The following is a 50987-nucleotide window of genomic DNA, read 5'->3' on the forward strand; positions in this document are numbered from 1 at the left end:
TCCGCCGGGCCCGCGAGGACTGGGAGACCGGCACCCGCTTCGGCGACGTCCACGGCTACGACGGGGACCGGCTGCGGGCGCCGGAGCTGCCCGACCTTCCGCTCAAGCCCCGGGGACGCGTGCGCTGAGAGGGGTGTCGTCCGTCGATGGGGGCCGGTGGTGTGTGGGGACGGCGCGGGGGCGGTGGGTGGTCTGCCAGGTGCTGGGGGGCATGCCGTAGGCGGCGCGGAAGGCGCGGCTGAAGTGGCTGGAGTTGGCGAAGCCCCAGCGGCGGGCGACGCCCGCGACGCCGAGTTCCGCGGCGACCGGTCGGAGGAGGTCGCGGCTGCAGCGCTCCAGGCGTTGGGCGCGGATCCAGCCGCCGACCGTGGTGTTCTCCAGGTGGAAGAGCTTGTGGAGGAAGCGGACCGAGATGAAGTTGGCCTCCGCGATGGTGGAGGGGGAGAGGTCGGGGTCGCGGAGGTTGCGCAGGATGTGGGCCTTGACGCGCTCCAGGGAGGCCGCGTTCGACGGTGTTTGCGCCCGGCCGCGGGCGGAGCGGTCGTCGACGAGGAGGGCCAGCAGGTCGAGCGCGGTGGCCGCGGCCCGGCGGCCGACGGCCTCGTCCAGGACCTCGGCCTCGCGCGCCATCCGGGAGAGGTAGGTCGCCACCAGGGCGGCGCTGCCCTCGGCGCCGCTGAACGTGGTCGCGGTCAGCTCCCGCAGGTCCCGCTCCGGGACGTCCAGCGCCGCGCGCGGGAAGTGGAAGGAGGTGAAGGCGAAGCCCTCCTCGATCCGCTTCCGGAAGACCCGGGAGGTGTCGGTGATGGAGAACTCGCCCGGCCGGATGACCGACCGCCGGTCGTCCTGCTCCTTGAGTGCGGTGCCGCGCTCCTGGAGGGTGAGGATCAGCGACGGGGGGCCGCCGTCGGCGATCATGCGCCGGTTGCGCGTCACCATCTGCGGCCCGGCCTGGACCCTCGTTATCCGCAGCGGGCCGAGCTGGTGGCCGCCGATCGACCCGGCCGACGGCACCTCCTCCAGGAAGTCCACGGCCATCGGCACGAAGGCGTGGGACACCGCCTCGTGCCAGCTCTCCGCGCGATCGGCGGCGGGCAGGTGCGTGGTGGACAGGCAGCCGGTGGAGGGGGATGTGGACACCGGACCACCATGTCCGCATTCCGTGGGCGCGGCATCGCGTGAACCTATGAGATCGGACCTATGAGATCCGGTGTGAGCCGGGCCCGGCGGTGGCGCGGGTGACGTGGCGTTGGGCGAGGACGAGCAGGACGGCGGCGGGCACGGAGGCCAGGACGGAGGTGGCCATCACGGCGTTCCACCGGTTGGTGTGGGCGCCGAGGTACTGGTAGACGCCCAGGGTGATCGGCCGGACGGTGTCCGTGGTGGTCAGGGTGAGGGCGAAGAGGAAGTCGCTCCAGGCGAAGAGGAAGGCGAAGACGCCGGCCGTGATCAGCCCGGGGCGGCTCAACGGGAGCACGACGGAGCGGAAGACGCGCAGCCGGCCCGCGCCGTCCACCCGCGCGGCCTCGATGATCTCCTCGGGGATGCCCCGCATGAACGCGTGCAGGATGACGATCGCGAAGGGGACGCCGGCCGTGGAGTCGGCGAGGATCAACCCGAGGCGGGAGTCCAGCAGCCCCAGGTCGTTGTAGGCACCGTAGAGCGCGTTGGCCGCCACGATGCCCGGGACCGCCTGGGTGGTCAGGACGCCGAGGAGCACGAGCCTGGTGCCGCGCAGGCGGAAGTGGGCCAGCGCGTGTGCCGCCGGAGCGGCCAGGGCCAGGCTGAGCAGCGCGCTGCCGAGGGCCACCAGGAGGCTGGTGACGAGGTTGCGCCCCTGGTCGCGCAGCGCGGCGGCGTACCCGCCGAGGTCCGGGTGGATCGGGAACCACTCGCCGCTCAGGGTGTTGCCGGCCGGCTGGAGGGAGGCGTTGACCATCCAGTAGACGGGGAACAGCATCAGTGCGAGCAGGACGACGCCGACCAGGGTGGACAGCGGGCCGCCACGGCCGGGTGGGCGCTTCACGGGATCGCCTCTCAGGGAGGTCGGACTGTCAGGCAGTCGGATCGTCAGATGGCCCGGGCGCGTCGGTCGGCGCGCAGGTGGAGGGCGGCGAGCGCCAGCGACAGGACGACGAGCAGGTTGCCCGTCGCGGCGCCGCGTCCGAAGTCGAACTGTCGGAAGGACAGCTCGTAGGACTGGGTGGCGAGGGTCTCGGTGGCGCCGGCCGGTCCGCCGCCCGTGACCACCAGGATCACGTCCAGCACCTTGACGGTGTAGACCACGCCCAGCACGAGCACCACGCTCACCACCGGCCGCAGCAGCGGCCAGGTGATGTGGCGGAACGCGGCGAGCGGGCCGGCGCCGTCCAGCCTCGCGGCCTCGTACAGCTGCGGCGGGATGTCCTGCAGACCGCCGTACAGGACGGCGGTGTTGAACGGGACGCCGACCCAGATGTTGACCAGGACCACCGACCACAGCGCCTCGGAGGTGCCGGTGAGCCAGGGGACGCCGGACGACGAGAGGTGGAGGCCGCGCAGCACCGCGTTGACGACTCCGGTGTCGGGGTCGAGCATCCACTTCCAGACGGTCCCGGAGGCGACCAGCGGCAGCAGCCACGGCAGCAGCAGGAGCGATCGCAGCACGCCGCCGAGCGGGAAGCGCCGCCGGAAGAACAGGGCGAGGGCCAGGCCGAGGACGAACTGCCCCAGGACGGAGCCGGCCGTGAACACGGCCGTGGTCAGCAGGGTCCGGGGGAAGCGGCCGGACGAGAGGACCGCCGCGTAGTTCCGCAGGCCCACGAACGGGGCGTCACCGGTGTAGAAGGTCGTCACCGTGTACCGCTGGAAGCTCATCACGACGTTGGCGACGATCGGGTAGCCGAAGAACAGCAGCAGGTAGGCGGCGGCGGGCGCGAGGAAGAGCCACCGCGCCCGGCGCTCCCACCGTGCCCCGCGCTCCCCGCGCCGGACCGGTGACGGCCGGACCGGCGACGGGTCAGCGGCCGGTCGCGGTCTGCTGGGCATCGCCGAGGGCTTCCTCCGGTGTCCGCTCGCCCGTCAGCGCGGACTGGATCGCGGTGTGGATCGCCGTCGCCGCCTTGGGCCACTCGACGCCGAGTTCGCCGGTCCGGGCGCGGGCCGCCGCCGCGCTCTGGGCGAAGGCGGCCAGCGACGGGTTCTCCTCGGTGTGCCGGGCGGCCACCGCCGTGCGGGAGGGCACGGTGTGGTGCTGCCGGGCCAGGGTGAGCATGTTCGCGGGGGAGTTCAGGCAGGCGAGGACCCGGGCGGCCTTCTGCTGCCGGGCCTTGGAGGGGTTCTGCGGGACGGTCCACACCTCGCCGCCGAGCGGGGTGACCGGGGTCTGCCCCAGCCGGGGGACGGGGACGGGGGCCACGCCCCAGTGCAGGTCGGTGTCCTGCTCCAGGGCCGGGATGCGCCAGGGGCCGTTGATCATCATGGCCGTCCGGCGGGCGGTGAACTGGTCGTGGACGTCGGCCTGCGTCCAGTTCAGCACCGACTTCGACATGGATCCGCTCTTCACCAGGTCGACCCAGAGCCGGAGCGCCTCCGCGGCCTGCGGGGTGTCCAGCCGGCGCTCGTCACCGCCGTTGGACCACAGGAAGGGCAGGAACTGCCAGGTGCCCTCGAAGGTGGCGTTCGCGTCGACCGCCATTCCGTAGCGGCCGGGACGGGTCAACGCGGCCGCGGCCGCCTTCAGTTCGTCCCAGGTGCGCGGGACGGCGACGCCCGCCTCGGCGAGCATGTCCTTGTTGTAGATCAGGGCGACGGTGCTGACGTTGGGGGCGAGCCCGTACAGCCTGCCCTGGTGGGTGCCGGCCGACACGATGCCCGGGGCGAAGCCCTCGGCGTCGATGCCGTAGCCGTCCAGCGGGGTCAGCGCGCCGGTCGCGGCGATCTGCTGGAGGTCGGGGTTGTCGAGCATCAGCAGGTCGGGGAGGGTCCGTGCGGCCGCCTGCTGCAGGACCTTGGGGACGAGGGACGGGCCGGGGACGCTGGTGTGCTCGACCCGTACGCCGACCGTCCGGCCGCAGGCGTCGAGCAGCTCGCCCCACTGGGCGTGCTCGGTCTCGTCGGTGTAGTAGTCGAGCGCGGTGAGGGCGGTGGCCTCGCCCCCGGCGGATCCGGAACCGCTCGCGCCGGAGCCGTCCGTGCCGGAACCGGTGCCGCGGCCGCACCCGGTGGCGGCCGGCACCAGGAGGAGGAGCCCGGTCAGGAGGGCGGCGATCCGCCGAGCCGACGATCTGGCCGGTGAGATCATGCTGGTGCCTTTGCCGGGTGTCTGAGGGCTGGTCCGAACAAACGGGCCCTTGTCGTTCGAACGCACATTAAACACCCCCTCGGCAATCACGGCGTACCACGGCGGTCTGTGCGCTCCCGGGCGCACGGTGATGCGCGGTCGGCGAACTCCGGCGGTACGGCGTTCCTAGCCTCGTACCGAGTCCGACCTGACCGACCATCACTTCGAAAGACCGGGAAGACCGTGCTGAAACGACTCTGCTCCGCCCTGCTGACCCTGGCCGTCGCCATGGGCCTGGTGACGACCCTCAGCGGCACCGCGTCCGCGACCAACTACCAGGTGATCGACTGGAACATCTCGAACATCACCGCCGGCGGGAACACCCACCACCAGAACTACTGGAACCTGATCGACGCGATCCACCGGCACACCTACGGTGATCCGACCGGCGTCAACGGCGTCACCGAGACCACCACCGAGCACGGCCGGCTGGTCCAGGTGCGCGTCCTGGACACCAACAACACCCACCTCGCCTCCGTCTACCTCTGGGCGAACGACCTCTACGTCGCGGGCTTCTACTCCCCGCAGAACAACACCCACTGGGCGTTCGTGGACCGGATCAACGAGTTCGAGAACGCGCTGGGCGTGAGGGTGCCCGCGAACCGCCGGATCGCCAGCGGCAACTACGCGGACATCCCGGGCGGCAACGACCGGGGGACTCTCGCGCCGAACCCCGGGAACATCTACAACGCCATGCGCACCCTCGGCCGCGCGACGGCGTACAACGACGCGACGGGGCGCGCGGTGCTGATGGCGACCCAGATCTTCTCCGAGGCGGCGCGCTTCGGTGTGGTCTTCGACGTCATCCGCGGCAACATCCAGAACCCCAACCGGAACCGTACGCTGAACTACGAAAACCCCGACCGGGCGGGCGACTTCATCCAGGCCGCCACCGTGGAGAACCAGTGGGGGGCCATCAGCCGGTTCATCCGCAACGCGCGGGCCAACCCGAACGGCCAGGCCGTCTGGGTCATGAGCCACCAGGTGACCACCATCGCCGCCGTGCTCTACTACATCGGCTTCATCGAGGCCAACGGCGGCATCATGCACAGCCAGAACTGAGAACAGCCAGAACTGAGGACGGCGCCCCGACGGGCGGCCCACCGGCGCGCGCCGGTGGGCCGCCCGTCGGCACCCGTGCTCAGGCCTCGGGGAGGGCGGCGACCAGGTTGGCGAGCTGGACCCGGGAGCCTATCGACAGCTTGCGGAAGACCGCCGTCAGATGGGTGTTGACGGTGTGCGGCGAGACCACCAGCAGATCGGCGGCGGACCGGTTGGTGTGGCCCTGGGCGATGAGGCGGGCGACCTTCTCCTCCGAGCCGGTGAGCGCGCCCCAGCCCTGGACGGGGCGCTGCCCGCCCGCCGCCCGGCGGCCGCCGGCCCCGGCGTCCGCCAGGGCGCGCTGGACGTCCGCCGCCGCGGCGTGGGCGCCGGACCAGGCGAACGCGTCCCGCGCGTGCGTCAGCGCGGCCACCGCCTGACTCCGCCGCCCCGCGGCCAGCAGGGCCCGGCCGAGATCGGCCCGGGCGGCGGCCCGGGCCAGCGGGCGGGGGCTCGCCGCGAGCAGCTCCACGGCGTGTTCGAGGACGGCGGGGTCGTCCCGGACGAGACCGCGGGTCTGCGCCGCGATGCCGGCGGCGGTCGGCACGGACGGGTTGCGTCCGGCGTGGGCCTCGGCCTGCCCGGCGAGGTCCTCGGCGAGCCGCCGCTCCCCGCCGCGCAGGGCCATCCGGACCGCGGCGTCGACCCAGTCGCGCAGCAGCCGCCACCGCATGAAGGGCGCCTGCCGCTGCACCTCGCGGATCCGGTCGACGGCGAGCGCGGCGTCCCCGTCGGCCTCGGCGTGGACGGCCTCCAGGAAGCGCACCGCGGCCGTGTTGCCCGGGTTCGGCTTGACGGCCAGCCCTGCCCGGGCGGCGAGCAGGTGCTCCCGGGCCGCCTCCCGGTCGCCGCGCAGCAGAGCGATCCGGGAGCGGATCACCCGGCCGTTCACGTTCTGGACGGGCACCCGCACCTCCTCCTCCAGGCGTTCCATGGTCACGAAGTCGGCCTCGGCGTCGTCGAGCCGGCCGAGCCCGAGGTCGTGCTGGCCCTGGGCCCAGAGCAGCGCGGCCTGCCGCACCGCACCGCCGAGGTCCGCCGCCCGCAGGAGCAGGCGCTCACCGGCGGCGAAGTCGTCCACGTGCAGGTGCGCGACGACTTCCTCGGGGAGGAAGCCGGAGTCGATGGCGCTGAGCGCGGCGAAGCGCTCCAGCGCGACCGTGTTCCGCCCCGCGTTCAGGGCGATCTCGCCCAGCCCGGACAGGGCCATGACGTGGGCCTCCCGGTCGCCGATCGCGGCGGCGGTCCGCAGCGCGGTCTCACCGGCCTCCCACGCCGCGGCCAGGTCCTGGCCCCGTGACAGGGCGAGGGCGCGCAGGGCGGCCAGCCGCGCGCAGATCTCGGGGGCGGAGCCGCCGGTGGCGAGCGCGGCCTCGGCCCGGCGGCGCAGTTCCTCGGCGAGGTCCATGGCCCACAGCGCCCCGCCCAGGGCGCACTGCAGCCGGCCGAAGGTCTCCAGCGGCGGCCGGGCGGCCAACAGCCGGTCGCCGATCTCCAGCGCCTCGCGGTCGCGGCCGGCCCGGGTCAGGCAGCGGATCGCCTGCTCGCCGACGTCGAACCTCAACCCGCCCGCCGACGGCGCCAGTTCGAGGCTCCGCAGGATCAGGTCGGCGGCCGCGCCCGGGGTGACCGCCAGCACGTCGTCGGCCGCCCGGCGCAGCAGCGCCACGGCCTCCTCGTCCCCGGGGACGGCGCCCCGGAGGATGTGCGGCACCGCGTCGGCGGGCTGTCGGCCCGCGGCGACCAGGCGGCGGGCCGCCTCGCGGTGCAGGGCCTTGCGGGCCGACGGCGGGATGTCGGCGTAGACCGCCTGGCGCAGCAGGTCGTGCCGGAACTCCAGCTGGTCGCCGTCGTCGTCCAGGATCCCGGCGTACACGGCTTCCTCCAGCGCCGGGAGCAGGTCGGCGGCCGGGCGGTCGCGGAGCGCGGCGGCGTCCTCGAAGCGGAACCGGCGGCCCAGCACCGCGCCCATCCGGAGCAGGCCCAGGGTGTCGGGTCGCAGGGAGCGGAGCCTGCCGCGTACGCCGACCACCAGCCGGGAGGGCATGACGTCCGGCGCGGCGGCGGCGGTCCGCGGGGTGTCCGTGGCTCGCGGGGTGTCGGTGGCTCGCGCGGCGTCGGCGTCCCGCAGTCCGGCCAGGATTTCGACGGCGAGGAACGGGTTCCCGCCGGCGCCGTCGAGCAGGTCCCGCACCCAGGTGTCGACCGCCGGCCCGAGCGTGTCGTCGGCCAGTTCGCCGATGGCCGTGCCGGACAGCGGGCCGAGCGACACCGTGACCGTCGCGAGGTCGCCGGCGGCGGCCGCCACGATCTCCTCGGCCGGGCCGGTGGGATCCCGGCGCCCGGCCAGCAGCCACAGGACGGGCGAGGTCCGCAGCCGGGTCGGCAGTTGCCGCAGGGCGAACCGGCTCAGCGCGTCGGCCCACTGCACGTCGTCCAGGCCGATCAGCACCGGAGCCTCGGTGGCCCGGGCCTCGATCGCCTCCGCCAGGCGTTCCACCAGCCAGATCCGCTGGTCGTGGTTGCGGGCCAGGGTGGTGAGGTCGTCGCCGGACAGCAGCGGCCGGTCGCCGTGCAGGACGCTGGCCGCCAACGACGAGAGCGGCACGATGTGGTGCAGCTCGTCGGCCTTGCCGAGCCCCACCGAGAACCCCGCCGCGGCGGCCCGGGCGGCGGCCTCGGCGAGCAGGGTGGTCTTGCCGATGCCCGGTTCCCCCTGGAGCAGGGCCAGCCCGGCGCTCCCGGTGCCGGCCACCGAGGTGATCAGGGTCTGCAGCCGTGCGAGTTCGGCCTCCCGGCCGCGCAGACCGCGATGGGACAGTGGAGTGCCTGACCCTGCCATTCGAGCTCTTCCCGCCCCCGCCCACGCCCACGCCGGCCGGAGTCGGGTTCCGGCCGGGCCGCTGATCCCGGCTACCAGAGGGTACGTGGTGGGTGGTCGGCCGCCGCACCGCAGGTGCCCGCGGCGGTCCCGTCAGCCGGGGCGGCCGGGGTGGCCGGGGTAGCCGGGCAGTCCGGCGTCCCAGTCGATCGCGTCGGCCTCGGTACCCGGCGGGACGAGCGCGAAGGTCTCCCGGCGGAGCCAGCGGCGCACCTGACGGGGCGGGAGGTCGATCAGGACGGCATCCTCGCCGTTGCGGAGCATGACGCGCAGGGCGGTGCGGCCGTGGCAGGTGCAGGGGGGCCAGATCCGGACGTCACCCTGGCCGGCCGGTCGTTGCAGTCCCTCCCAGAGGAGGTCGCGGGAGAAGCGCCAGACGCCCGCGTCGGCGGCGGGCCCGAGGAACCGGAGCGCGACGGCGAACGGGTCGTCGCTGCGGTAGCCCAGCCGGACGGGGATGTCGAGGGACTCGTGCTCGCCCAGCACGAGGCGGGCGTCGAGGAGGACTTCGGTGCCGGTGCCCTCCGGACGGGGCTGGGCGGGGCCGGGCTGGGAGGGGCTGGGCAGCGACTGGTGGGCGGGCACGGGTACTCCTGGGTCGGTGGCGGTGTCGGTGTTGGGGCGGGTGTGTGCGGGGTGGGTGTGGATCCGCCGTCAGGCTAGGGAGGGGGCTCGGCGGGGATGTTCCGCTCGTGCACGGTGACGTGATGGTCCGTGCACCTTCCCGGTCGCTCGGTCGGCCGGGAGGCGGGCTCGCCCCGGCGGTTCCCGTGTCCGGAGAGCGGTGCGTCAGGTGGCTCCGCCGATCGTCTGCATCCCGGCTCCCGACGTCGAACTCCCTTGTCCCGCAGGTGTGTTGGACTTCCGGGAAGGTGTCGCTGGGGCCCCCTCCGAGGGGTGGGCGCGGTTAGGGGGAGGGCCGTCCGGGGTGGGCGGAGTCGTCGGCGCCGCGGATTGTTGAATGTTTGTCCAGTTGCTCCGGTCCTTGTATGAATGACGGCGGAAGGACAACCCCTCCTGAACGCCCCGTCGCCGGTGGCGCCGCCGCCCGCCGTGCGGCGGGCCACCCTCGCCGGCGTCCGCACAGCCCCGTTTCCAACCGGTCGGAGTCTCCCGTGAACCTGTCGGGTCCCTCACCCATGCCCGAAGCCCTTGAAGCCCTCGCGCCCGAAGCCGAGGTCCACCTGCTCGACCAGGCCGCCCGCGGCGGCGGCAACGGCTGTCTCGACATCCTCTCCCCGCCGCCCGGAGCCGATCCGGAGGACTGCCTCCACATCGCCCTGCACGTCCACGGCGCGGCCTCCGTCCGCCGCGGCGGCGCCACCACCGTGCTGGTCCCGGGGGACCTGCTGATCGGCACCACCCCGCACCCGGCGGGCCTGTTGCAGGACGCCGAGTGCCGGATGCTCCGCTTCCGCGTCCCCTGCTTCTACCTGGGCGTCCGGCAGAGCGACGTCCGGCGCGCCGGCGGGCTGGTGGCGCGCGGGAACGAGGGCGTCGGTTCGCTCGCCTCGCAGTTCCTGCGCACCCTCGCCGCCCAGGAGCGGACCCACCGGGCCCGACCGGGCAACCACCTCGCGCGCAGCGTCTCCGACCTCGTCGCCATCCTGGTGACCGAGCTGCTCGACCGGGAGAGCCCGGAACAGCCCACCGGCGCCGCCGAGTTGCTGTGCCGGATCCGCGCCCACATCGAGCAGAACCTCGCCGACCCGGACCTCTCGCCCGAGTCGATCGCCCGCGCGCAGCACATCTCGGTGCGCTACCTGCACAAGCTCTTCCAGCAGGACGGGATGACCGTGGGCCAGTGGGTGCGGCGGCGCCGGCTGGAGGCCTGCCGCCGGGAGCTGGAGCGCCCGTCCCGGCGGCAGACCAGTGTGTCCGCCGTCGCGCACCGCTGGGGCTTCGTCAGCCACTCCCACTTCAGCCGGGCGTTCCGCGACGCCTTCGGGGTCTCGCCCCGCGAGTGGCAGGCGTACGCCACCCGGACCGAGGGTCCTGCTTCGGCCTCGTGACCCGCTCCACCCGGTGCCGTTCGCACGGACGGCGCCGCACCGCCGGTCCTGGTGAGGACGGGCGGTGCGGCGCCGGGGGCGGGGGCCTGCGGGCCGGGCGTGACTCGGCGGCCGGTGTCACGGCCGCCCGGGGTCACTTCGCCAGGAAGGCCAGCAGCGCGGTGTTGACCTCCTCGGCGTGGGTCCAGAGCAGACCGTGCGGGGCGCCCTCGATCTCGACGTACTCGGCGGACGGCAGGGCCCGGTGGAACGGGCGCGCGGTGTTCTCGGCCGGCAGGATGCGGTCGGCGGTGCCGTGCAGGATCAGGGCGGGGACGTCGACGCGCGGGATGTCGGCGCGGAAGTCCGTGTACCAGGTGGTCGGCGCGGCCGAGGCGGCGAAGGCGCCGCCGCCCGCCGCGACGTTCCAGCTGTCGCGGACGGCCTCCTCGCTGATCCGGCTGCCGAGGTTCTCGTCCAGGTTGTAGAAGTCCTGGTAGAAGGCGGTGTAGTAGGCGAACCGGTCGGCCTTCACCGCGGCGACGACGCCGTCGAAGAACTCCTGCGGGGCGGCGCCCTCCGGGTTGTCGTCGGTCTTGAGCAGGAACGGCTCCAGGGACGCCAGGAAGGCGACCTTGGCGATCCGGGCGGTGCCGTAGGTCGACACGTACCGGGCGACCTCGCCGGTGCCCATCGAGAAGCCGACCAGCACGGCGTCGGTCAGGTCGAGGGTCCTCAGCACGGTGTCGAGGTCCGCGGCGAAGGTGTCGTAGTCGTAGCCGGTGGTCGGCTGCGAGGACTGGCCGAAGCCGCGCCGGTCGTAGGTGATGACCCGGTAGCCGGCGTCGAGGAGCGCGGCGCTCTGCCGCTCCCAGGAGCGCCCGCTCAGCGGGAACCCGTGGATCAGGACGACCGGCTGCCCGGTGCCGTGGTCCTCGTAGTAGAGGTCGATGGAGGTGGAGTTCTCCTGGCCGACGGTGATGAACGGCATGGGTTCTTCCTGTCTCTAGGGCAGCTTGGGTGGCTGCGATGGGGCACACGCTAGGTTCGGCCGCCGCCGGCTTGTTGCCTCCGAGAGCACCCCGTGTCGTCCGAGAGCGCTCGGGTGCGTCCGGTGCCCGACCCGGGCCCGGCCGGCGGCGCGGGTGCGCGGAAGGACCGCAGCTGGTGCGCCGTCGGAACAGGACCCCGGCCCGCGCGTTCCTAACCTGTTCCACCGAACAGTCCAGCCATTCCCGGGAGCGCCATGACCAGCCAGCCACACCTCCACCAGCACACCGCCGAGATCCAGGAGTTCGGCACCGTCGCCCTCCTGCCGATCGCGCTCTCGCACGACGCCCGGCAGTACTCCTGCCAGCGGCTCAACCGCGTCCTCGCGGACACCCAGTTCCTCTACTCGCTGTACAAGAAGTGCCACTGGGGCATGCGCGGGCCGACCGCCTACCAGCTGCACCTGCTCTTCGACAAGCACGCCCAGGAGCAGCTGGAGCTGGTCGACGCGCTCGCCGAACGGGTGCAGATGCTCGGCGGCGTCGCGGTGGGCGACCCCCGGCACGCCGCGCTGATCACCGGGGTGCCGCGCCCGCCGGACGGCGCGGAGGACGTGCGCTCGATGCTCTCGCGCCTGCTCGACGCGCACGAGATCATCCTCGCCGACGCCCGCGACGCCGCCACCCGTACGGCGGGGTACGGCGACGACGGCACCCAGGACCTCCTGGTCTCCCAGATCATCCGCACCGGTGAGGCCCAGGTCTGGTTCCTCGCCGAGCACCTGGTCGTCACCCCCGGCACCGGGGCGTGAGCACGGGCCGGACCCGTCCGCGGACGGGTCCGGCCCTTTAGGGTGTGCCGGGTCCGTCCGTCGACGGGCCCGGCACTTCCGTGTTCCCTCCGCGGTGTCGGGCGGGCTGCTAGAGCGTGCGGCGGACCCCCGCCTGGTGTTCGAGCCGGTCCAGCTGGCCGGCCAGTCCCTCGTGCATGGCGTCCCGCACCGGGCCGCTGCGCCCGATCCACAGCGCCTCCCTGCCCCGGAGCTCCTCCAGCATCAGGGCGTAGGCGGCGTACATCGCGACCGCGGCGAGGAGCATGCCGAGCGCCCCGGTGAGGTGGCCCAGCCAGGCCGCGCCGGAGACGCCGTGGAGGCCGGCGGTGAAGTAGCGCGGTACGGCGATCAGCAGGAGCAGCCACAGCACCTTCTTCGGCCTGGCCACCGAGGCCATCAGCGCGGCGAAGACCGTGAACACCAGGTTCAGCACGCCCAGCACCTGCGCCCCGCCGGGTGCGCCCGTCGCCGTGACCAGGCCGTTGGCCAGCCAGGCGCCGGCGAATCCGCCCATCAGCGTCGCCGCGATGACGTCCCGGGCGCCGAACGCGAGGACGCTGACCAGCAGTTGGAGCACGAAGGCGGAGAAGACGGTGAGCGCCACGGCCTGCCGGTGGGCGCCGTCGATCAGGCCGAGCTGCAGGCTGCTGGTCACGGCGGAGGAGATGGCCACCGCGAAGAAGCCCAGCGGCATCGGCGAGGCGATCGGCCGCAGGGTGATCCGGGTCATGCCGGGCGGGTCCGGCTCGGTTCCGGCCCGCTGATCCGTCCGGACGACCGTCTCGGTTCCCGTCGTCATCGTTCTGGCTCCTTGCTCTCGGTACTTCGTGTTCTGGGTGCTTCGTGCTTCTCGGAACGGCCGCCGGCCGTCCGCTCCCTCATGCCGACGGGCCCGGGCCCCTGGACAGGCGAACTGTCCAGGGGCCCGGGCCCGTTCGGTGGTGGCCGGCTGGTGGCCGGCTCGGGGTGGCGGCCGGCTCGGGGTGGCTCAGGCGCGGTGCAGGGCGAGCCGGGTGGCCAGGCCGCCGCCCACGCCGGCGACCACCGCTGCGGGCAGCCACCACAGCGGCCAGTGCGCCAGGCCGAGGGCCCCGTCGACCGACCACTGTCCGGGGCCGGTGGCGGTCAGCGCCGCGCCGATGACGATCAGGACGAACGGGAACTCGTACCCGTCGTGCTGCACCCACAGCCCGTGCGGCCACTTGACCGTCAGGGCGACCGTCATCACGCCCATCAGGCCCGCGCCGGCCAGCGGGGTGAGCAGGCCGGCGGCCAGCATCAGCCCGGCGCCGATCTGGGTGCCGCCGGCGGCCAGCGCGGTGAGCTTTCCGCCGCGGAAGCCGTCGCCCCGGAACTCGGCGCTGCCGCCCTCCAGGCCACCGCCGCCGAGGCGGAAGCTGATCTTCTGGACGCCGTGGCCCGCGATCAGCAGACCGGTGACCAGGCGCAGCAGGAGTAGGCCGGTGTTCATCTCGGACTCCGTCGGTTCGGTGCGGTCCCTCAGCCGGCGGCGTGCGGGTCGATCATGGCGTGGGCGTAGACCAGGCCCAGGCCGTAGGTGCCGCCGTGCTCCATGACCAGCTCGGTCACCGGGACGTAGGTCTCGGCGCGCGCCCAGTCGCGCTGGAGCTCCAGCAGGACCTGGATCCAGGTGACGGGCACGGCGCCGGCGGCGGTCATCCGCTGCAGGGCGTGCTCGTGGGCCAGCGGGCTGACGCCGCCGGAGGCGTCGGCCACGACGTAGACCTCGTAGCCCTGGCTCAGCGCGGAGAGGGCCGGCAGGACCAGGCAGACCTCGGTCCACAGGCCGGAGAGGATGATCTTCGTGCGGCCGGTCGCCTTGACCGCCTCGACCAGGGCCTCGTCCTCCCAGGCGTTCATCGTGGTGCGGTCGATGACCTCCTGGTCGGGGAAGACGGCCCGCAGCTGCGGGAGGAGCGGGCCGGAGAAGGACTCGGCCGCGACGGTGGACAGCACGGTCGGCACGCCGAAGATCTTCGCGGCCTTCGCCAGGCCGACGGTGGCGTTGATGATCGCGGTGCGGTCGCCGCTGCCGGTGCCGAAGAACATCTGCGGCTGGTGGTCGACGAACAGCATCAGCGCGTTGTCGGGGGTCAGCAGGTCCGGGCTCGGAGCGGCGTGGACGTTGGCGAAGTCGACCATGGGTCTTCTCTTTCCTTGCGAATGTCATGAATTGACGGAACGTCAGGCTTGGCCCCGGATCACCGGGGCGCCTCGTTCGACGACGCTAGACGCGGCGGCCCGGGTGTTCTGACCGCTGTGCGCCCCGGACTGTCCCGACAGCGCACGACCGGCCGGGCCGGGGCCGGCCGGCCGCCTCGGTGTGCTCCTAGTGCGCTGCGGGGCCATCGGCCATGCGCTGCGGAGGGCCCGCGCGCGCCGTCGCCTGCCTAGGTTTCGCCGGTGGCCCCGTCGGGCCGCGATCAGCCAGCGGAACTCGAAGGAAGGGGCCTCCCTTGCCCGCCATGCCCGTCGCCGGAATCCGTCCCGGCACCCCCGACCGGCCCGCCGACCTCGTCGTGCGCAACGCCAAGGTGCACACCAACGACCCGCGCCGCCCCCGGGCCACCGCCGTCGCCGTCCGGGACGGACTGGTCCAGGCGGTCGGCGACGACGCGGACGTTATCCCGCTGGTCGGCCCCGACACCCGGGTGGTCGACGCGCTCGGCCGCCGGGCCGTCCCCGGACTCAACGACGCGCACCTGCACGTCATCCGCGGCGGCCTCAACTACGTGCTGGAACTGCGCTGGGACGGCGTCCCGACACTGCGCGAGGCCCTCGCCATGCTCCGGCTCCAGGCCGAGCGCACCCCGCCCGGCCAGTGGGTGCGGGTGGTCGGCGGCTGGTCCGCCGACCAGTTCGCCGAACGGCGCCTGCCCACCCTGGCGGAGCTCAACGCCGCGGCGCCCGACACCCCCGTCTTCGTGCTGCACCTCTACCAGTCGGCGCTGCTCAACCGGGCCGCGCTGCGCGCCGCCGGCTTCACCCGGGACACCCCCGACCCGGCCGGCGGTCAGATCGTCCGCGGCCACGACGGCGAGCCCACCGGCCTGCTGATCGCCGCCCCCGGCGCGCTGCTGCTCTACTCCACCCTGGCCAAGGCGCCGACCCTGGACGAGGCCGACCGGATCGGCTCCACCCGGCACTTCCTGCGCGAGCTGAACCGCTTCGGCCTCACCTCCGCGATCGACGCCGCCGGCGGCTTCCAGAGCTTCCCCGAGAACTACGGCACCGTCATGGAGCTCGCCCGCCGGGGCGAGCTGACCCTGCGCATCGCCTACCACCTCTTCCCGCAGACCGCGGGACAGGAACTGGCCGACCTCACCCGCTGGGTCGAGACCGTCCGCCCCGGCGAGGGCGACGAGTGGCTGCGCCTCAACGGCGCGGGGGAGAACCTCACCTGGGCCGCCGCCGACTTCGAGAACTTCACCGAGCCGCGGCCGCAACTGGGCGCCTACGAGAACGAGTTCGAGAAGGCCGTCCGCCTGCTCACCGAGCACGGCTGGGGCTTCCGGCTGCACGCCACCTACGACGAGACCATCCGCCGCGACCTCGCCGTCTTCGAGAAGCTCGCCGCCGAGGGCCTCTTCCCGCAGGGCGGCCGCTGGCTCTTCGACCACGCCGAGACCGTCAGCCCGGACAGCCTCGACCGGATCGCCGCGCTGGGCGGCGCCGTCTCCGTTCAGAACCGCCTCTCCTTCCAGGGCGAGGCCTTCGTCGCGCGCTACGGCGCCGCGGCCGCCGCCGAGGCGCCGCCGCTGCGCGCGATGCTGGACCGCGGCCTGACCGTCGCGGCGGGCACCGACGCCACCCGGGTCTCCTCCTACAACCCGTGGGTCGCCCTGCACTGGCTGGTCTCCGGCCGGTCGGTCGGCGGCCGGCGCCTCGCGGCCGAGCACAACCGCCTCAGCCGCGAGCAGGCCCTGGAGCTCTACACCCTGGGCGGCGCCCGGCTCACCGGCGAGGAGGAGGTCAAGGGGCGCCTGACGGTGGGCAGTTACGCGGACCTCGCGATCCTCAGCGCCGACTACTTCAGCGTGCCCGAGGCCGACATCGCGCACATCGAGTCCGTCCTCACCGTCGTCGGCGGACGCATCGTCCACGCCGCGGCGGAGCACCAGGGGCTGGCCCCCGAACCGCCCGAGGTCTCGCCGTCCTGGAGCCCGGTCGCCCGCTTCGGCGGCTACCACGCCACCCCCGCCCCGAGTCTGGGCGGCGTCCGCCAGGCCGAGGGGGTGCTGGAGGCCGTGGCCGCCTCCGGCGAGCAGCACGCCTGGCGGGCGGCGCGCGGACTCGCCGCCCTGCCCGGACAGTCGCAGGTCCCGCTGGATCCGTGCTTCTTCTGATATCTCCCGGGGGCACCGCCGGACCACGGCGGTGCCCCCGCCCGCCGTCCCTCCACCACCCGAGGAAGCGTCGTGACCACGCCCGCACCCGATTCCGCTCCCGCCTCCCCGTTGCCACGGGCCCCCGGCTCGCAGATCCACGACCGCCACCCGCTCGCCCTGGCCCTGTTCGGCCTCACCGTGGTCAGCGGTCTGATCGACGCCGTCAGCTACCTCGGCCTCGGCCACGTCTTCACCGCGAACATGACCGGCAACGTCGTCGTCATCGCCTTCGCGCTCGCCGGAGCACCCGGATTCTCCGTCACCGGCTCGCTGACCTCGCTCGCGGCCTTCCTCCTCGGCGCGCTCCTGGCCGGCCGGCTCGCCACCCGGCGGCCCGGACAGCTGCGTACGGCCTTCGGCCTGGAGGCCGCGCTGTACGGGGCGGCCGCCGCCGTCGTCTTCGCGCGGGGCACGGACGGGCCCGCGCAGTACGTCGTGATCGCCCTGCTCGCCCTGGCGATGGGCATCCGCAACGGCACCGTGCGCGGCCTCGGCGTGCCGGACCTCACCACCACCGTGCTCACCCTCACCCTGACCGGCCTGGCCGCCGACTCCCGCCTCGCCGGCGGCGCCGCCACCCGCCAGCGCAGGAAGCTCCTCTCCGTCCTCACCATGCTCGCCGGCGCCGCCCCGGGCGCCGTCCTCGTGCTCCACGGCCAGACCGCCTGGGCCCTCGTCGCCAGCGCCGCCCTCTCCGCCGCCACCCTCCTTCTCCACCGCGACTGACGCTCCCAGGTCACCAGGACAGCAGCCGCTCCAGGCCCCGGGAATCCCGACCGCGACGTCGACCGGCCCCCACGGGCACCGGCTAGCGTGACCCGGGTCACAGGAACCGGCACCCCTTCGCGGACAAGGCATGAGGTGAACCATCCACACTCCCGGCTGCGGGCCGGGGATCCCGAAGCGTTCCGCGATCTCTTCCGGAACCACTCCTCCCTGGTGTACCGCCACGCCGTGCGCGTGACCGGGGACTGGGCGCTGGCCGAGGACGTGGTCTCGCTGACCTTCCTGGAAGCCTGGCGGCTGCGCGGGAAACTGCGCGACGAGGGCGACGGCCCGAGGCCCTGGCTGATGGGCATCGCCGTCAACGTGCTGCGCAACACCACGCGGGCCGCCCGCCGCCACGGTGTGGCGATCGCCCGGATGCCGGCGGTCGACCCGGTCCCCGACTTCGCCGACGAACTCGTCGGCCGGATGTCCGACGCCGAGGAACTCGCGGCCGCCCGCAAGGCCCTGGGGCGCCTGCGGCGTTCGGAACGCGAGGTCTTCGCGCTCTGCGTCTGGTCCGGCCTCGGCTACGCGGAGGCGGCGGCCACCCTCGGCGTGCCCGTCGGCACCGTGCGCTCGCGCCTCTCCCGGGCCCGCACCCGACTGCGCAAACTCGCGGCGGAGGAACTGCGCGCCGCGAAGAAGAGTACGGAACCCCTCCCGACCCCCGGACAACCACTGGGCAGCCGCGGCACCGCGGCCCGGCCGCACAAGGAGACGCACCGATGATCCGCAACCCGTGGCGGCGCACCGAACCGCTCGACCACGCGGAGCTGGCCCGTCTGCTCCCGGCGCCGGCCGATCCCCGCCTGGCGCCCGAACGCCGGGACCTGCTCGAGGAGTTCCTGATGAACGAGATCCACCAGTCCGAACCCGCTTCCGCCCCCACACGCCGCCCGCTGCGCCGCACCGCGCTGATCGCGGCGCCCGTCGCCGCGGCCGCCGTCCTGGCGGTGGTCGTCTCCCTGGGCAGCCCGGCCGACACCGTCACGGTGGCCGCCCCGCAGCTGGTCAAGGCGCCCGTGGTGCGGATCGAGGAGGGCAGCACCGTCCAACTCGCCTCGACCGTCCGCGAGATCGCCGCCGCGGCCGCCGCGACGGCGCGCACCACGCCCCAGCCCGGACCGGGCCAGTACATCTACATCAAGAGCCGGGTCTCGTTCATGGCCACCCGCCAGAACGCGGACACCGGGGAGTCGGTCACCTGGGTGCAGCCGCTGCACGACCGCGAGGTGTGGAAGTCCCCGGACGGCACCAAGGGCTGGCTGGACGAGCCGGGCTACCAGGACAAGGGCGGCATCACGCTCGACAACGCCTCGCCGCGCAAGGAGTCGACCTACCAGTGGCTCGCCGCGCAGCCCGCGGACGCCGACGCGCTGCTGAAGTCCGTCTACGCGAGGGTGAGCGGCGACCGGGACCACGACCAGCAGGCGTTCAACGAGATCGGCTCCCTCATCCGCGAGCAGCTCGTCCCCTCGGCCCTCGCCGCCTCGCTCTACGAGGCCGTCGGGAAGATCCCCGGCGTCGTCGTGGTCGAGCACGCCCAGGACGCCTCCGACCGCGACGGCATCGCCCTGGCGCGCCTGGACCCCCGCACCGGCGAGCGATCGGAGTGGATCTTCGACCGGGAGAGCCACCAGTACCTCGGCAGCCGCGGCGTCCAGGTCCGCGAGGTCAACGGCATCAAGCCCGGCACCGTCGTGGAACGCACCACCATCCTCACCCGCGCCGTCGTCGACACCAAGCACCAGCGCCCCACCCCCGGCCGGCCCACCACCTGACGGGTCCTGAGCCGGCGGGTGGTCGCCCGCCGGCTCAGGGGGTTGGTCAGCGGAGGCCGGCGAAGAGGTCGGTTTCGGGGAGGGGGGCGCCGGTGGTGTCGTGGACGCGGAGGAAGGTCTCGACGCCCATGAGGTCGGTGAACTTCTCCTTGCCCATCTTGAGGAAGAAGATGTTCTCGCCCTGGCTGGCGTGGGCGGCCAGGGCGTCGAACTTCTGGCCGCCGAAGGCGGTGGCGTCCACCCAGGTGGTGATCTCCTCGTCGGGGAGGCCGATCTCGGGCATCTCGGAGGCCTCCGGGTCCGGCTCCTCCCAGTCGGCGCCGAGCTCGCGGAGGACCTCGCCGAAGCGGGCCATCATCGTGCGCGGGGCCGTCGTCCAGTAGACCTTGGGCGCGGTGCCGGCCAGCTCCAGGGCGCGCGTGGTGATGCGGTTGGCCTGGATGTGGTCGGGGTGGCCGTAGAAGCCGTTCTCGTCGTAGGTCACGACCACGTCGGGCCGGTACTGCCGCATCAGCTCGGCGAGGCGGGCGGCCGCCTCGTCCACCGGGGTCTTCCAGAACGAGCCGGGCGCGTCGTTGGCGGCCCAGCCCATCATCCCGGAGTCCCCGTAGTCGAGCATCTCCAGGTGGCTGACCTTGAGGATCTCGCAGCTGGCTTCGAGTTCCTGACGGCGCATCGCGGCGACGGCGGCCGGGTCGTGGCCCTCCTCGCCGGGCTTGGCGCCGCCCGGGCCGTCTCCGCAGGCGCCGTCGGTACAGGTGACGAGCACCGTCCGGATGCCCTCGGCCGCGTAGCGGGCGAGCACACCGCCCGTGCCGGTGGCCTCGTCGTCGGGGTGCGCGTGCACGGCCATCAGGGTCAAGGGCCGGTCGGTCATGGGGCTCATCCTTCGGTCTGCCGAGTGTTCGGCCCCAGTGTGCGGCACGGGGCCGACAGGGCCGGCAGAGCACGGGTCGTCGTGCATCTGATCGACTGTTGGGAACGACGGCGCCGCCGCCCCCTATTCCGGGCCGGCGGGGTGAGAAGGTGACGGGGTGACGGCGTCGACGCGGTTGGGGGTGCCCGGTGGCCGCGGGAGGAGGACGCGCCAACGCCCGCCTCGTGGTCGTCACCGCCCGCCCCGTGCCGGGCAGCAAGGCCGCCGCCCGCGTGTGGCGGGCCTCCGACCTGCTTACCATCTGTGCCGGCACCACCGTGCTCGCGGACGGTGCCTACCTCAACGCCGGCCTGGTCGTCCCCCATCGCCGACGGGCCGGCCGCCCCCTGCTACGGGCCCAGGAGGAGGGCAATGCCGAACACCGACGCGTGCGCGCCCGCGTCGAGCACACCTTCGCCCGCATGAAGAACTACAAGATCCTCCGCGACTGCCGGCAGAAGGGCGACGGCCTGCACCGCGTGGTGCAGGCCGTCGCCCACATGCACAACCTCGCCCGGAGTGCATAAACCAGCAGGCCAGAGCACACACAGACCTGCCCACACCCAGACTTCTGCAACAAGCTTTAGGGGCCTGGTGGTCGGCGGGAAGGCCATTGATGTGACGCGACCGGATGCGTTCCAACCTTTGGCTGGCCGTGCCCGGCCGCGTCGGCCGATAGAGTCACTTCGCGGGTGTCGTGTCGCGGTCAGTCGCTTAGATCTGACCAGATGTTGAGGCTGCCGTCCTCGACAACCCACTTGTGGTAGCCGAGCTGGGAGCCGATCTCCTCAAGTCGTTTCAGCCGGGATGGTCCAATGGGTACGAAGTACACCTTCATGGCCCGCAAGAGGAGCCGGAATCCCAGGTCTGGGCCAAACGTTGTCACCGCTGTTTTCAGCGTCGACACCAGCAGGGGGAGCGGTGGCACATAGATGCTGGTGGCGGCTTTATCGGCCATTACTGGTCCGATACCGCGGAGTTCCGCCAGGACATCCTCCAGTAGCTCCGGGTGGCTCGCCGGGGCCGGGTCGGCGGGTTCGAACGACGAGTCCGTCAGTCGAATGAAAGAGGCGCAGGTGTCTGTGATCTGCTCCAGCCAAGTGCGGATGTTGACTCCGGCACTCATTGGATCGAAGCGAGCCTCGGTGGTCACTAGCCATATCGTGGAAAGCATTTCGTCTGACAGCGGGGACCGTGTCAGGCGAAGGGCGTCCTCTATCACTTCGAGTGCGTACGCCCGCCCTTTCTCCTCCAGTATCATTTCGACGAAGGAGAGGAGGCCGGCTGCATCTCTGGGCGCGGACCGGAACTGGAGATACTTGGTCAGTCCGCTGAACCCGAAGTCCTCGTCGAAATCGGCTCTCGGTTTCATGTGCGCGGCTCCATTACTTCGGGTAGGCGGTAAAGACGACGAATTTCTCGGGGTGGTAGCGATCGAACCTTAGCGTGACTACCACAGTGTTCCCGGTCGCAATTCCGGTCAGGGGATTTTGAGCGTTGGGATCGGCATTCTTGGTATAAGCCGTACCCAGTGACCCTTCGTCCCTGACGGTCCAGGTGAACGAGAAAGCGTCGCGTTCTGCGATGAAGGAGGTGTCAGTCTTGGGCCGACTTTGTTGTTTCTGGATCCAGCGGCCGAGTTTCTTTGCGTTATCTTTGGTGTTGTACCACTGGTCGTATGCCTTCTGAACGGCTCGGACGGCCGTGTCCCTGTCGTTCCACACACTCGCCACGCCGTCCTTGTCGACCTTCTTCACCAGTTTGGTGCCGGAGATGTCGACGTGCTGGTCGAGAGTGTGGGCCCCTGAGAGGCCTTCGTCGGCCACGATGTTGCGGCAGTTGTGAACGAGCAGGCCCTTGCCGCGATCGCCGCTGGCGCGCACGTGGAATGTGTGAAGGCCTCCGACAGTGAGGTCGTAGACCGGCTGCGCCGGCAGGCCGCTGCGGTCCCGGAGGGTGATGACTGCCTGTGGGGAGCCGTCCGCGGTGCGGAGGTCATCGCCCGTCTGCAGCTCGGAGGCGACGACCCAGCCCTTGGTATCGACATAGAAGCGGTGACCCGCAGTAGTGGAAAGGGTGCTGCCGTCGGCGAGGTCGACGTCCACTAGTCGTTCGGTGTCGTGGGCGAAGGTAGCGGTGACCAGCTGAGGCCCGGTCTGCGCGGTCGCAGGGTCGGCCGCCAGGACCTGGTCGCCGGTGCGGACCTCACTTATCGCCCGGTAGGAGCCGTCTGCGAGTAGCACCTGGGTGGCGGCCGGGAAGCTGTTGATCGGGCAGGCCGTCCGCGCGCCTTGGGCGAGATCGGCCTCGATCTCCATCTGCTCCAGCAGGGTGTGGTCAATGTTGGGGTTATTGCGCAGGGCTGCGAGCGCCTCCTCGGTCCCACGGCCCTCCGTGAGAGTGAGGCGGAACTTGGTGACGGCGTCGGCGATGTTGTCGAGCTTCGCCTTCACGGCCTGGCTGTAGCCGTCGAGAGAGACCTGGAGTGCGAGCTTGGCGTCCTCGATGCCGACGCCGGCCAGGATGGCGAAGCGGTAGGCGGTGATGCTCTTGGCCGCAGTGATCAGAGTCTTGTACGGGATGAAGTTCGATCCCGCCCAGCCGCAGGGGGCGTTGAAACCGGGATTGTCGAAACACTTGACGAAGTCGTCGGTCAGTGCTTTGAGAACCAGCTTGGAGCCATCCATTGAGATGCAGTTGGCCGGCCCGTCGGTCGAGCAGTACAGCTTGTAGTGGTTCTGGTACTCGACATACGACATCTCGATTTCGGTGTCTTCGACGTGTTCGACCTGCTTGCTGTCGAGGACGACGGTCTCCAGGTCACCGTACTTGAGCTTGCACGCCTCGAGATTGAGCCCCGGTTCCGGGCAGGTCCTCATGACTAGGTCGACTGTGCCCTTGGTCTTCACCGTGACCTTGACGTTGCAGACATTGACCCCGGCGGCGTTCTTGTGCCAGGTCTTCCTATTCCACTTGTAAAGAATATCGGGAAAGCCCCCCGCGTCGTCCTCGATACACTTGGTCATGTCCTGCTTGATGATTTCGGGGGTGACTCCATCGCGGATCTGTTGCTCGAGGGCGGATTGCTGGTTGGACTCGCTGTCGGTCGAGTTCGTGTCTTTCAGGAGTTGGCTGATCAGGGTCTCGGCCTGTTGCTTCACCCAGACCGCGTACTTCGCATCGGCCGCGGCCCGGTCGGCCTCGTCGCGGCTGCGGCCGGCGGCGGCGGCTTCGGCGAGGGCCTGGTTGTAGGCGGCCTTGGCGGTGGCGGCGTACTGGCGGGCGCGCTTGGCGTAGCCGGCGGCTGCGGCGGCGGAGGCGTTGGCGCTGGCGGCGGCCGCGTTGGCGGAGGCGGCGTTGGTGAGGGCCTGCTTGGCGTAGTCGGCGGCCTGGGTAGCGGAGCCCTGGGCCTGGTTCGCCGAGGCGGCGGCCTTGGCGGACCAGCCTGCGGCCTGGGTGGCGGAGGTCTGGGCCTGGGCCGCGTAGCCGGCGGCTTCGGCGGCGGCGCCGCGGGCGGTGGCGTAGGACTGGCCGGCCTCGGCGGCGTACTGGCGGGCCAGCGCCGCGGAGCCGTCGATGTCGGCGAGGTAGGCGTTGACGGTGGCCACGTGCATTGCAGTGAACGCGTCGCGCTGGCGGGCCGAGTACTGGCCCGACTGCAGGAACGGTTCGAGGCGTGCGGCGGGCCCGGACAGGACCGCCTGGGCGGCGGCCTTGACCTCGGGGGTGGCGTTGGTGAGGGCCTGGGTGACCAGGACGCGGTTGTCGTCCTCGCGTGCCCGGTACTGACCGGTGGTCAGGAACTCGCGGACGTCGGCGATGGTGCCGTCCAAGGCCTTGCCGGCGGCCGCCTTCACCCCGGGGCCGCCCGCCGCCATGATCTGCGACAGCTGGACCCGGTCGTCGTCGTCCTTGCCCTGGTACTGGCCGGTGGCCAGGAAGGCCGCGACCTGGTCGGGGCTGCCGACGGCGGCGGCTTCCGCGGCCTCGCGCTGCGCCAGCTTGGTTGGGCCCATGGCGATGGCCATGACGCTGGTGCGGTTGTCGCGGTCACGGGCCTCGGCGAGGCCCGTGCTCAGGAAGGTGAGGACGGCGTCGTCCGCGCCTTCAAGTGCGGCCTCCGACGCGGCGACGGCCCACGGTCCGCCGGTGTCCAGCAGGCGCAGGGCGGCCTGACGGCCCTTGAGCACGGCCGTCTTGGGCTCGACGCCGGTGGCTGTCGCCTCGGTGAGCAGCTGCTCGGTCCCGGCGGCGTATCGGGCGGCCTTGCCGGCTTCCCAGGCTGCGGTGCGAGTCTTGACGATGTCCTCGCGGGTGGCGTCCTCGGCGGCCGCCATCTCGGCCGCCTGCTGGGCGTCGAGGCGCTCCTGGTCGGAGGCGCGGGCGACGTCGGCGACCTTGTGGGCCTGGGTGGCGGTGTTCCCGGCCGCGTCGGCTGCCGCGGCTGCGGCGTTGGCAGCGGCTTGGGCCGCGTCCGCAGATCCGGCGGAGCTGCCGGCGTGGCGGGCGGCCTCCTCGGCCGCGGCGGCGGCGGCCTCGGCGTGCCCGGCGGCGGCGTTCGCGGCTTGCTGGGCGGCCTTGGCAGCAGCCGATGCCTCGGCAGCGATCTTCACCGTCGCGTTCGCGGCGCGCGTGGCTTCGGCGGCCGCGGCCCGGGCGCGAGCGGCGGCCTGGCGGGCACGCTCGGCGGAGGACGAGGCCACCCCCGAAGCGCCGGCGGCGTTCGCGGTAGCGGTTGCCGCGGCGGCGGCGTTGCCGCCCGCCGAAGCGGCGGACAGGGCCGCGTCCTTCGCTTCGTCGGAGGCCTTGCGGGCCCAGCCGCTGGCGTCGGCGGATGAACGGGCGTCAACCGCCGCCTGCCGGGCGGCGCCGGCGGCCTGGTTGGCGGCCTCGGCCTGGGTGGCGTCGTTGCCGGCGGCGTTGGCGGCGCTCAGCGCGCGCGCCGCGGCCTTGCCAGCGCGGATCGAGGCGGAGGCGGCGTTCGCGGCGGCGTTGGCGGCCTGCCGGGCCGCCTCGTTCGCGGCCTTCGCCGCAGCAGAGGCCGTCTGAGCGGCGTCGGCGGCCCGGGAGACGGCATCGGCCGCACGCTCCGCCGCACTCGATGCCCGGCCGGCCTCGCCCTGCGCGGCCTGCGTCTCGGCGGCGGCCCGTTCGGAGGCCTCCTTGGCCCGGCGGGACGCGTCGACTGCCCTGGCCGCGGCCTCCTTGGCATCCTTGGCCTGCTCGCCGGCCTGGGCGGAGGCGTTCTTGGTGAGGTCGGCGAGCTGGGCGACCGTCAGCGTTTCCTGGTCATGGGCGGCTGCGGTCTGATAGCCGTACTTCAGGAAGAGCTGGACCTCGTCCATACCGCCGCTGTTCAGGGCGGCGCCGGCGGCCTTCTTCACCTCGGGCCCGCCGGAGGCCATCAGCTGGGAGAGGTGGACGCGGTCGTCGTCGTCGCGGGCCTTGTACTGGCCCACGTTGAGGAAGGCAGTCACCTCCTCCAGCGAACCGTCCATGGCCTTCTGCGCCCCGGCCTTGACGCCGGGGCCACCGGTCACCATGAGCTGGGAGAGTCGGACGCGCTGGTCGTCCTCGTAGTTCTTCTGCAGGCCCTTGTCGAGGAAGGCCTGGAGATCGGCGGCCGAGCCGGCCAGTGCGGCGGTCGCGGCCGCGCGGACGCCGGGCCCGGAGGAGCCGATCAGCGACTCGATCTGGGCGCGCAGGTCTTGGTCCGCCGCAGCGGCCTGGCCGGTCGCCAGGAATGCCTTCAAGTCGCTGTCCGAGCCGGTCAGCGCGGCCTCGACGGCCCGGCGCATGGCTGGGCCGCCTGCCTTCCACGCCGCCACGGCCTTCATCCGGTCGGAGACCGGTCCAGTCGCCGGCGGCACGTCGGCCGCCACCGCCGGCATCGTCAGCAGGCCGCCCAGCAGGCCGCCTATGACGATCCCGGTTGCGACTCGCAGCCGTTTGGGCCGCGGTGTCACCTTTGTCCTCATCGAAATCCGCATTCCCGTTTCTCTTCGGGCACGTCGTGCCCATCGGTCAGCTGTGGTGAAGTGGTCTGGAGGTGGGCGGCCCGTCGAAGGGCCGCCCACGGTGGATCAGTTGAGGGTGGCGGCGGTGATGCCCTTAGCGCCGGCGGCGCCACCGGGGATCTCGAACCAGTTGTCGGACCAGGTCTGGGTGTTGTAGTCGGCGTCGATGCCGTAGACCTTGTTGTCCTCGTTGATGGCGAAGACGTGGACGACGTTGCCGACCGTGGTGCTGGTGATGGCCTTGAGGTGGTTGTCCTTGATCTTGTTCCACTTGCCGCTCCAGTCGCCGCCCGCGTAGTCGCCGGTGGTGCTGTAGAGGGAGCCGTCGGAGCCGATGATCATCAGGTCGACGGTGTTGCCGCGCGCGGTGGCGGTGATGCCCTTGACGCCGACGGCGGTGCCCGGCGGAACCTCCTGCCACTTGCTCCAGCCGCCACCGACCTTCCCGTCGCGGGTGTAGACCCGGTGGTCCTCGTTGATGGCATAGGCGTAGACGGTGTCACCGATGGTCACGCTGTCGATCGCGAGCAGGTTGCTGTCGTCTATGGGCGCCCAGCCGGCGCTCCACTGGCCGGCGGCGTAGTCGGCGGTCTTGCCCCACGTCGACCCGTCGGAGCCGACGATCTGGAGGTGGGTGCCCGGCTGGACCTCGGCGGTGCCCACGCGCAGGGTCTTGACCCAGGCGCCGAGGCCGTCCGCACGGCTGTTGACCGCGCCGGTGCGGGTCTCGGTGCTGCCGAGGCAGCCGCCCTGCCAGGAGCGGGAGGCGACGCCGACGATCTCGGTGGCACCGTTGGCGGTCCGCAGCAGCGGGGCTCCGGCATCGCCGGCGCAGATCGCGGCGGAGCCGGTGGCGGGGGCGGACTCGAAGCCGGTGGCGGTGACGGTGCCGACGGTGTGGGTCGTGGTGTGCAATGAGGTGGGGAGCCACTTGGTGGCGGAACGTCCATTGCCCGGGACGCGAAGGTTCTCACCGGTTACAGGGGCGGCGGAGGCGACCGGGACCGGCGTGACGCCGTCGATGGCGGTGGCGAGCTGGACCATGGCGACGTCGCGGCCGGCGTCCCGCTCGACCTTGGTGACGCCGACGGTCCGGCCGTCGATCGTCGCGGTCCTGGCGGCGTCGTCGTCGGCGACGCAGGTGGCCGAAGTGAGCACCCAGCGGCGATCGACGAGGGTGGCGGTGCAGGACTTCGCGTCGGCGCTGTACCCGGGCTGACCGACGGTCACGGTGCCGACCGCCCGGTTGTCGGTGGTGTGCTGCGGGCCGACGGGGCCACCGACGGCGTTGAGTTCGAGCAGCGTCGTCCAGACGCCACTGCTGCCCTCGCCGATCGGGGTCCAGTTGTTCTTGTCGAGCTGGAACTCGGTGGTGTTGCCCGAGGTGTTGATCTTGGCCTTGACGGTGTGGTCGTCGCCCTTGATGTTGAAGATCTGTGGGATCTCGAGGGCGAGGTAGCCCGTCGGCCCAGTGATCTCGAAGCAGACGAGGCTGGGGTTGGCCGCCCGGCTGTACAGCTTCACCAGATTCGAGCCCGACGCGCAGTCGGCGAGCTGGATGTGACCGTCGCCCGCCTTGAGTGTGATGTTCCGGTCCGCGAGGATCTTCGCTGCGCCTGGGTGGACGAAGTCCTCCACCGCCACCGGCGGCGGAGCCGTCTCGGCAGCGGAGGCGGCCGGGACGGCTCCGGCTATCACGGGGATGGCCAAAGCTGCGCAAAGGGGCCAGGAAACCCCTCGAACAATACGCACAAAGACTCCGAAGGAGAGCATGCCCGGGGGCGCCAGAGTCCCCACTGGGCTGGTGACAGAAATAGATCGACTCGGAAGCTATCTGTTGTAATGCCTGAACGTCAAAGGCTTTGGCAGTCCTGGGGTCTGATGATCGGAAATCGGACATTTTGACGGAGTTCCGGGTAGGCGCCTGGGATGCGCAGCCCGTTCGAGCAGGTGGCTTGATCGACGGATGGGGAAACGGTCTCGGCCCGGTTGATGGCGCATGGATCAGCGAAGTTCGCTGGCTAACGGCACGAAGGGGTCGGAATCGAGGGTGGTGCGCTGTGAGGGAGGTCGTGGGTGCGAAGTGGGATGACGTCGACCCGAGGCTCGCAGGGCGTTGCTGGGGCTCGGGGCCTGAAGGGCGGCGACGGTCCCTCTTGCTCGGGAATTCTGGGTCGGATCGCTTCGGCAGGCAAGTGGGAGGCCCGTTGCAAGAACTGACGATCTTTCGTAACTTCCTCCCACGGGAAGGTCGAGGGAGGGCTTGCGGCGGCGCAACCGGAGGATTGGGGAGGAACTACTTCCTCCAATTAGGCATCGTTCGGATTCGTGCCCTCGGAATGATCGGTGTTCGCAGTCCCCAGCCAGCTACGGATCGGATGCCCGCCAGAGAATGGTGGCCCTCCTCGGCGGGTGGTTGTCGGTGGGAGGCGTTAGCATCCGAGCCGGTGTGACCGGTGCTGACGAGACGGCAAGGAGGGGACGTCTGTGGGCTTCCCGACGAGTGACATGCTTGCGGCGGCGACGAACTTCTTTGGGCATCAGGCGCTCGGTGGGAGGTTCCGTGAGCGGCATCCTGATCTTGCTGGGCGCCTTTGGGTGTCGGACTTGGATCCGTTGCATCTGTCGGTGCCACTGAGCGGCGGGCGTTCGGTGGTCTTGGCCCAGTTGCGTTTCACCAAGCCGTACGACCGTGTCCCGGTCTGGGCGGTCGCGGGGCCGAGGGCCTCCGAGCCGCCTCGCATCTGGTGGGGTACGACGGGCGCCGATGTCCTGGTGGATGCTCTCCATGCCAGGGTCGTCGCCGAGCTCGAAGGCAGCGAGGAGCGGAGTCCCTGGCGGTGGGACGAGCCGGTGACCGGTGAGGTGGTCGAGCTCGCGGACGATCTGGCGGCGCGCGGAGTGGACGTCGTCATGGCCGTGGCGCAGAACAGGTGTCGCGCGGTGGAAGCCGACCGGGGTGTGAAGGCCGAGTACTTCGGGCGCGATCGGGGGGACTTTCTGGTCGTCCGAGGGGCGGGTTGTCTGATCACGGTGTCCCGCAAGCCGTTGTCCGGGTGGAGCGCCGATGTCCGGACCGGTCAGGGCGAGCCCTGGCGGCGGCTCGACCTGGGTGGCCTCCTTCTCGGCGAGCCCTCCGTCGTCCCGGGGGTGGCGTCCGACCGCGTCGACCGGTCGAGGCTTGCGGGACTGGTCGCGGGCCTGGCCCGCTTTTCCCGTGTCCCCACCGTGGACGACCGGTTGGCGGGCCGGGCCGCCCTGCCGGCGCAGCGGTCGCAGGTGGATGGCCGGCCGGAGCGCTCGGTTCTGGTCGGTGGTGCCGCGCACGAGCTGGCTCGGATGGGGTTCGTGGACGTCGTGCCGGACAGTGCGGGCGACCGACTCGTATCGGAGACCTTCCACATCGAGTGGTGGAAGAAGACGAGGAGCGTGGGGCAGGGAGACCTGGAGCGATTGTTCGGCGTCGCGGCTGTGGACGGCCGACGGCTGTTGGTCGTGACGGAGAGCTCTGCCACGCGCCCGGCTCGCGACTTCGCGGATCGCGCGAAGGCCTTCGTCTTCGCGGTCGACCCTGCCGGCCACGGCCTCCATGCCTGCAACGACCTGGCCGGCGAGGTCGCCCTCGACAGGTCCGCCTGGAAACCGGCCCGCGGTCTGTTGGATGGCGAGCTCGACTGAGGGAGGGGGAGGCTACGACTGCTTGACGGAACCTACCCCTGCCGTCAGTCGCGCTCCGCACAGTGGACGAAGCACGATGCATACGCCACGGGGGAGTGCACACCTCTGACGCAGGCCGAGCGACCGTATCCGGTTTCCGAAATCCTGGCCGCCGTACGGGCGGAGGCCCGGGCGGAACGTCGTGACGACGCCACGGATGCGGAGAAGGCGGCGCTGGCGGACGGGCAGCTGGTGTCCGCGTCGGAGGGTCGATACGAGTACCTCTTCGCCTGCCGTAGGTGGCCTGGGTCATTCGATGGCAGCTCCGTCCTCGTGCGCCCCTCCCAGGCACACGGTGCCTGGCTCCCCGGTGAGGCATTCCCGATGCCGGAGGAGAAGGTCAGACTCGTGGTGGCCGAGCAGATCGTCGTCGCCGATGTCGAGCACCTGCGCAAGAACCTCGGCCCGCGTGGCGAAGCCCGGGTCATGCTCGACCACCTGGGGAGCCACGCACAGGTGGTCTCGGCCGACCGGCTGATTCCGACGCGCGAAGCGGCACAGCTGCCGGTCCTGTCCTAGGAGGAGCTGGCGCGCCCGGCCTTCTTCCCCGCCGACGAGGTGCCGAAGGCCGTGGAGTGGGACATCGTCCGGGCCACGACCAGCATCGAGGTCTACTGCGCCTTCCTCGACCCGCAGCCGGTGCGCCGCTGGTCGGCGCTGCTGGGCGCCCGGGTCTTCGAGGGCGTGCGGGTTGTCGTCCACACCCGGTCTCCCGAGGAGCAGCGCGAGGCCGCCGGGGCAGCCCGTCAGCAGCAACAGATCGAGGCCCTCAGGGCGGTCGGTTGCCAGGTGGGCTTCCGCGAGCGGATGCGCGAGAAGGTGCTCATCCTCGACAGCACCGTGCTGTGGCACGGTTCGCTCAATCTGCTGGCGAGCAGCGGGCCGACCGATCTGATGATGCGTTTCACCGACCCGGCGTCCTGCGAACGCGTGAGCCGGGTGATCGACCGGGCCCGCAAGGAGCGGAGCGCGTGGAACCCGTGCACGGCCAAGGGCGGTGACGCGGGTACGGGACCGGCTGCGTCCGCGTTGATGGGTCCCGGTACGACCGGCACGGCGGGGATCCGCCCTGGGGATGTCGTCGATGGACGCCTTTGTCTCGACGTCTCGTACGGGGAGAAGAACGAGGCCGAAGCGCTTCTCAAAGCCCAGTGGGACAAGTCGAATCGGCTGTGGTACGTCGTTCTGCTCGGGTGACACGGGAACAGGTCGCGCGCTGGCTCCCGTGACGACAGGGGCCGGTGCGCTAGGAGCCGGGGCAGGGGGTTCACCGCACCGTGGGCTTCCGCTCCTGGGGTGCGCGCGCCGGCGCCTGGCTGATGGTCGGGGTGCCGGGTGGAGGCGGCCGGTCGGAGCAGTGGGGTGGGCGCGGGGGCGTCGGGTCTGCCGAGACTGGGCGCAGGAACGGGCGGCCGGGTGTGGTGGGCCGCCTCGGATGAACCCAGGAAAGGCGTGCACCGTGCAGGAGATGGATCATGGGCGGGTTCCGGGGGCCGGTGGCGGCTCACCCCGCCGGGCGGGGAGGAGGAGGTTGACCGGCGCCGCGACCGTGCTGGCCGTCGGCTGGAGCACGCTGTGCGGGGCGCCGCCGGCATCGGCGGCTCCGGCCGAGCCCGAGCCCGGGCGGGTCAGGGCGGTCGGCGGGTCCCAGCTCATCACCGAGGCGGATTCGTCCGTCTTCACGATCCCGGCGGGGGTGACGACCCTGACGATCTCGGCCTGGGGGCCGGGCGGGCCCGGCGGTGGAGGCGGGGGTGGCGGTGGTGGGGGTGGGGGCGGCGGCGGGGAGCGCGCCGGCGGTGACACAGGTGGGAACAGCGGTGCGGGCGGCGGCGGGGGAGGTGGCGGGGGAGGCGGCCAGGGCGGCCAGGCCGGAACCCTGGTCACCTGCACGATGAACCTCGACGACCTGGGCATCGGCCCGGTCGAGAGTCTGTTCGTCAGCGTCGGGGGCCCGGCGGGTGAGACGGCCGGTGGGTCGGGTGGAGCGGGCGGGTCGGGCGGTGCCGGGCACAACGTCGACGGGGCGAGCGGCGGCAACGGCGGCAGCGGTGCGGAGGCCGTCGAAGTCCTGCCCCGGAACAACACCCTCATCATGGCGAGTTCGCGGTTCGTCCTGGCACTGCCCGTCCTGCAGGCGCCCGCCGGCAGCGGCGGGCGCGCGGGCGGACACGGGTACCGGGGGACCTACGGCGACGGTGCCGGAGGGTTCCTCGAAGGCTTCGCCAAGCGTGGACGCGGTGGCGGCGCGGGCAGCGGCGGCTCCGGCTCGGCGCCGATTCTCAGCGGCATCGACGGGCCCTACTGCGAGGGGCAGGAGGTCCGGGCCGTCCCCGGGCCGGTCGGTGACGGCGGCCGCACGGGGACCCCCGGGCAGGACGGCGAGAACGGCGAGGGTGTCCTCCCCGGCGGCCAGGGCGGGACCGGTGGCGACGGTGGGAACAGCGGCTCGTCCGGACGGGGCGGTGCCGGGGCGGTGGCCACCGCCTCCGGGGGCTACGCGTTCGGTGCCGGGGGCACGGGCGGCTCCGGCGGGGACGGGCGCCCGGGCGGCCGGGGCGGTGACGGTGGGACACCCGGCATCGACGGCGGCAGCCCCGGGAGCGGCAGCCCCGGGCAGTCCGGTGACGGCGGGACGGGCGGGGCGGCCGGCACGAGCGGGGCGGTGCTCATCCAATGGTGAGCGGACCTCAGGGAGCCGGGTCGTCCGCGTGGCGACGGGGGCGGCGGGCGGCGACGATGACGGACATGCGCAGCTTTCGGGGTCGAACGGTTCCCTTGAGTCAGGGGATCGCCGGGGTCGTGGCCGCCGTGACCGCCACGGCCGTGCTGCCGTGCGGCCCGGCCCTGGCGGCCGCGCCCGGTGCTCCCCCCGTGGCCGTCCAGGGCGAGCAGGGCTTCGGGCCGGGCACGGCCACGTTCGTGGTCCCGGACGGGGTCACCCGGATCACCGTGCACGTCTGGGGGCGCGGTGGTGGCGGGGCCGGGGGCGGCGCCGGTGGTGGGGGCGGCGGCGGAGGGGGTGGGGGGAGCTTCCCGATCCTGGTGTCCAACCCCGTCCAGGGCGGTGGCGGCGGAGGGGGCGCGGGCGGCGGGGGCGGGGGTGGTGGCGGCGGGGGCGGCAGCGGCGGCTACTCGGAGTGCACGCTGACCGTGACGCCGGGCCAGGAGTTCTACGTCGCCGTCGTCGGCACCAGCAACTCGCCCGACGGCGGTGCCGGTGGGGCGGGCGGTGGCGGCGGTGCGGCCGGCACCCTCCTGGTCAGTGGCCGGGCCGGCGGCGGCGGTGCGGGCGGCGGCGCCGGAGAGACCGTCGCCGACAACCCGGACACCTATGTGCGCGGGACCCGGACCCTGATCGCCGGGAAGGCCGGCCGCAACGGCGGCGGCGGTGGCTCGGGCCCCGGCGGCGGTGGCGGGCAGGGCGGGGAGAACGGCAAGATCGGCGCTTCGGGCGGTGCCGGGGGCTCCGGCGGCAGGTCCGGCGGCCCGAGCGCGGGGGGCGGCGGCGGCGCCCCGGCGCCCACCGGCAACCCGAGGTTCTGTCCGGGCACGGGCACCTTCCTGACCGGCAATCCCGGGAGCACCGGTATGCCCGGCACCGCGGGCGCCGACGGGGTCACCGGCGGCCAGGGCGTCGCGGGTCGCTTCGGCCGGGGTGAGCGCGGTGGTGCGGGCGGTACCGGCGGGACGGGCTCCGCCGGGGCCCTGCCGCCGGTGGTCGCCGTCACCCCGCCCGCCGGGACCGGGGTCGGCGGCAGCGGTGGGAACGGTGCCGCCGGTGACGCGGGCGGACGGGGCGGGGACGGCGGCGGCCCGTCCCCCGCCCCGGACCCGAAGTCGGGCAGCACCGGGACCGCCGGCCACGGCGGCGGGCCGGGCACCGCGGGCGGGCCCGGCTATGTGCTGATCCGCTGGTAGCGGTTGGCGGTAGGAGTCAGCGGCCGGAGGCGAGGACGGAGTCGGCCGGGGCTTCGGTCGCGGTCGACCCCGTCTGCGTGCGCCAGCGGAGGACGAGGGCGCGGGAGGCGAGGTAGACGAGGAGGCCGTCGAAGGAGTGCCAGAGGAAGTGGGTGCCGAGGGGGAAGGAGCCGCAGACGGACTCGTCGGCGGTGCGGGCGACGAGGGCGACGGTGAAGGCGGCGGTGGCCCAGGCGAAGGTGGGCGCGTGGACGCGGAGCGTGGGGTCGGGGGAACGGAACAGGACCGCCGTCAGGCCGACCAGGAGGAGGAAGACGGGGACGTAGGTGCCGGAGCGGTTGGGGATGTAGGGGCCGGCGAGGGCGATGAAGGCGGCCAGGAAGGCGATGAAGCCGGCGACGGCGAGCAGGCAGCGGGCCCGGCTCAGGCCGAAGAACCACTGCAGGAAGACCGCCAGGTACCAGAAGACGAAGAACGCGATCGGGGCGACGTCGAGGACCTGGGCCCAGATGGTGCCGATGGTGTGGAAGGCGAAGCTGCCCAGGCAGATGGCCAGCATCAGCGGGACGGTGAAGGAGACACCGAGGGGGATCCGGCGGCCGGGGTCGCGGCGTTCGGGGGCGAGCATCCGCCAGATCGCCCAGGCGGCGACGGCGAAGGAGAGGTTGCTGAACGCGTTGACGGGCTCGGCCCAGAAGGCGGCGGAGGCGCGTTCGCAGTAGAGGTCGACGTGCTGGAACAGGTTCATCGTCCGCTTTTCGTGGGGTGGGGGGCGACTACAGGGGCGACGGGGGCGACGGGGGAGGCGGGGGAAGCCGGGGAGACCGGGGCGGCGGCGGGGGACGGGAGGGCGTCCAGCAGGGGGCCGGCCATGGCCGTGGTCACCAGGGCCATGATCACCATCATCGAGTAGACGGTGCCGTCGATCAGATGGAGTTCCAGGCCGACCGAGAGGATGACGATCTCGGTGAGCCCCCGGACGTTCATCAGCACCGCGACCGGCAGCGCGTCCGCGCGCGGCAGCCCGCCCAGGCGCGCTCCGCCGTACACGCCGACGGCCTTGCCGAGGACGGCGACCGCGAGCAGCGCGAGGAGCGTCAGCACGGCGGTGCCGCCGAAGCCGTCCAGCCGCATCTTGGAGCCGGCCACCACGAAGTACAGCGGCAGCAGCAGCGCGCTGGGCTGGCCGGCGGCCCGGATCAGGTGCTCGCGCAGGCCGTCGAGGCCGGCCCGGGGCATGATCGCGCCGAACGCGAAGGCCCCGAAGATGTAGTGGACGCCGAGCCACTCGGTGGCGGCGCAGGAGAGCAGCAGTCCGGCGGTGAGCAGCGGGAAGAGCGCCGCGGGCGGGGTCGCGCCGCTGCCGTGCGGGCGCAGCAGGCGCCGCAGCGCGGGGCGGACGACGAGCAGCAGGAACAGCGCGTACACCGGGAGCAGGCTCACCCGCCACTGTTCGGCCGTGCCGCAGAACGCCGCCACGCCCGCCAGCGCGACCCAGGCCACCAGGTCGCCGAGCGCGGCCGCGGCGAGCGCGACGCCGCCGATCGGGGTGCTGTTCAGGCCCCGGTCGGCGAGCACCCGGGCCAGCACCGGGAAGGCGGTGACGGACATCGCGATGCCCAGGAAGAGCACGAAGCCGGTGGTGGAGCCCGGGGCGTACCGGTCGGCGAGCAGCAGCGCGGTGCCGCAGCCGGCCAGCAGCGGCACCAGGACCGAGCCGCCCGCGACGCCGAGGGCGGTGCGGGTGCGGCCGCGCAGCAGGGTGTGGTCCAGCTCGTAGCCCACGATGAACATGAACAGGGCCAGGCCCACCGAGGCCAGGGCCGACAGCAGTGGAGCGACGTCCTTGGGCAGCAGCACCTCGCGGACGGCGTCCGGGAGCACCAGCGGGCCGCAGAGGACGCCCGCGACGATCTCGCCGACCACGGCCGGCTGGCGCACCCGCCGGGCGAGCGCGCCCAGCAGCTTGGCCACGCCGAGCAGCACGGCCACGCTGAAGAGGAAGTGGACGGTGGTCTGACTGGTCATCGGGTCACCACCGGGGAGGAGGAGGGCGACGGGGACGGAACCGGGGCAGGCGCGGGTCGGACGATCAGGGCGGCGGCGACGGCGCCGAGCAGCAGGAACCCGACGGGCAGGTGGAGCGACTCGGTGAGGGCGTCGCTCAGCGCCGGCAGCTCCGCCGCGGGAACGCTCGTCGCGGCGTCGGCGGCCGGCAGGTGGTGCGCGGTCAGCCGGGACGCCAGCAGGGTGCCGATGGCGGCGCTGCCGAGCACGGAACCGACCTGCCGCAGCGCGTTGTAGACCCCCGCGCCCGCGCCGGCCCGGTCCGGCGGCAGGTCGAGGGTGGCGGCCACCGCCAGCGAGGGCCAGATGCAGGCATTGGCGATCCCGGCCAGGGCGGCGCCCGCCAGCAGCAGGCCGATCGGCGTGTCGGGCGTCAGGAACACCGAGAACCCGGCGAGCGTGCCGGCGAACAGCACCAGGCCGACCAGCGGGACCACCCGCGGGTGCAGCCGGTCGCCGATCAGGCCGACCACCGGGACGAACAGGATGGCCAGCAGCGCCATCGGCGCCAGCACCAGCCCGGCCCCGGCGCCCGACAGGCCGCGCACCGCCTCCAGTTGCAGGTACAGCGGCACCAGCAGGGCGGTGACCGCCGCCGCGGCGAGGGCGACCGCCACGGCGGCCGCGGTGAAGGTCCGGCCGCGCAGGATGCCCAGCGGCAGCAGCGGGTCGGCCGTCGAGCCGGGCCGGTCGCGGCGCGCCTGGTGGGCGGCGAACAGCGCCAGCACCGCGAGCCCGGCGGCGAGCGAGCCCAGCGTCCAGCCGTTCCAGCCGCGGCCGCCGCCCTCCTGGAGGCCGACCACCAGCAGCAGCATGCCGACGCTGCTCAGCAGCATCCCGGGGACGTCGAACCCGCGGGCGCGGGTGGGCAGTTCGGGGACGTAGCGGAGCGCCAGCAGGAACCCGGCCAGCCCGACCGGCAGGTTGAGGTAGAAGATCCACTCCCAGCCGGCCCGGTCCACCAGCACCCCGCCGAGCAGCGGCCCGACCAGGTTGGCGAGCCCGGCGACCGCGCCCCACGCGCTCATCGCGGCGCTGCGCCGCTCCGGCGGGAACAGCCGGGTGATCACGGCCATCGCCTGCGGGGCCACCAGGGCGGCGCCGACGCCCTGCACGGCGCGGGCGGCGATCAGCGCCCCGACGGTGGGGGCCAGCCCGCACCCCAGCGAGGCGGCGCCGAAGACCAGCAGCCCGGCCAGGTAGACCCGCCGGGGGCCGAACCGGTCGCCGAGCCGGCCGGCGGGCAGCAGCAGCGCGGCGAAGGTCAGCAGGTAGGAACTGGTCGCCCAGACCAGGGAGGTGACGTCGGCGTGCAGGCTCGCCATGATCGCCGGGTTGGCGACGGCGATGACGGTCATGTCGAGCACGACCATGAAGGAGCCGACGATCAGCGCCACCAGCGCCGGCCACGGACGGGGTTGAGCGGCCACGGGACGGGGTCCTTAGAGAGAATGAGGGAGAAGGGGAGGACGGCGGGTGCGTCAGAGCGCGCGGCCGACGATCCGCTTGAGCCAGAAGGGGACGACGCCGAGCCCGCGGACCCGGCCCGTCAGCGCCTCCGGCGGCGAGGTGCGCAGGTGGTGGTCGAGGACGGGGCCGAACACGTACTGCCACTGCGGCCAGCGCCGGTCCAGCCGGCCGAGCTGGGCGCCGATGTCGATCGCCATCACGTGCACCGTCTCGCCGCTGTACTGGTGGGCCTTGGCGAGCGGCAGCCGCTCCCCGCCGAGCCGCCGGTAGACCGGCACCAGCTTGTCGATGGCGTCCAGCACCAGGTAGCGGCAGTCGAGGTTGAAGGCGAGCCGGGCGATCTCGCGGAACAGTGCGACGACCACCCCCGCGCCCCGGTGCTCCGGGTCGACCGCCAGCCGGGAGACCTCGACGAACCCGCCGCGCCAGATGTGCACCGGCAGGCCCGCCGTCCCGGCCTCGATCTCGCTCAGCGAGCGGTCGCCGCCGTTCACCACGACCCGGCCCGCGCCCACCGCCTTGTCGCCCAGCAGGCAGACGAAGTTGACCGAGTGCGGGTCGAGCCGGTCGGCCACCTCCCGGCTGTCGTCGACCCCGGCGAGGCGGCCGAAGTGCCGGTTGCCGGCCAGCCGGACGTCCAGCGCCCGGCGGTAGCCGGCCTCGTCCGCGACCGTCCGGACCGACAGGTACCGGGTCATCCGGGCGGGCCGGACGCCGGCCGACCGCAGGGCGTCGAAGCCGAAGCCCGGGACGGTCCCGGCGAGGACCACCGCACCGGCGCGCACCGACCGCCGGTCGACGGTGCGGAAGGCGAACCGCACCCCGGTCGCGTCCTCCCGGCAGGCGGTCAGCTGGGCGGTGAGCCGCCAGCGGCCCAGCCACGGCAGCCACGAGTCGATCGTGACGGTCATCCCGGGGGCCAGGCAGCGGCCCGGGTCCTCGGTGCTGAACTCGCCCCCGTACGGGGAGAGCCGGGTGACCGCGATGCGCTGCGGGCGGCCGAACAGCACGCCGCAGTCGAGGCGCGCCGCGACCGGCTCCGGCAGCGGGTGCGTGCGCTCCTCGCCGCGGGCGAGCGGGAACCGCACCTCGATCCGCCCGCGCCGGTGGTCGATCCGGTAGTCCGTGCTGAACAGCGGGACCAGCCGGCCCCGGCGCAGCCGCCCGGCGTCGGCCCGGAAGGCCAGCGCGAGCCGGCCGTCCGGACGGAGGTCGGCCAGGCCGCCGCCCGGCCCGTCGGCGGTGGCGGCGCCGGAGAGCACGAGCGAGCCGTCCGGCCGGCGCTCGTCGAGCACGGTCGCCACCCGCCGCCGGCCCGTCCAGACCAGCACCTGCGGCCGGTGCAGCTCGGACTTCCAGTAGCGGAACGTGGTGTCGGCGTCGATGCCGGTGTCGCGGTACCTGCTGCCGAGCGGTTCGGCAGGAACGAGTTCCATCGTGGCTCCCCCTCGTGAGTTCCCCTCCGGGCCTGGTGGGGCCGCCGGGCCGGCCCCACCAGGCGTCAAACGGCTGTCGGCGCGCTCACCCCGCCGCGAGCCCGTTGCCCGGGCCGTCGCCGAGCCCGTCGTGCAGGAGGGCCCAGCCCTCGTCCCAGTCGCCCAGGCCGGAGGAGGCGTTGATGTGCCCGCTGCGCCCGACGTTCACCAGCCGCGCGCCCAGCCGCTCCGCCGTCGCCGTGGCGTGCTCCAGCGAGCCGTACGGGTCGTCCTCGCTGGCGACCACGGTCGCCGGGAAGGGCAGCCGCCGCCGGTACGCGGCGCCGTCGAAGCCCTCGGCCTCGGCCGGGAAGGACTCCCCGGCGACGTCCGGGACGGCGACCAGGAACGCCCCGGCCACCTCCCCGGCCAGGCCGCCCGCCACGCCGCCCGCCGCGTCGCCGAGCGCGTGCGCCCACTCGGCGAGCAGCGTGCAGCCCAGGCTGTGCGCGACGAGGACCTTCGGCCCCGGGACGGAGGCGAGGGTGTCGGCGAGGTCGTCCACCCAGGCGTCCCGGACCGGGCCGTCCCAGGAGTCGTGCTCCACCCACACGCTGCGCCGCGCCTCGCGCTCGTACCAGCGGCGCTGCCAGTGCTCGGGGCCGGAGTTGCCGATCCCCGCCAGGAACACCAGTGTCGGCTGCTCGGTCATGATCAGACCTCGTACTCGACGCCGACGCCGTCGAAGCGCAGCCGGTCCTGGATGACCACGCGCTCGCCGTGCTTGTTGAAGCCGGTCAGCAGCCCGGCCTCCATCAGCCGGATGACGATCTGCGAGCTGAGCTCCTGGCGGCCGGTGTCGCTCAGCTGCCGGACGACCTCCTTGTAGCCGACGTCCTCCTTCAGCAGGCCGGCGAAGATCTCCCGGTGCTCCTCCTCCAGCGGCCACTTGGTCATGTCGAGGCCGTCCTCGTTGGCGAGCACCTGCTTCGGCTCCAGCCGGAAGCCGTGCGGCTCGACCTTGTAGTGCGGCTTCAGCTGCACCTCGGTGCCGTTCCACTGGAGCCGCTTGATGCTGTTGAGGTCCTTGGTGAGCTTGCCGATCCACTGGACGCGGGCGATGTTGAGCTCGTCGTCGGTGAACTCGTCGCTCAGCTCGGGGCGGCGGTGGCGGCCGATGCCGATCATCGTGGAGGCGCGGTCGCGGAAGTCGGCGATCGACCAGTCGTCGCTGTTCCGGTCGGTCTGGACCAGCCGGTCGAACCAGGTCTTGCGGCTGAGCCGCTCGTCGTCGGTCTCGCTGATCCGGCGCTTCACCCAGAACTCGGACTCGGGCTCGGTGAAGGAGGCGAAGGTGTAGAAGGAGGCGAGGAACTCGTGGTACTGCTCGTAGGTCTCCCGGTAGGTGCGGTTGTACCACTGGTGGACGGCCTCGGACTCGTCCTCGTGCGCCGTGATCCGGTCGATCGCGGCGGCCGCCGAGACGGCGGACTGGGTGGCGAGGTGGACGCCCTGGGAGAACAGCGGGTCGGTGAAGCAGGCCGCGTCGCCGCAGAGGAAGAAGCGGTCGCGGGAGAAGAGCTCGGACTCGTAGGACCAGTCGTGGACGATCCGGACCTCGTCGACCATCTCGGCGCCGTCCAGGATCGCGGTGGCCCGCTTCGCCTTGGCGAGGGTCTCGCGGTAGAACCGCTCCGGGCCGAGCTCCTTGACCTCGGCGGCCTTCGAGCGGTCGACGACCAGGCCGACGCTGTAGAGGTCGTCCTTGAGCGGGATCATCCACACCCAGCCGTCCTCGAAGGTGATCGAGTAGGTGGTGCCCTTGAGGTCGCCCTCGAAGGGGTCGGGGCGCTTGAAGTAGGACCAGACGGCGAAGTTCTTGTAGAACTCGTCGTACCGGCGGGTCTTGAGCTGACGGGCCAGCGGGCTGCTCGCGCCGCCGGCGTCGATCACGAAGTCGCTGGTCACGGTGCGCGCCGCGCCGTCCTGCTGGACGGTGAGGGTGACCGTGTCGGTGGCGGAGATGTCCACCTTGGAGACGGGGGTGCCCTCGTGCAGGGCGATACCGCGCTCGCGGACCTCGTCCACCAGCAGCTGGTCGAACTCCTCGCGCTTGACCTGGATGGCGTGGTCGAAGACCCAGGGGGAGGTCCGGGGGGTGCTGAAGGAGAAGGTCCACGGGGCCTGGTCCTGGCCCCAGAGGAAGGTGGCCGAGGGCTTCTTCACGAACCCGGCCGCGTCGATCTTCTCCTGGAGGCCGAGCCGGTTGAGGATCGACAGCGTGCCGGGAAGAAACGATTCGCCGATGCGGTAGCGGGGGAAGTGGTCACGCTCGAAGACCTCGACCTCGTGGCCGAGCTTGTGCAGGGTCAGGGCGGCGACGCAGCCGGCCGGGCCCGCGCCGATGATGGAAACCTTGGAACGCTTCACTGCTCGTCTCCTCGGAAGGACTCAGAAGGGCTTGACGGACTTGATGCGGCTCGGCGCGATGTAGGAGAACCCGCTGCTCGCGTTCTCGAACAGGCTGAGCCCGGCCTGGAACCGGCAGTCGCTGCCGATCACCAGCCCGGGGGCGACGGTGCAGCTGAGCCCGAAGAGGTTGTCGTCGCCGACCTCGATGCTGTTGCCGCAGTGGAAGTTCGGCGCGATGAAGTTGTTCGAGCCGATCCGCGAGTGGTGCCCCACGGTGCTGCGGTAGTTCAGGACGTTGAAGTCGCCGAGGGTGGCGTTCACGCCGAGGTAGTTGTCCGGGCCGATGACGTTGCCGGTGCCGCGCAGCGCGCCGGCGTCGACCCGGGAGGACGGGTGCACGATGTTCTCGGCCAGCAGGCGGTGCCGGCCGATGAGACCGTCGATCAGCTCGCGCCGGCGGGCGACGTCCGACACCGCGAGCACCACCGGGGTGCCGGGCTCCGGAGCGAAGTCATGCTCCGTGACGCACAGTTCGGCGGGAGCGGCGACCGCCTCCCCGGCCACGGCGACGTACCGGACGACGCGGTGGGCCGCGGTGTCCTCGACGTACCGGGTGACCTCCAGCGCGAACCTGCCCGCGCCGATCACGACCAGATCCTTCACGGCTGGATCCTCCGCTTCTTGAACCGTTCGGAGACGGCGAGTTCCTCGACCACGTTGACCTTGGCCGGCAGCTTGAACGGCTCGACCTTGCCGTCGAGGAACTCGCGGACGTGCCGGCGCGCCTCGGCGCGGGTCAGCGGGCCGCTCGGCTTGACGTCCACGCAGACCGACTGGCCGGTGATCGAGTTGGGCCGCCCGTAGACGATGCAGTCGTCGATCAGCGGGCTGCCGAGCAGGATCGACTCCAGCTCCAGCGGCAACACTTTCTCGCCGCCGACGTTGATGACCTCCTTGGCGCGGCCCTTGACCTTGAGGAAGCCGTCCGCGTTCTGCTCGACGAGGTCGCCGGTGCGGAACCAGCCGTCGGCGGTGAGCGAGTCGCTGGGGTAGTTGAGGTACCCCATGAACTGGGTCCGGGTCTTGAGTTGAAGCTCGCCCTCGACGATCCGGTACTGCACGTTCTCGTCCGAGATCTTGAAGTAGGTGCTGCTGGACGACTCGCTGGTGGTGGTCGAGATGCCGGTCTCACTGGTCCCGAAGGTCTGCAGCAGCCGCGCCCGGGGGAACGCCTCGTGGACCCGCCGCAGCAGTTCCTCGGGCATCGGCTCGGTGCCGTAGCTGATCAGCCGCAGACTGCCGAGGTCGTACTTGCGGTGGTAGTCGCCGATCAGCAGCAGGTTGAGGAAGGTCGGGCTGGTCGGCAGCAGCCGGATGCCGTGCCGCTCGACCAGCGCGCAGATCTCGTCCGGCGTGCGGCGGCCCGGCACGACGGCCGTGCCGCCCACCTTGAACACGCCGAGCAGCGAGTTGATGCCGCCGATGTGGTCGAACAGCAGGAACATCAGGATGTGCGGCGCCTTGGCCCCGACCCGGGTGCCCGGGCCGACCTTCTCCTCGACCAGGGCGTCGAGGTTGTGCAGGATCGCCTTGGGCGCACCGGTGGAGCCGCTGCTCAGCAGCACCAGCCCGGCCGCCCCGGCCTCGACCAGCGGACCGTAGCCGGGTTCCTGTGCCGACTCCGGCGCGGACATCGCCTCGACGGTGACGTCCGCCCCGTCCGCCGCGACCGTGAGCAGGTGGCGCGGCCGGCAGGACTCGGTGATCGTGGCGCGCGTCCCCTCGGTGAAGGTGACCACCGGGATGACGACGTTCCGGTTGAGGTACAGCGCGAGCAGCGCGGCGATCGACCCGAACGAGAAGTCCGCGTGCAGCACCACGGCGTCGTGCGGCCGCACCCCGTGCTCCCGCAGCCGCTCCCCGGCCCGCCGGACGGCGCCGAGCAGCTCGCCGTAGCTGCGGCTCCCGGCGTCGTCGACGACGGCCGTGCGGTCGCCCAACCGTTCCAGTTTTCCGATGAGTTGGTCTCGCATCAGGTGACTCCCCCCAGGAAGAGCGTCTCGCCGGTGACGAACCCCGCCTGCTGAGAGATCAGGAAGTCGACGGGGCCGAGGACGTCCGGCATCGTGCACATGCGCTTGATCGCCTGCCGCGCGACCAGGGTGTCCACCAACCCCGCGGGCAGGGTGCGGGTCAGGACCGTGGACACCGGGGGCAGCCCGATGCCGTTGACCCTGATCCGGAAGTCGGCCAGCTCCTTGCTCATCACCCGGGTCAGCTGCTCGACGGCGCTCTTGCTGGCCGAGTAGACCAGCTGGCCGTCCAGTGCCCACGGCACCGCGACGGTCGAGACGTTGAGGATCGCCGAGGTGGGGCCGGGCGACTTCTGCAGCAGCTTGGTGGCCTCCCGGCAGCAGTTCAGGACGGCGAAGAAGTTGAGGTCGAAGACGTCCCGGGCGACCTTCTCCGGCGTCATCATGAAGTGGTTCATGGTCGACGTGCCGGCGTTGTTGACCAGGGCGTCGAGGTGGCCGAACTCCCGGCGGACCTCCCGGAACATCGACCGCAGCGCCTTGCCGTCGGTGATGTCCACCTCGTGGTGCCGGTAGGCGGGGTGGTCGAGCGACGAGGGTCTTCGGCTGCACCCCACGACCTGGTGGCCCTGGTCGAGGAAGTGCTCGGCGAGCGCCCGGCCGACTCCGGTCCGGGCGCCGGTGACAAGGATGATCATCGGTCAGTGCAGCCGGTAGCCGATGAGCAGGGGCAGGGTGTAGAGCGCCGACCGCAGGTCGTCCGGGTCCAGGTCCTTCGACTTGAACAGCGACGGCACCTCGCGGGTGACCACCCGGGTGAACGAGGGCTCGCGCCCCGCCGCCCGGATCGCGCCCTGCAGCGCGCCGTCGTCCATGACCACGAAGGCCAGGCCGAGCCGCAGGCACCAGGCCAGCCGCAGGTGGTCGATCGCGGCGAGCAGCTTCGCCGGGTCGCTCGCGTACAGGATCCGGCCGAACGGCACGAACCGGCCCAGCCGCAGCTTCTTGACCACCACGTACAGGTAGTCGGTGCTGCCCTTGCGGGTGATCAGGAAGTGCCGGCACCGCAGGTCCTCGTGGTCGAGGAAGACCTTCCGGTCGGCCTCGTCCAGGTGCTGGGCGATCACGTGCTTGCGGGTCTCCACCCGCAGGCCCCGGCCCAGGCCGCGCGCCGTCGGCACCGGCAGGAACTGGCGGACCTTCGTCTCCAGGTCCTCCCAGCCGAACTTCTTGCTGATGTCGTAGACGGTCTGCGTGGGCGTGTAGTTGAGCAGCGTCGCCTTGCGGACGGACATCACCGGGAGGAAGAGCTTCATACTCTCGTTCCGGTAGTCCTCCTTGACGTACCAGCTGTGGATCTCGCAGAACTTGTGCGGCTTGCCGGCCACCTCGCGCTCGGTGAACAGCGTGCCGAGGAAGCCGACGACCTCGTCGCCGTCCTCCATCACGTAGCCGTAGTAGCCCTCCTGGCCGCCCCAGACCGGCTGGAACATCCGGCGCCGCCACTCGAACGGGATCCAGGCCGAGTTGAGGGTGGAGTCCCGCAGCAGGAGGTAGACCTTGCGCAGGTCGTCCTCGACGGCCCGTCTGACCGTGACGGTCATGCCGTCGCCCCGGCCGCGGCTCCGGTCTCGGCCCCGGCCTCGGCGCCCGCGAGCTGCATCTCCTCTTCGATGAACTCGATCAGCTTGTCGACCCGGCTGAACGGGCTCACCCGGCGGGAGACCGCCTTCTCCGAGGTCAGCGAGATCTCGACGTCGAACTCGTCCTCGATCGCCTCCTCCACCAGGGAGAGGAAGTTGACCAGGTGCATCGAGTCGAACACCCCGGTGTCGCCGTACAGGCTGACGTTGAGGAGGTCGTCGGTCGGGATCTTCTCGTCCCGTCGCTCGCTGATCTCGATGACCACGGCGGTGATCAGTTGAACAAGGCGTTCGCGCATGACTGGGCCGTTCTCCTTGCCGATGGATCGCTGTTGTGGGGGGTGCGAGGGTGGGACCGGTCAGCGCTGACCGGCCACCCATTCGAGGACGGCCATCGCGCTGGCCAGCTTCATCCGCGCCTGGGACCAGGCGATCGACCGCGGCCCGTCCAGGGTGCGGGCCGAGACCTCCTCGCCGCGGTTGGCGGGCAGGTCGTGCATGAACCAGGCCGCCGGCCAGCGGCTCATCAGGGCGTCGTCGACGTAGAACGGGCGGAAGGTCTCCCGCCACAGGTCGTCGTTCTTCACCGTGCCGGTGGTCTGCCACCGCGTGGTGTAGACGAAGTCGGTCTCGGCGGGCAGCTCGGCGACGTCCTGCACCTCGGTGATCTCGGTGCCGAGCGCCCGGCCGCGTTCGGCGGCGGCCGCCAGCACCCCGGCCGGCACGCCGTACCCCGGCGGGGTCGCGAAGACCGCCGTGCAGCCGGTGTGGTGGGCCAGGCCCTCGGCCAGCGCGGTCGCGGTGTTGTTGCCCTCGCCGAGGTAGAGCACCCGGGCGCCGTCGACCGAGCCGCGCATCATCCGGATCGAGGCCAGGTCGCAGATGCCCTGGGTCGGGTGCTCCTCGGCCGCCATGGCGTTGACGACCGGGATGCCGCCGGCCCGGGAGATCGTGTACAGGTCGTCCAGCGGTCCGGCGGTCCGGGCCACCAGCAGGTCCAGCATCGAGCCGAGGATCCGGCCGGTGTCCAGCAGGGTCTCGCCGGTGTTGGTCTGGAGGTCGTTCGGGCCGTACGCGATGGGCGTGCCGCCCAGCCGGACCACGCCGGAGGTGAACGCGGTCCGGGTCCGGGTGGAGGTCTTGGCGAACAGCACCCCGACCACCTTGCCCGCCAGCGGGCGGCGGTGGGCGGTGGGGTCGGCGTAGAGCTCGCAGGAGCGCTCCACCAGGCCGTGGACCACGTCCCGGTCGAGCGCGCCGAGCGAGAAGACGCCGGCCGCCTCGCGGACCGGGGCCGGACCGGTGTGGAAGCCGGGGTGGCCGCCGGAGCGGAGGCCGGGGCGGCCACCGAGGTCGAGGTCGGCGTGGATGTCGGGGTGGATGTCGGCATGGGCGCCGGCGTGGGTGCCGGGCTGGATGACGTCAGTCATGCTGTGGTTCCTGTTGCTCGTGGGTTGCGCGCCCGGGCTGCACTCCGAGCGGCGCCGGACGGGTGTCAGCCGGAATAGGCCAGGTCCTCGACGACGTCGCCGGGTGCCGGGGCGCCGAACTTCTCCGCCACCCAGCCGTCGTCGTAGACCGTGGAGAGGTACCGCTCACCGCTGTCCGGGGAGATCGCGACCACCTTGGCGCCGGCCGGCAGCCGGTCCCGGCGCCGGGCGACGGCGGCCAGCACCGAACCGGTGGACCCGCCGGGCGCCAGGCCCCGCTGCCGCGCCAGCGCGCGGCACATCCGCACCGCCTCGCGCTCGGGGACCAGTTCCACGTCCTCCACCAGGCCGGGCCGGAAGACCTCCGGCCGCCGGCTGGTGCCCAGGCCCGGAATGTACCGCCGGCCCGCCGGGTGCCCGAAGGTGATCGACCCCTCGGCGTCCACCGCGACGATCCGGGTCGACGGCGAGTGCTCCCGGAAGAACTCGGCGCAGCCCATCAGGGTGCCGGTGGTGCCCGCCCCGATGAACAGGAAGTCGGGGTTGGGGACGGCCCGGGCGATGGCCGCCGCCGTCCAGTCGTGGTGCGCCCGCGGGTTGGCCGGGTTGGCGTACTGGTTCAGCCAGAGCAGGTCCGGGTCCTCGGCCAGCCGGCGCTGGATGTGGTCGATCCGGGACTGCAGGAAGCCGCCGTTGGCGTCCCGCTGGTCGACCAGGTGGACGGTGGCCCCGTAGGCGCTCATCAGCGCCAGGTTCTGGGCGGAGGTGTTCGGATCGACCACGCAGGTGAACGCGTACCCGCGGGCCGCGCACACCGAGCTGAGCGCCACCCCGAGGTTGCCCGAGGAGGACTCGATCACCGAGCCGCCGGGGCGCAGCACCCCGCGCCGCTCGGCGTCCTCGATCAGCGCGAGCGCCGTCTTGAGCTTGATCGAGCCGGCCGGGTTGAGGCCCTCGATCTTCAGGATGAGGTCCACGCCGGGGATGAAGCCGCCCAGGTCGAGGAACACGTCGTCGTGGACCAGTTCGTAAGCGTGTTTGTATATCATTCCGGGTCCCGGGATCCGCTGGAATTCGCTGAGGCGGTCTTCTGAGGGTTGGTCCGGCCGTCGGACGGCAGCCGGACGCCGATCCACATGCCCAGCCAGCCCGCGGCGCCGAGCAGACCGCACATCACCCACACCAGGTCGTTGCCCTGCTGGTAGACGAGCGCCCCGATGGTGGGCCCGAGCGCGTAGCCGGTGGTCTGGCAGGCGGTCAGGGCGCTGATGTACCGGCCCCGGGTCTCCGGCCGGCTGACCAGCGCCGGGTAGGAGTTGACGGACGGCGAGCTGATGATCTCGCCGAGCGTCCAGGCCACCGTGGCGAGGTAGAACAGCCAGACGCCGGAGTGCACGCCGAACAGCGCCAGGCCGCCGCCGATCAGCAGGGTGCCGACCGAGATGGACACCCGCATCGGCAGCCGCTGGATGACCTGGGTCAGCGGCAGCTCCACCACGATCACCAGGGCCGCGTTCAGGGCCACCACCGTGCCGTACAGCCCGGTCGGCAGCCCGCGGTCCTGGACGGTCAGCGGCAGCACGGTCTGGTACTGGACCTCGGCCAGCGCGGTGGCGAACATCGCGCCGAGCACCAGCAGGTAGCGGTGGTCGCGCAGCAGCAGCCGGTAGCCCGAGCCGCGCGGTTCGGCGACGGCCGGGCCGGCCGTCCGGGCCCCCGCCGTGCCGGAACGGGCGGGCGCGTCCGGCGGCAGCATCAGCACGGTGAGGACGGCCACCACCAGCGCGGTCGCACCGCCGACCAGGAACACCAGCCGGTAGGAGTAACTGGCCAGCCAGACGCCGAGCAGCGGGCCGACCGCCGCGCCGAGGTTGATCCCCAGCCGGCTGACCGCGGTGGTCATCACCAGCCGGTCGGGCGGGGTGAGTTCGGCCAGCATGGTGGACGCGGCCGGCCGGTAGATCTGGGTGATGAAGCCGGCCAGGAAGCAGACCACGAGCAGCAGCCCGTACTGCTGCACCCCGGCCACCGCGGCGACCGCGATGCTGGAGAAGAGCATGGAACCGACGATGGTCCGGCGCGGGCCGAACCGGTCGGCGCAGATCCCGCCGGTGAACACGCCCGCGATCGAGCCGATGCCGTAGCCGGTCAGGGCCGCGCCGGCCAGCGCCGGCGAGTAGCCGAGGCCGGTCAGGTAGAGCACCAGGAAGATCGAGACGAAGCTGCCCATGCGGTTGACCGCGAGGCCGATCAGCAGCACGATCACCGGCTTGGGCAGCTCCCGGAGGGTGCGGATCATGCCCGGCTGCGGCTGCTCCGCGGCCTCCCCGGTGCCTTCCCGCGAGCCGGTGCCTGCGCGCGAGCCGGTGCCTTCGCGCGAGCCGGTGGCGTCCTGTGGGCCGGTGCCTTCCCGCGGGCTCGCGTCCGATGGGTCCCGCTCGGCGAGATCACCATGGTTCTGTGACAACGTCGGTTCCTTTCCAGCTCCCGGAGGGCACGCTCAGGCAGCCGGGGAAGCGAGCCGCTCGAAGGTGAACTCGGTTGCGGCGACGGCCTGTTCGAGGGTCTTGCGGCAATCCTCCGCGCTTTCGCCCCGGGCGACCAGGTACCCGTAGCGGTTCACGTAGCCGTGCGGGGGCAGCCGCAGCTCGTCCCCGGGGCCGACCAGGGTGACGGATTCCACCAGTCCGGGGACCGAGTCGGCGGCGGGCAGCCGGACCGTCCCGACCCGGGCGTCGACCGGCGGGTAGCGGAACCGGATGGCGGTGTGGCCGGTGCGGCTCGGGGTGAGGTCCGGCCGGACGCCGAGCGAGACGTCGGCCGAGATCCGCCCGGAGTCCAGGCCGTTGGCGAGCGAGCCCACGTACGGGATCAGGTCGCCGCCGAGCCGGCCGTTCACCTCGATGATCGCCGGGCCGCGCGGGGTCAGCTTGACCTCGGTGTGCGTCATGCCGTGCGTCCAGCCCAGCACCCGGTGCGCCTCGGCCACCATGGCGAGCAGCTCGGCGTCCCGCAGGAACGGGTCCTCGGCGTCGATCCGGTGGCCCTGCTCCTCGAAGAACGGCTCCGGGCCGAGCTCCTTGCGGGCGACCAGGTAGGGCAGGTACTCGCCTTCGAAGACCGCCGCGTCGATGCTGATCTCCGGCCCGGTCAGGTACTCCTCCAGCAGCACGCCGCCGCTGTTGTCCATGCCGGCCTGGACGGCGCTGCGGCTGATCTCCACGGCGGCGGCCAGTTCCGCGGCCGAGCCGACCTTGATCACGCCCTGGCTGGCGCCCAGTCCGCGCGGCTTGGCGACCAGCGGGAAGCCGATCCGCTCCGCCTCGGCGGTCGCCTCGGCCAGGTCGCGGACCAGGGCGCGGCGCGGCTGGACGAAGCCGGCCGCGGTCAGCAGCTCCCGGGTGGCGTTCTTGTCGCGGACGTTGCCGACCGCCGCCGGCGTGGGGCCGGGCAGCTCCAGCGCGGCGGCGACGCTCGCGGCCGCGCTGATCACGCCCTCGTGGTAGCAGTAGACGCCCAGGATCCTGGTGGTGGCGGCGAGTTCCTTCGCCCGCAGGACCGCCTCGACCGGGTCGAAGACGTCGAACACGGTGCTGCCCTGGATGTACGGCTGCTGCCAGGTCGGCGGCTGCGGGTCGAACAGCCACACCGGGGCGACCTCGGCCGCCGAGGCGAGCAGGTACTCCCGGTACTGCTGGTGCCCGCTGCCCATCACGAGCAGCACTCCGTCCGCGGCCATGCTGACTTCCTCACTTCGATCGACGTGCTGTACTGGCGGGTTGGGGGTCACCGGCGTTCGAGGATGAGCCCGTGGGTGAGGAACTGCTCCCGGGCGCCGGGGACGTCGAGGACGCCGACCTCCTCCAGCAGGCGGATGGTCTTCGCCGCGGACTGCCGGATGCCCGCGACCACCGTGTCCTGCGCGTAGGACTCGGCGATCACCTGCTTCGTCCGCTGCTCCGAGAAGCCCGCCGAGAGCAGCGCCGCGGCGGCGGGGGCGGTGGCCGGCTGGAGCGAGCGGACGATCAGGTTCGGCAGGTAGCCGGCCACCAACGCGCGGGTGCGGGTGTCCAGTTGGCCCCACAGGTGCTTGAAGAAGGTGGCGAAGAAGACGTGGTGCCGGCCCTCGTCGATGGCGTGGTCGCGCACGGTGGTGCGGACCACCCCGATCAGGCTCTCGTCCACCGGGATGTCGTTGAGGATGGAGGTGATCAGCGTCTCGAAGACCACGACCTGGAGCAGCTGGACCAGCACCCGGTGGTCCGGCATGTCGTCGCCGATGGCGTCCAGGTTGGCGATGAAGGGGCCGAAGTCGTGCTCCAGCGCGCCGATCCCGGAGCGCGCCACGAGCTGGTGCTGGACGTCCAGGCTGAACAGCGAGTGGTAGGCCTCGTCGACCAGGATCTGGAAGGCGGTCATCCGCGAGTTGGCGGAGAGGGTCAGCCCGGTGCCGTTGTCGGCGATCAGCTGGGTGGCCCGGCCGACCACCGCGACCTCGAAGGTGGTGGTGAACTGCAGCCACTGGTAGAGGTGCTGGGCGGTGAGGTACCGGCGGAGCTTGTGGTCCTCGGGGTCGATCAGCGGGTGGGAGAGGTGGAGCACCAGGTGTTCGGGGAAGAACGCCTTGTGGATGTCGTCGTCGACCTCGACCAGTCGACGGGGAGTGGAACGGACCGACGCGCGGTCGTACCAGTTGTCGAAGGCCTTGACGTCCGGCATGGCCGCCTGGCTGTCACGGAACACGGTGCTGTTGCCCTTCCTCGGGGTTCGTGCCATGCGGGTTCGACGGCGGCGGGGGGGGGGGGGCGGGGGCCCCCCCCCCCCGCCCGGGCCGACGGACCGCGGGGGGGGGCGCCCCCCGGGGGGACCCGC

42 protein-coding genes and 2 pseudogenes are annotated in these 50987 nt (G+C 72.4%); 14 read left to right on the forward strand and 30 right to left on the reverse strand.

Features of this window, described 5'->3' with window-relative positions:
• A pseudogene (locus AB0N76_RS21095) lies at nt 1-128 on the forward strand (pirin family protein); the annotation flags it as partial.
• On the opposite strand, the gene AB0N76_RS21100 reads toward AB0N76_RS21095, so the two are convergent.
• Genes AB0N76_RS21100 through AB0N76_RS21115 form a run of 4 tightly spaced genes read right to left on the reverse strand, consistent with a single transcriptional unit; the run spans nt 103 to nt 4282 of the window.
• Nucleotides 103-1140 carry a helix-turn-helix domain-containing protein gene (locus tag AB0N76_RS21100; RefSeq protein WP_363559024.1) on the reverse strand — a complete coding sequence of 346 codons (1038 nt, stop codon included), beginning with the start codon at nt 1138-1140 and terminating at the stop codon, nt 103-105. The pseudogene AB0N76_RS21095 and the gene AB0N76_RS21100 sit on opposite strands and share 26 nt — an antisense overlap.
• 58 nt (nt 1141-1198) lie before the next feature.
• On the reverse strand, nt 1199-2026 hold the full coding sequence (locus AB0N76_RS21105; protein WP_363559025.1) for a carbohydrate ABC transporter permease: 828 nt from the start codon (nt 2024-2026) through the stop codon (nt 1199-1201).
• Between the two features lie 44 nt (nt 2027-2070).
• Nucleotides 2071-3027 carry a sugar ABC transporter permease gene (locus AB0N76_RS21110; protein WP_363559026.1) on the reverse strand — a complete coding sequence of 319 codons (957 nt, stop codon included), beginning with the start codon at nt 3025-3027 and terminating at the stop codon, nt 2071-2073.
• The gene (locus AB0N76_RS21115; RefSeq protein ID WP_363559027.1) at nt 2999-4282 is read right to left on the reverse strand and encodes a sugar ABC transporter substrate-binding protein; all 1284 of its coding nucleotides are present in this window, start codon (nt 4280-4282) and stop codon (nt 2999-3001) included. Before AB0N76_RS21115 ends, AB0N76_RS21110 begins: the two co-directional genes overlap by 29 nt.
• Nucleotides 4283-4504: 222 nt before the next feature.
• Here AB0N76_RS21115 and AB0N76_RS21120 point away from each other — a divergent pair, with 222 nt between their 5' ends.
• Nucleotides 4505-5383 carry a ribosome-inactivating family protein gene (locus tag AB0N76_RS21120; RefSeq protein WP_363559028.1) on the forward strand — a complete coding sequence of 293 codons (879 nt, stop codon included), beginning with the start codon at nt 4505-4507 and terminating at the stop codon, nt 5381-5383.
• Nucleotides 5384-5462: 79 nt separating this feature from the next.
• Here AB0N76_RS21120 and AB0N76_RS21125 read toward each other — a convergent pair whose 3' ends face one another.
• Together AB0N76_RS21125 and AB0N76_RS21130 are read right to left on the reverse strand one after the other, a co-directional pair.
• Nucleotides 5463-8264, reverse strand: a complete 2802-nt coding sequence (locus AB0N76_RS21125) for an AAA family ATPase (RefSeq protein WP_363559029.1) — start codon at nt 8262-8264, stop codon at nt 5463-5465.
• Nucleotides 8265-8396: 132 nt separating this feature from the next.
• Entirely contained in the window at nt 8397-8888 is a 492-nt protein-coding gene (locus AB0N76_RS21130; protein WP_363559030.1) for an SsgA family sporulation/cell division regulator, read from the reverse strand.
• A gap of 554 nt (nt 8889-9442) precedes the next feature.
• Here AB0N76_RS21130 and AB0N76_RS21135 point away from each other — a divergent pair.
• Entirely contained in the window at nt 9443-10315 is an 873-nt protein-coding gene (locus tag AB0N76_RS21135; RefSeq protein ID WP_363559031.1) for a helix-turn-helix domain-containing protein, read from the forward strand.
• A gap of 133 nt (nt 10316-10448) precedes the next feature.
• On the opposite strand, the gene AB0N76_RS21140 is transcribed toward AB0N76_RS21135, so the two are convergent.
• Nucleotides 10449-11285 (reverse strand): alpha/beta hydrolase, encoded by an 837-nt coding sequence (locus tag AB0N76_RS21140; protein WP_363559032.1) that lies wholly within the window; start codon nt 11283-11285, stop codon nt 10449-10451.
• Nucleotides 11286-11540: 255 nt separating this feature from the next.
• Between AB0N76_RS21140 and AB0N76_RS21145 the strand changes: the two genes are divergently transcribed.
• The gene (locus AB0N76_RS21145; RefSeq protein WP_363559033.1) at nt 11541-12095 is read left to right on the forward strand and encodes a DNA starvation/stationary phase protection protein; all 555 of its coding nucleotides are present in this window, start codon (nt 11541-11543) and stop codon (nt 12093-12095) included.
• A 109-nt stretch (nt 12096-12204) separates the two neighbouring features.
• Here the strand turns inward: AB0N76_RS21145 and AB0N76_RS21150 are convergent, their stop codons facing one another.
• The 3 genes from AB0N76_RS21150 to AB0N76_RS21160 form a co-directional block, all read right to left on the reverse strand.
• Nucleotides 12205-12915, reverse strand: a complete 711-nt coding sequence (locus tag AB0N76_RS21150) for a hypothetical protein (protein WP_363559034.1) — start codon at nt 12913-12915, stop codon at nt 12205-12207.
• Nucleotides 12916-13104: 189 nt separating this feature from the next.
• A complete protein-coding gene (locus AB0N76_RS21155) occupies nt 13105-13587 on the reverse strand; it encodes a DoxX family protein (protein ID WP_363559035.1) in 483 nt (160 codons plus the stop codon).
• A 29-nt stretch (nt 13588-13616) separates the two neighbouring features.
• Entirely contained in the window at nt 13617-14279 is a 663-nt protein-coding gene (locus tag AB0N76_RS21160; protein ID WP_363559036.1) for a hydrolase, read from the reverse strand.
• A 323-nt stretch (nt 14280-14602) separates the two neighbouring features.
• On the opposite strand from AB0N76_RS21160, the gene AB0N76_RS21165 reads away from it, so the two are divergent.
• The 4 genes from AB0N76_RS21165 to AB0N76_RS21180 all read left to right on the forward strand — a co-directional run bounded on the left by AB0N76_RS21165 (nt 14603) and on the right by AB0N76_RS21180 (nt 19074).
• Nucleotides 14603-16483 (forward strand): amidohydrolase, encoded by a 1881-nt coding sequence (locus AB0N76_RS21165; RefSeq protein WP_363559037.1) that lies wholly within the window; start codon nt 14603-14605, stop codon nt 16481-16483.
• Between the two features lie 135 nt (nt 16484-16618).
• Complete coding sequence (locus AB0N76_RS21170; RefSeq protein ID WP_363559090.1) at nt 16619-17251, forward strand: YoaK family protein; 633 nt, start codon at nt 16619-16621, stop codon at nt 17249-17251.
• A 135-nt stretch (nt 17252-17386) separates the two neighbouring features.
• The gene (locus tag AB0N76_RS21175; protein ID WP_363559038.1) at nt 17387-18022 is read left to right on the forward strand and encodes an RNA polymerase sigma factor; all 636 of its coding nucleotides are present in this window, start codon (nt 17387-17389) and stop codon (nt 18020-18022) included.
• On the forward strand, nt 18019-19074 hold the full coding sequence (locus tag AB0N76_RS21180; protein WP_363559039.1) for a CU044_5270 family protein: 1056 nt from the start codon (nt 18019-18021) through the stop codon (nt 19072-19074). Before AB0N76_RS21175 ends, AB0N76_RS21180 begins: the two co-directional genes overlap by 4 nt.
• Nucleotides 19075-19120: 46 nt before the next feature.
• Here the strand turns inward: AB0N76_RS21180 and AB0N76_RS21185 are convergent, their stop codons facing one another.
• Nucleotides 19121-19951, reverse strand: coding sequence for a PIG-L family deacetylase (locus AB0N76_RS21185; RefSeq protein ID WP_363559040.1), 831 nt, complete (start codon nt 19949-19951; stop codon nt 19121-19123).
• 209 nt (nt 19952-20160) lie between these two features.
• On the opposite strand from AB0N76_RS21185, the pseudogene AB0N76_RS21190 reads away from it, so the two are divergent.
• Nucleotides 20161-20517: pseudogene (locus AB0N76_RS21190) on the forward strand (transposase family protein); the annotation flags it as partial.
• Between the two features lie 179 nt (nt 20518-20696).
• On the opposite strand, the gene AB0N76_RS21195 reads toward AB0N76_RS21190, so the two are convergent.
• From AB0N76_RS21195 to AB0N76_RS21205, 3 genes are all read right to left on the reverse strand, one after another.
• Nucleotides 20697-21362, reverse strand: coding sequence for a hypothetical protein (locus tag AB0N76_RS21195; protein WP_363559041.1), 666 nt, complete (start codon nt 21360-21362; stop codon nt 20697-20699).
• Between the two features lie 13 nt (nt 21363-21375).
• Complete coding sequence (locus AB0N76_RS21200) at nt 21376-25980, reverse strand: polymorphic toxin-type HINT domain-containing protein (RefSeq protein ID WP_363559042.1); 4605 nt, start codon at nt 25978-25980, stop codon at nt 21376-21378.
• 93 nt (nt 25981-26073) lie between these two features.
• Complete coding sequence (locus AB0N76_RS21205) at nt 26074-27717, reverse strand: trypsin-like serine protease (protein WP_363559043.1); 1644 nt, start codon at nt 27715-27717, stop codon at nt 26074-26076.
• A 777-nt stretch (nt 27718-28494) separates the two neighbouring features.
• On the opposite strand from AB0N76_RS21205, the gene AB0N76_RS21210 reads away from it, so the two are divergent.
• The 5 genes from AB0N76_RS21210 to AB0N76_RS21230 all read left to right on the forward strand — a co-directional run bounded on the left by AB0N76_RS21210 (nt 28495) and on the right by AB0N76_RS21230 (nt 33645).
• The gene (locus AB0N76_RS21210) at nt 28495-29685 is read left to right on the forward strand and encodes a hypothetical protein (protein ID WP_363559044.1); all 1191 of its coding nucleotides are present in this window, start codon (nt 28495-28497) and stop codon (nt 29683-29685) included.
• Between the two features lie 363 nt (nt 29686-30048).
• Complete coding sequence (locus AB0N76_RS21215; RefSeq protein ID WP_363559045.1) at nt 30049-30243, forward strand: hypothetical protein; 195 nt, start codon at nt 30049-30051, stop codon at nt 30241-30243.
• Between the two features lie 51 nt (nt 30244-30294).
• The gene (locus tag AB0N76_RS21220) at nt 30295-30921 is read left to right on the forward strand and encodes a DUF5710 domain-containing protein (RefSeq protein ID WP_363559046.1); all 627 of its coding nucleotides are present in this window, start codon (nt 30295-30297) and stop codon (nt 30919-30921) included.
• Between the two features lie 334 nt (nt 30922-31255).
• Nucleotides 31256-32407: a hypothetical protein gene (locus tag AB0N76_RS21225; protein ID WP_363559047.1), complete on the forward strand. Its 1152-nt coding sequence runs from the start codon at nt 31256-31258 to the stop codon at nt 32405-32407.
• A gap of 119 nt (nt 32408-32526) precedes the next feature.
• Complete coding sequence (locus AB0N76_RS21230) at nt 32527-33645, forward strand: hypothetical protein (protein ID WP_363559048.1); 1119 nt, start codon at nt 32527-32529, stop codon at nt 33643-33645.
• Nucleotides 33646-33661: 16 nt separating this feature from the next.
• Here AB0N76_RS21230 and AB0N76_RS21235 read toward each other — a convergent pair whose 3' ends face one another.
• From AB0N76_RS21235 to AB0N76_RS21310, 16 genes are all read right to left on the reverse strand, one after another.
• A complete protein-coding gene (locus AB0N76_RS21235; protein ID WP_363559049.1) occupies nt 33662-34393 on the reverse strand; it encodes a ceramidase domain-containing protein in 732 nt (243 codons plus the stop codon).
• Nucleotides 34390-35673: a cation:proton antiporter gene (locus tag AB0N76_RS21240; RefSeq protein ID WP_363559050.1), complete on the reverse strand. Its 1284-nt coding sequence runs from the start codon at nt 35671-35673 to the stop codon at nt 34390-34392. Before AB0N76_RS21240 ends, AB0N76_RS21235 begins: the two co-directional genes overlap by 4 nt.
• The gene (locus AB0N76_RS21245; protein ID WP_363559051.1) at nt 35670-37142 is read right to left on the reverse strand and encodes a DHA2 family efflux MFS transporter permease subunit; all 1473 of its coding nucleotides are present in this window, start codon (nt 37140-37142) and stop codon (nt 35670-35672) included. The genes AB0N76_RS21240 and AB0N76_RS21245 overlap by 4 nt, the downstream gene beginning before the upstream one ends.
• A 51-nt stretch (nt 37143-37193) precedes the next feature.
• Nucleotides 37194-38618: a GNAT family N-acetyltransferase gene (locus AB0N76_RS21250; RefSeq protein ID WP_363559052.1), complete on the reverse strand. Its 1425-nt coding sequence runs from the start codon at nt 38616-38618 to the stop codon at nt 37194-37196.
• Nucleotides 38619-38703: 85 nt separating this feature from the next.
• Nucleotides 38704-39309, reverse strand: coding sequence for an alpha/beta hydrolase (locus AB0N76_RS21255; RefSeq protein ID WP_363559054.1), 606 nt, complete (start codon nt 39307-39309; stop codon nt 38704-38706).
• Between the two features lie 2 nt (nt 39310-39311).
• Entirely contained in the window at nt 39312-41027 is a 1716-nt protein-coding gene (gene cmlS / locus AB0N76_RS21260) for a chloramphenicol-biosynthetic FADH2-dependent halogenase CmlS (protein WP_363559056.1), read from the reverse strand.
• Between the two features lie 21 nt (nt 41028-41048).
• Nucleotides 41049-41672, reverse strand: a complete 624-nt coding sequence (locus tag AB0N76_RS21265) for a hypothetical protein (RefSeq protein WP_363559058.1) — start codon at nt 41670-41672, stop codon at nt 41049-41051.
• Entirely contained in the window at nt 41669-43042 is a 1374-nt protein-coding gene (locus AB0N76_RS21270; RefSeq protein ID WP_363559060.1) for a fatty acid--CoA ligase family protein, read from the reverse strand. Before AB0N76_RS21270 ends, AB0N76_RS21265 begins: the two co-directional genes overlap by 4 nt.
• Nucleotides 43042-43740: an SDR family oxidoreductase gene (locus tag AB0N76_RS21275; protein ID WP_363559062.1), complete on the reverse strand. Its 699-nt coding sequence runs from the start codon at nt 43738-43740 to the stop codon at nt 43042-43044. Before AB0N76_RS21275 ends, AB0N76_RS21270 begins: the two co-directional genes overlap by 1 nt.
• A gap of 3 nt (nt 43741-43743) precedes the next feature.
• Nucleotides 43744-44646 carry a GNAT family N-acetyltransferase gene (locus AB0N76_RS21280; protein WP_363559064.1) on the reverse strand — a complete coding sequence of 301 codons (903 nt, stop codon included), beginning with the start codon at nt 44644-44646 and terminating at the stop codon, nt 43744-43746.
• On the reverse strand, nt 44643-44984 hold the full coding sequence (locus AB0N76_RS21285) for a hypothetical protein (protein WP_363559066.1): 342 nt from the start codon (nt 44982-44984) through the stop codon (nt 44643-44645). Before AB0N76_RS21285 ends, AB0N76_RS21280 begins: the two co-directional genes overlap by 4 nt.
• Before the next feature lie 60 nt (nt 44985-45044).
• Nucleotides 45045-46115 carry an ornithine carbamoyltransferase gene (locus AB0N76_RS21290; protein ID WP_363559068.1) on the reverse strand — a complete coding sequence of 357 codons (1071 nt, stop codon included), beginning with the start codon at nt 46113-46115 and terminating at the stop codon, nt 45045-45047.
• A 65-nt stretch (nt 46116-46180) separates the two neighbouring features.
• Nucleotides 46181-47164: a 2,3-diaminopropionate biosynthesis protein SbnA gene (gene sbnA, locus AB0N76_RS21295; RefSeq protein WP_363559070.1), complete on the reverse strand. Its 984-nt coding sequence runs from the start codon at nt 47162-47164 to the stop codon at nt 46181-46183.
• On the reverse strand, nt 47161-48414 hold the full coding sequence (locus tag AB0N76_RS21300) for an MFS transporter (RefSeq protein ID WP_363559072.1): 1254 nt from the start codon (nt 48412-48414) through the stop codon (nt 47161-47163). The genes sbnA and AB0N76_RS21300 overlap by 4 nt, the downstream gene beginning before the upstream one ends.
• Before the next feature lie 201 nt (nt 48415-48615).
• Nucleotides 48616-49854, reverse strand: coding sequence for an ATP-grasp domain-containing protein (locus tag AB0N76_RS21305; RefSeq protein WP_363559074.1), 1239 nt, complete (start codon nt 49852-49854; stop codon nt 48616-48618).
• A 47-nt stretch (nt 49855-49901) separates the two neighbouring features.
• A complete protein-coding gene (locus AB0N76_RS21310; RefSeq protein ID WP_363559076.1) occupies nt 49902-50858 on the reverse strand; it encodes a diiron oxygenase in 957 nt (318 codons plus the stop codon).
• Nucleotides 50859-50987 lie beyond the last annotated feature (129 nt).

It is taken from the genome of Kitasatospora sp. NPDC093806, assembly GCF_040683335.1.
Taxonomy (GTDB): Bacteria; Actinomycetota; Actinomycetes; order Streptomycetales; family Streptomycetaceae; genus Kitasatospora.

Coding starts and splice junctions, on each gene's coding strand:
- AB0N76_RS21110 (WP_363559026.1), bottom strand. CDS start 3,027: ATGCCCAGCAGACCGCGACCGGCCGCTGACCCGTCGCCGGTCCGGCCG.
- AB0N76_RS21115 (WP_363559027.1), bottom strand. CDS start 4,282: ATGATCTCACCGGCCAGATCGTCGGCTCGGCGGATCGCCGCCCTCCTG.
- AB0N76_RS21125 (WP_363559029.1), bottom strand. CDS start 8,264: ATGGCAGGGTCAGGCACTCCACTGTCCCATCGCGGTCTGCGCGGCCGG.
- AB0N76_RS21135 (WP_363559031.1), top strand. CDS start 9,443: ATGCCCGAAGCCCTTGAAGCCCTCGCGCCCGAAGCCGAGGTCCACCTG.
- AB0N76_RS21140 (WP_363559032.1), bottom strand. CDS start 11,285: ATGCCGTTCATCACCGTCGGCCAGGAGAACTCCACCTCCATCGACCTC.
- AB0N76_RS21145 (WP_363559033.1), top strand. CDS start 11,541: ATGACCAGCCAGCCACACCTCCACCAGCACACCGCCGAGATCCAGGAG.
- AB0N76_RS21150 (WP_363559034.1), bottom strand. CDS start 12,915: ATGACGACGGGAACCGAGACGGTCGTCCGGACGGATCAGCGGGCCGGA.
- AB0N76_RS21155 (WP_363559035.1), bottom strand. CDS start 13,587: ATGAACACCGGCCTACTCCTGCTGCGCCTGGTCACCGGTCTGCTGATC.
- AB0N76_RS21160 (WP_363559036.1), bottom strand. CDS start 14,279: ATGGTCGACTTCGCCAACGTCCACGCCGCTCCGAGCCCGGACCTGCTG.
- AB0N76_RS21165 (WP_363559037.1), top strand. CDS start 14,603: ATGCCCGTCGCCGGAATCCGTCCCGGCACCCCCGACCGGCCCGCCGAC.
- AB0N76_RS21180 (WP_363559039.1), top strand. CDS start 18,019: ATGATCCGCAACCCGTGGCGGCGCACCGAACCGCTCGACCACGCGGAG.
- AB0N76_RS21185 (WP_363559040.1), bottom strand. CDS start 19,951: ATGACCGACCGGCCCTTGACCCTGATGGCCGTGCACGCGCACCCCGAC.
- AB0N76_RS21195 (WP_363559041.1), bottom strand. CDS start 21,362: ATGAAACCGAGAGCCGATTTCGACGAGGACTTCGGGTTCAGCGGACTG.
- AB0N76_RS21200 (WP_363559042.1), bottom strand. CDS start 25,980: ATGCGGATTTCGATGAGGACAAAGGTGACACCGCGGCCCAAACGGCTG.
- AB0N76_RS21215 (WP_363559045.1), top strand. CDS start 30,049: ATGCCGGAGGAGAAGGTCAGACTCGTGGTGGCCGAGCAGATCGTCGTC.
- AB0N76_RS21235 (WP_363559049.1), bottom strand. CDS start 34,393: ATGAACCTGTTCCAGCACGTCGACCTCTACTGCGAACGCGCCTCCGCC.
- AB0N76_RS21240 (WP_363559050.1), bottom strand. CDS start 35,673: ATGACCAGTCAGACCACCGTCCACTTCCTCTTCAGCGTGGCCGTGCTG.
- AB0N76_RS21250 (WP_363559052.1), bottom strand. CDS start 38,618: ATGGAACTCGTTCCTGCCGAACCGCTCGGCAGCAGGTACCGCGACACC.
- AB0N76_RS21255 (WP_363559054.1), bottom strand. CDS start 39,309: ATGACCGAGCAGCCGACACTGGTGTTCCTGGCGGGGATCGGCAACTCC.
- AB0N76_RS21270 (WP_363559060.1), bottom strand. CDS start 43,042: ATGCGAGACCAACTCATCGGAAAACTGGAACGGTTGGGCGACCGCACG.
- AB0N76_RS21275 (WP_363559062.1), bottom strand. CDS start 43,740: ATGATCATCCTTGTCACCGGCGCCCGGACCGGAGTCGGCCGGGCGCTC.
- AB0N76_RS21280 (WP_363559064.1), bottom strand. CDS start 44,646: ATGACCGTCACGGTCAGACGGGCCGTCGAGGACGACCTGCGCAAGGTC.
- AB0N76_RS21285 (WP_363559066.1), bottom strand. CDS start 44,984: ATGCGCGAACGCCTTGTTCAACTGATCACCGCCGTGGTCATCGAGATC.
- AB0N76_RS21290 (WP_363559068.1), bottom strand. CDS start 46,115: ATGACTGACGTCATCCAGCCCGGCACCCACGCCGGCGCCCATGCCGAC.
- sbnA (WP_363559070.1), bottom strand. CDS start 47,164: ATGATATACAAACACGCTTACGAACTGGTCCACGACGACGTGTTCCTC.
- AB0N76_RS21300 (WP_363559072.1), bottom strand. CDS start 48,414: ATGATCCGCACCCTCCGGGAGCTGCCCAAGCCGGTGATCGTGCTGCTG.
- AB0N76_RS21305 (WP_363559074.1), bottom strand. CDS start 49,854: ATGGCCGCGGACGGAGTGCTGCTCGTGATGGGCAGCGGGCACCAGCAG.